The 56,919-nt window shown below is 59.6% G+C and carries 55 protein-coding genes and 1 pseudogene (2 of these 56 only partly in view); 50 read left to right on the forward strand and 6 right to left on the reverse strand.

Going from position 1 to position 56,919, the window contains the following annotated elements; genetic code table 11:
* Positions 1-410 (reverse strand): annotated as a pseudogene (sstT, locus tag Q8K09_RS07405) (serine/threonine transporter SstT); it reaches 815 nt to the left of the window's first position.
* 312 nt (positions 411-722) lie between these two features.
* Between sstT and Q8K09_RS07410 the strand changes: the two are divergent.
* Positions 723-1,370, forward strand: a complete 648-nt coding sequence (locus tag Q8K09_RS07410; protein WP_305254323.1) for a YceH family protein — start codon at positions 723-725, stop codon at positions 1,368-1,370.
* Positions 1,371-1,443: 73 nt separating this feature from the next.
* On the opposite strand, the gene Q8K09_RS07415 is transcribed toward Q8K09_RS07410, so the two are convergent.
* Positions 1,444-1,797 carry a phage infection protein gene (locus Q8K09_RS07415; RefSeq protein ID WP_305254324.1) on the reverse strand — a complete coding sequence of 118 codons (354 nt, stop codon included), beginning with the start codon at positions 1,795-1,797 and terminating at the stop codon, positions 1,444-1,446.
* A 440-nt stretch (positions 1,798-2,237) separates the two neighbouring features.
* On the opposite strand from Q8K09_RS07415, the gene Q8K09_RS07420 reads away from it, so the two are divergent.
* The 4 genes from Q8K09_RS07420 (at position 2,238) to Q8K09_RS07435 (ending at position 6,294) form a co-directional block, all read left to right on the forward strand.
* Positions 2,238-3,479: a glutamine synthetase family protein gene (locus Q8K09_RS07420; RefSeq protein WP_305254402.1), complete on the forward strand. Its 1,242-nt coding sequence runs from the start codon at positions 2,238-2,240 to the stop codon at positions 3,477-3,479.
* Positions 3,480-3,659: 180 nt separating this feature from the next.
* A complete protein-coding gene (locus Q8K09_RS07425; RefSeq protein WP_305254325.1) occupies positions 3,660-4,991 on the forward strand; it encodes an MFS transporter in 1,332 nt (443 codons plus the stop codon).
* Positions 4,988-5,680: a TIGR04283 family arsenosugar biosynthesis glycosyltransferase gene (locus tag Q8K09_RS07430; protein WP_305254326.1), complete on the forward strand. Its 693-nt coding sequence runs from the start codon at positions 4,988-4,990 to the stop codon at positions 5,678-5,680. Before Q8K09_RS07425 ends, Q8K09_RS07430 begins: the two co-directional genes overlap by 4 nt.
* A complete protein-coding gene (locus tag Q8K09_RS07435; RefSeq protein WP_305254327.1) occupies positions 5,677-6,294 on the forward strand; it encodes a TIGR04282 family arsenosugar biosynthesis glycosyltransferase in 618 nt (205 codons plus the stop codon). Before Q8K09_RS07430 ends, Q8K09_RS07435 begins: the two co-directional genes overlap by 4 nt.
* A 224-nt stretch (positions 6,295-6,518) precedes the next feature.
* Here Q8K09_RS07435 and Q8K09_RS07440 read toward each other — a convergent pair whose 3' ends face one another.
* The 4 genes from Q8K09_RS07440 to flgA all read right to left on the reverse strand — a co-directional run bounded on the left by Q8K09_RS07440 (position 6,519) and on the right by flgA (position 9,372).
* Positions 6,519-7,268, reverse strand: a complete 750-nt coding sequence (locus tag Q8K09_RS07440) for a flagellar brake protein (protein ID WP_305254328.1) — start codon at positions 7,266-7,268, stop codon at positions 6,519-6,521.
* 82 nt (positions 7,269-7,350) lie between these two features.
* A complete protein-coding gene (locus tag Q8K09_RS07445; RefSeq protein ID WP_305254329.1) occupies positions 7,351-7,824 on the reverse strand; it encodes a flagella synthesis protein FlgN in 474 nt (157 codons plus the stop codon).
* Between the two features lie 237 nt (positions 7,825-8,061).
* Positions 8,062-8,394, reverse strand: a complete 333-nt coding sequence (gene flgM, locus Q8K09_RS07450; RefSeq protein WP_305254330.1) for a flagellar biosynthesis anti-sigma factor FlgM — start codon at positions 8,392-8,394, stop codon at positions 8,062-8,064.
* Positions 8,395-8,589: 195 nt separating this feature from the next.
* Positions 8,590-9,372 carry a flagellar basal body P-ring formation chaperone FlgA gene (gene flgA / locus Q8K09_RS07455; RefSeq protein WP_305254331.1) on the reverse strand — a complete coding sequence of 261 codons (783 nt, stop codon included), beginning with the start codon at positions 9,370-9,372 and terminating at the stop codon, positions 8,590-8,592.
* Positions 9,373-9,449: 77 nt separating this feature from the next.
* Between flgA and Q8K09_RS07460 the strand changes: the two genes are divergently transcribed.
* From Q8K09_RS07460 to Q8K09_RS07680, 45 genes are all read left to right on the forward strand, one after another.
* On the forward strand, positions 9,450-10,385 hold the full coding sequence (locus Q8K09_RS07460; protein WP_305254332.1) for a chemotaxis protein CheV: 936 nt from the start codon (positions 9,450-9,452) through the stop codon (positions 10,383-10,385).
* A gap of 201 nt (positions 10,386-10,586) precedes the next feature.
* Positions 10,587-11,414: a protein-glutamate O-methyltransferase CheR gene (gene cheR, locus Q8K09_RS07465; RefSeq protein WP_305254333.1), complete on the forward strand. Its 828-nt coding sequence runs from the start codon at positions 10,587-10,589 to the stop codon at positions 11,412-11,414.
* A gap of 447 nt (positions 11,415-11,861) precedes the next feature.
* Positions 11,862-12,269 carry a flagellar basal body rod protein FlgB gene (flgB, locus tag Q8K09_RS07470; protein WP_305254334.1) on the forward strand — a complete coding sequence of 136 codons (408 nt, stop codon included), beginning with the start codon at positions 11,862-11,864 and terminating at the stop codon, positions 12,267-12,269.
* Between the two features lie 12 nt (positions 12,270-12,281).
* Positions 12,282-12,725, forward strand: a complete 444-nt coding sequence (gene flgC / locus Q8K09_RS07475; RefSeq protein ID WP_305254335.1) for a flagellar basal body rod protein FlgC — start codon at positions 12,282-12,284, stop codon at positions 12,723-12,725.
* Positions 12,726-12,746: 21 nt separating this feature from the next.
* Positions 12,747-13,412 carry a flagellar hook assembly protein FlgD gene (gene flgD / locus Q8K09_RS07480; RefSeq protein ID WP_305254336.1) on the forward strand — a complete coding sequence of 222 codons (666 nt, stop codon included), beginning with the start codon at positions 12,747-12,749 and terminating at the stop codon, positions 13,410-13,412.
* Between the two features lie 44 nt (positions 13,413-13,456).
* A complete protein-coding gene (flgE, locus tag Q8K09_RS07485) occupies positions 13,457-14,767 on the forward strand; it encodes a flagellar hook protein FlgE (RefSeq protein ID WP_305254337.1) in 1,311 nt (436 codons plus the stop codon).
* A gap of 681 nt (positions 14,768-15,448) precedes the next feature.
* On the forward strand, positions 15,449-16,189 hold the full coding sequence (locus Q8K09_RS07490) for a flagellar basal body rod protein FlgF (protein WP_305254338.1): 741 nt from the start codon (positions 15,449-15,451) through the stop codon (positions 16,187-16,189).
* 46 nt (positions 16,190-16,235) lie between these two features.
* Entirely contained in the window at positions 16,236-17,021 is a 786-nt protein-coding gene (gene flgG, locus Q8K09_RS07495; protein WP_305254339.1) for a flagellar basal-body rod protein FlgG, read from the forward strand.
* A gap of 61 nt (positions 17,022-17,082) precedes the next feature.
* Entirely contained in the window at positions 17,083-17,781 is a 699-nt protein-coding gene (gene flgH, locus Q8K09_RS07500; RefSeq protein WP_305254340.1) for a flagellar basal body L-ring protein FlgH, read from the forward strand.
* Between the two features lie 77 nt (positions 17,782-17,858).
* Complete coding sequence (locus Q8K09_RS07505) at positions 17,859-18,956, forward strand: flagellar basal body P-ring protein FlgI (RefSeq protein WP_305254403.1); 1,098 nt, start codon at positions 17,859-17,861, stop codon at positions 18,954-18,956.
* Between the two features lie 11 nt (positions 18,957-18,967).
* Positions 18,968-20,143, forward strand: a complete 1,176-nt coding sequence (gene flgJ, locus Q8K09_RS07510; RefSeq protein WP_305254341.1) for a flagellar assembly peptidoglycan hydrolase FlgJ — start codon at positions 18,968-18,970, stop codon at positions 20,141-20,143.
* An 8-nt stretch (positions 20,144-20,151) separates the two neighbouring features.
* Positions 20,152-22,176: a flagellar hook-associated protein FlgK gene (gene flgK / locus Q8K09_RS07515; protein WP_305254342.1), complete on the forward strand. Its 2,025-nt coding sequence runs from the start codon at positions 20,152-20,154 to the stop codon at positions 22,174-22,176.
* Between the two features lie 113 nt (positions 22,177-22,289).
* Entirely contained in the window at positions 22,290-23,558 is a 1,269-nt protein-coding gene (gene flgL, locus Q8K09_RS07520) for a flagellar hook-associated protein FlgL (protein WP_305254343.1), read from the forward strand.
* Between the two features lie 812 nt (positions 23,559-24,370).
* Positions 24,371-25,903, forward strand: a complete 1,533-nt coding sequence (locus Q8K09_RS07525; protein WP_305254344.1) for a flagellin — start codon at positions 24,371-24,373, stop codon at positions 25,901-25,903.
* Positions 25,904-25,983: 80 nt separating this feature from the next.
* Positions 25,984-26,349, forward strand: a complete 366-nt coding sequence (locus tag Q8K09_RS07530) for a flagellar protein FlaG (protein ID WP_305254345.1) — start codon at positions 25,984-25,986, stop codon at positions 26,347-26,349.
* 68 nt (positions 26,350-26,417) lie between these two features.
* Positions 26,418-27,824, forward strand: a complete 1,407-nt coding sequence (fliD, locus tag Q8K09_RS07535; protein WP_305254346.1) for a flagellar filament capping protein FliD — start codon at positions 26,418-26,420, stop codon at positions 27,822-27,824.
* A 3-nt stretch (positions 27,825-27,827) separates the two neighbouring features.
* Positions 27,828-28,211, forward strand: a complete 384-nt coding sequence (gene fliS / locus Q8K09_RS07540) for a flagellar export chaperone FliS (RefSeq protein ID WP_305254347.1) — start codon at positions 27,828-27,830, stop codon at positions 28,209-28,211.
* Between the two features lie 159 nt (positions 28,212-28,370).
* Positions 28,371-28,751 carry a flagellar export chaperone FliS gene (gene fliS / locus Q8K09_RS07545; RefSeq protein WP_305254348.1) on the forward strand — a complete coding sequence of 127 codons (381 nt, stop codon included), beginning with the start codon at positions 28,371-28,373 and terminating at the stop codon, positions 28,749-28,751.
* 29 nt (positions 28,752-28,780) lie between these two features.
* Positions 28,781-29,077 carry a flagellar protein FliT gene (locus Q8K09_RS07550; RefSeq protein ID WP_305254349.1) on the forward strand — a complete coding sequence of 99 codons (297 nt, stop codon included), beginning with the start codon at positions 28,781-28,783 and terminating at the stop codon, positions 29,075-29,077.
* A gap of 465 nt (positions 29,078-29,542) precedes the next feature.
* Positions 29,543-31,015 carry a sigma-54 dependent transcriptional regulator gene (locus Q8K09_RS07555; RefSeq protein WP_305254350.1) on the forward strand — a complete coding sequence of 491 codons (1,473 nt, stop codon included), beginning with the start codon at positions 29,543-29,545 and terminating at the stop codon, positions 31,013-31,015.
* Between the two features lie 981 nt (positions 31,016-31,996).
* Positions 31,997-33,211, forward strand: a complete 1,215-nt coding sequence (locus tag Q8K09_RS07560; protein WP_305254404.1) for a PAS domain-containing sensor histidine kinase — start codon at positions 31,997-31,999, stop codon at positions 33,209-33,211.
* A gap of 4 nt (positions 33,212-33,215) precedes the next feature.
* On the forward strand, positions 33,216-34,619 hold the full coding sequence (locus tag Q8K09_RS07565) for a sigma-54 dependent transcriptional regulator (RefSeq protein WP_305254351.1): 1,404 nt from the start codon (positions 33,216-33,218) through the stop codon (positions 34,617-34,619).
* A gap of 398 nt (positions 34,620-35,017) precedes the next feature.
* Positions 35,018-35,347: a flagellar hook-basal body complex protein FliE gene (fliE, locus tag Q8K09_RS07570; protein WP_305254352.1), complete on the forward strand. Its 330-nt coding sequence runs from the start codon at positions 35,018-35,020 to the stop codon at positions 35,345-35,347.
* A 16-nt stretch (positions 35,348-35,363) separates the two neighbouring features.
* The gene (gene fliF / locus Q8K09_RS07575) at positions 35,364-37,157 is read left to right on the forward strand and encodes a flagellar basal-body MS-ring/collar protein FliF (RefSeq protein ID WP_305254353.1); all 1,794 of its coding nucleotides are present in this window, start codon (positions 35,364-35,366) and stop codon (positions 37,155-37,157) included.
* Positions 37,150-38,166, forward strand: coding sequence for a flagellar motor switch protein FliG (gene fliG, locus Q8K09_RS07580; protein ID WP_305254354.1), 1,017 nt, complete (start codon positions 37,150-37,152; stop codon positions 38,164-38,166). The genes fliF and fliG overlap by 8 nt, the downstream gene beginning before the upstream one ends.
* Positions 38,167-38,181: 15 nt before the next feature.
* Positions 38,182-38,988, forward strand: a complete 807-nt coding sequence (gene fliH / locus Q8K09_RS07585; RefSeq protein ID WP_305254355.1) for a flagellar assembly protein FliH — start codon at positions 38,182-38,184, stop codon at positions 38,986-38,988.
* Positions 38,978-40,342, forward strand: a complete 1,365-nt coding sequence (gene fliI, locus Q8K09_RS07590; protein WP_305254357.1) for a flagellar protein export ATPase FliI — start codon at positions 38,978-38,980, stop codon at positions 40,340-40,342. The genes fliH and fliI overlap by 11 nt, the downstream gene beginning before the upstream one ends.
* The gene (fliJ, locus tag Q8K09_RS07595) at positions 40,343-40,792 is read left to right on the forward strand and encodes a flagellar export protein FliJ (RefSeq protein WP_305254358.1); all 450 of its coding nucleotides are present in this window, start codon (positions 40,343-40,345) and stop codon (positions 40,790-40,792) included.
* Between the two features lie 140 nt (positions 40,793-40,932).
* Complete coding sequence (locus Q8K09_RS07600) at positions 40,933-41,238, forward strand: STAS domain-containing protein (protein WP_305254359.1); 306 nt, start codon at positions 40,933-40,935, stop codon at positions 41,236-41,238.
* A 16-nt stretch (positions 41,239-41,254) separates the two neighbouring features.
* The gene (locus Q8K09_RS07605) at positions 41,255-42,955 is read left to right on the forward strand and encodes a fused response regulator/phosphatase (protein ID WP_305254360.1); all 1,701 of its coding nucleotides are present in this window, start codon (positions 41,255-41,257) and stop codon (positions 42,953-42,955) included.
* A gap of 30 nt (positions 42,956-42,985) precedes the next feature.
* On the forward strand, positions 42,986-43,339 hold the full coding sequence (locus Q8K09_RS07610) for an Hpt domain-containing protein (RefSeq protein WP_305254361.1): 354 nt from the start codon (positions 42,986-42,988) through the stop codon (positions 43,337-43,339).
* A 108-nt stretch (positions 43,340-43,447) separates the two neighbouring features.
* Positions 43,448-44,725, forward strand: coding sequence for a flagellar hook-length control protein FliK (locus Q8K09_RS07615; protein ID WP_305254362.1), 1,278 nt, complete (start codon positions 43,448-43,450; stop codon positions 44,723-44,725).
* Between the two features lie 551 nt (positions 44,726-45,276).
* The gene (fliL, locus tag Q8K09_RS07620; protein WP_305254363.1) at positions 45,277-45,798 is read left to right on the forward strand and encodes a flagellar basal body-associated protein FliL; all 522 of its coding nucleotides are present in this window, start codon (positions 45,277-45,279) and stop codon (positions 45,796-45,798) included.
* Positions 45,799-45,856: 58 nt separating this feature from the next.
* Entirely contained in the window at positions 45,857-46,828 is a 972-nt protein-coding gene (fliM, locus tag Q8K09_RS07625; protein WP_305254364.1) for a flagellar motor switch protein FliM, read from the forward strand.
* 56 nt (positions 46,829-46,884) lie between these two features.
* Complete coding sequence (fliN, locus tag Q8K09_RS07630) at positions 46,885-47,361, forward strand: flagellar motor switch protein FliN (protein ID WP_305254365.1); 477 nt, start codon at positions 46,885-46,887, stop codon at positions 47,359-47,361.
* Positions 47,362-47,436: 75 nt separating this feature from the next.
* The gene (fliO, locus tag Q8K09_RS07635; protein WP_305254366.1) at positions 47,437-47,874 is read left to right on the forward strand and encodes a flagellar biosynthetic protein FliO; all 438 of its coding nucleotides are present in this window, start codon (positions 47,437-47,439) and stop codon (positions 47,872-47,874) included.
* A gap of 50 nt (positions 47,875-47,924) precedes the next feature.
* Positions 47,925-48,644: a flagellar type III secretion system pore protein FliP gene (fliP, locus tag Q8K09_RS07640; protein ID WP_305254405.1), complete on the forward strand. Its 720-nt coding sequence runs from the start codon at positions 47,925-47,927 to the stop codon at positions 48,642-48,644.
* Positions 48,645-48,646: 2 nt separating this feature from the next.
* Complete coding sequence (gene fliQ, locus Q8K09_RS07645) at positions 48,647-48,916, forward strand: flagellar biosynthesis protein FliQ (protein ID WP_305254367.1); 270 nt, start codon at positions 48,647-48,649, stop codon at positions 48,914-48,916.
* A gap of 56 nt (positions 48,917-48,972) precedes the next feature.
* On the forward strand, positions 48,973-49,749 hold the full coding sequence (gene fliR, locus Q8K09_RS07650) for a flagellar biosynthetic protein FliR (RefSeq protein WP_305254368.1): 777 nt from the start codon (positions 48,973-48,975) through the stop codon (positions 49,747-49,749).
* Between the two features lie 3 nt (positions 49,750-49,752).
* Positions 49,753-50,889, forward strand: a complete 1,137-nt coding sequence (gene flhB, locus Q8K09_RS07655; RefSeq protein ID WP_305254369.1) for a flagellar biosynthesis protein FlhB — start codon at positions 49,753-49,755, stop codon at positions 50,887-50,889.
* A 461-nt stretch (positions 50,890-51,350) separates the two neighbouring features.
* On the forward strand, positions 51,351-53,459 hold the full coding sequence (flhA, locus tag Q8K09_RS07660) for a flagellar biosynthesis protein FlhA (RefSeq protein WP_305254406.1): 2,109 nt from the start codon (positions 51,351-51,353) through the stop codon (positions 53,457-53,459).
* A gap of 15 nt (positions 53,460-53,474) precedes the next feature.
* Positions 53,475-54,776, forward strand: a complete 1,302-nt coding sequence (gene flhF, locus Q8K09_RS07665; protein WP_305254370.1) for a flagellar biosynthesis protein FlhF — start codon at positions 53,475-53,477, stop codon at positions 54,774-54,776.
* 108 nt (positions 54,777-54,884) lie between these two features.
* Complete coding sequence (fleN, locus tag Q8K09_RS07670) at positions 54,885-55,724, forward strand: flagellar synthesis regulator FleN (protein ID WP_305254407.1); 840 nt, start codon at positions 54,885-54,887, stop codon at positions 55,722-55,724.
* Positions 55,721-56,467 carry an RNA polymerase sigma factor FliA gene (fliA, locus tag Q8K09_RS07675; protein WP_305254371.1) on the forward strand — a complete coding sequence of 249 codons (747 nt, stop codon included), beginning with the start codon at positions 55,721-55,723 and terminating at the stop codon, positions 56,465-56,467. The genes fleN and fliA overlap by 4 nt, the downstream gene beginning before the upstream one ends.
* 143 nt (positions 56,468-56,610) lie before the next feature.
* On the forward strand, positions 56,611-56,919 hold the 5' portion of the coding sequence (locus tag Q8K09_RS07680) for a chemotaxis response regulator CheY (RefSeq protein ID WP_170862135.1). Its footprint extends 66 nt past the window's final position; only the first 309 of its 375 coding nucleotides appear in the window; it begins with the start codon at positions 56,611-56,613; the stop codon falls past the right edge of the window.

Below are 56,919 nucleotides of genomic sequence, written 5' to 3' on the forward strand. Positions count from 1 at the left end.
CGACCACATTGAGCAGCAGGGTCTGCAGCACTTCGCTGATGCCGCCGGGGGGGCGTCAGGTCGGCACTGTTGCTGACCAGGGTCAGGCTCGAGGGGAATACGAAACTGGCGGTGACGGCAATCAGTGCTGCGCTGAAGGTGCCGAACAGGTAGAGCAGCAGAATCGGCCGGATGTGGGTTTGTTGATCGCGTTGGTGGTTGGCAATCGAGGCGGTGACCAGAATAAACACCAGTACCGGCGCCACGGCTTTCAGGGCCGAAACGAACACCGTGCCGAGGAAGCTGACGCTGCTGGCCGCTTCGGGCAAGAAGACGGCCAGAGCGATGCCGGCGAGCAGACCGATAAAGATCTGTAGCACCAGGCTGGTGCGGTTGAATATCTGCAGTAGCGGGCGTTTGGCAGCAGTCATGACATGCATCTCAATAGAGCCAGCAATCTCTTGTGTGGCGTAGCGGGTACGCCTGGATGCGTTGGCTGCGTGGCTGTGGGTCAGGCATTTGCCGGGGCGAGGGCGCCTTGGCAAAAAATAGCGCGCGACTTTAGCACAGAGCCCTGCTTGCAGGTGTTGGGCGGCCAGCCCGACTGCTAGGCTAGTGTCACGACAGTGCTATCTGACCGTTCGCATGCTGGTGCCGCCAACCTGCGCGGCCCCACGTGCTGTGATCCGACATATCATGAGTGACACGGCATCAGTGCCATGCCCGAGCCTTAGAGAATTACCATGACCAGCGAAACCCCAACCCCGTCGATCGATGTGCCGCTGACGACCACAGAAGCTCGAGTTCTGGGCTGCCTGATCGAAAAGCAGGCGACCACTCCAGAGGTTTACCCGCTGACCCTCAATGCCCTGGTACTGGCCTGCAACCAGAAAACCAGCCGCGAACCCTTGATGAACCTCAATGCCGGACAGGTCGGCCAGGGTTTGCGCAGCCTTGAGGGCCGAGGGCTGACGCGCCTGGTGATGGGCAGTCGAGCGGATCGCTGGGAACACCGTACTGACAAAGCGCTGGAATTGGTGGCAGCGCAAGTCGTCTTGGTAGGCTTGTTGCTGTTACGCGGGCCGCAAACGGTCAACGAATTGCTTACGCGCAGTAGTCGCATGTACACGTTCGAAGATGCGGCGCAGGTGCAGCACAACCTGGAGCGGCTGATCAGTCGCGGCCTGATCTGCCTGTTACCGCGCCAAGCGGGGCAGCGCGAAGAGCGCTATATGCACGTGCTGGGCGATCCGGCAGATATGCAGGCAGCCATGGAGGCGCGGGCCAGTGAGCCGGAACGGGCGACCACCAATGCCCAGCATGAAACTCGCCTGGATGTATTGGAGGCCCGGATTGCGGCCCTGGAAGAGCGGCTGGCGCAATTGGAGTAAAACGCTCAGGCGTGTAAAAGGTGCCCATTCGGGCACCTTTTTCGGGGCGGCTCATGTCTCATCGCTCGGGGCGTTAGCCAATGCGCTGGCCTGGGGTACGTTCAGCGCCACCTTCGGCGAGACGATTGGGGCCTACCCGATCGGCGCCATCCTCGGCGACACGCAGGCGCTGTTGCAGGCGTTCAGCGCCACCTTCGGCGAGACGATTGGGGCCTACCCGATCGGCGCCATCTTCGGCGACACGTAGGCGCTGTTGCAGGCGTTCGGCGCCACCTTCGGCCAGCGGAGTGTTACCAAAACCAATAACTGATTTGACGCTGCTGTCTTGGGCTTCGCCAAGCAGGGGTTGAGGGCTGCCTTGCGGCAAGGCGAATGCGCTAGCGGTCAGGCTGGTCAGGAACAGTGCGGTGATCATTTGCTTTTTCATGTTCAGGCTCCTCGTGAGGGCGGTAAGTGACTACGAGGGCCATACTACCGATGAAAAACTGATGAAGAAGTTGCGTCTGGGCATGGTAATAATCGATGCGCTTGATAGTAAGGTTTAGCCGCTCTATAACGGCCGTTACAAGTGCTTTAAAAGGACCTTTTGGGGACTGGCAATGACGCAGTTGGCTTGGTCTTTACTATCTATTTATTAGATGTGTTTACCCGGGGCGTGGTACAGCGCCTGATCGCAATAGTAGCTTTGCTTGAAATACTGAACGGGCGCTGCGTATTTTGTACGCATAGCCGTCCGTCTCCGGCCACATTCAAGGACCACAGCCAATGAACGCCCTCAGCCGCACTGCCATGGCCGAGCTACTGCGCGGTATCGATGAAGTCGAATGCGTGACCCCGGATCTGAACGGTGTACCGCGTGGCAAGGTGATGACCACCGAAGGTTTTCTTGAAGGCCGGCGTTTGCAGCTGGCCCGCGGTGTGCTGCTGCAGTGCATCATGGGCGGTTACCCGCCACCGCGTTTCTATGGCGGCGACGACGGCGACCTGGCGCTGAATGCCGAGCCGACCCAGGTCCACCGCCTGCCCTGGAGCGATCCGCCGCGTGCGCTGGCGATCTGCGATGCCGATGAGCTTGATGGTCGCAGCTCCGGCTTGTCGACCCGAGGCCTGCTCAAGCAGGTGGTGGCGAACTATGCGGCTCATGGTTGGCAGCCCGTGGTGGCAACCGAGTTGGAATTTTTCGTGTTTGCGCCTAACCCTGATCCGCAGCAGGCGTTTCAGCCGCCCGTAGGCCTGGATGGTCGGCGCGAGGACGGCGGCAGTGCCTTCAGCATCAGCTCGAATAACGGTCTGCGGCCGTTCTTCAGTGAGGTCTATCGGTGTATGGCTGCGCTGGAATTACCGCGCGATACCTTTATGCACGAGATGGGCGTCAGTCAGTTCGAGATCAATCTGCTACATGGTGACCCCGTGCAGTTGGCCGATCAGACCTTCCTGTTCAAACACCTGCTCAAGGAGGTCGCCCTCAAGCATGGGCTGACAGTGGTGTGCATGGCCAAGCCGCTGGCCCATACCGCGGGTAGCTCCATGCACATTCACCAGAGTGTGGTTGAGCGGGACAGTGGCAGTAATATCTTCAGTGCTGCGGACGGCCAGGCGACGCCAGCTTTCTATCACTTCATCGCCGGCCAGCAAGCGGCGCTGGCGGACTTCACCCTGCTGTTCGCGCCGCATGTGAACTCCTATCAGCGGCTTTGCCATCCTTTTGCGTCGCCGAATAATGCCTGTTGGTCGGAAGATAACCGCGCTGCAGGTTTGCGGATTCCAGCCAGTGCGCCGGTGGCGCGACGGGTAGAGAACCGCCTGCCAGGTGCCGATGCCAACCCCTATCTGGCATTGGCCGCTAGCTTGGCTGCCGGTCTCCATGGCCTTGAGCAGCAGTTGCAGCCAAGTGCGCCGATCCAGGGAGAGTTCGAGGTGCCAGATAAATTGACGCTACCCTGTACCATGCATGCCGCTATCGAGCGTCTGAGAAATAGTCGATTAGCCGTAGAACTGTTTGGTGAGGAATTCATCGAAGGCTACATCGCCAGCAAGACCCTGGAATTAAGCAGTTACTTTGACGAGATCACGCCTTGGGAGCGGCGCATTCTCGCCGCCCAGGCCTAATTCAATAACCTGAGTAATCCGCATTGCAGTCAAGTGCCATGAGCAGGCACGAGGGGCAATGCATTCGGGCTTTGCGTCCTGCGCTGTATGTTCCATACATGTATTAATTTGTGCGGTTATCGCCGCCGCGCCGTTCGTATTGAGCGGTTCCGTTGTCCATCAGGAGTTATTCGCAGAGTCATGCGCCTTATCTGGAAGTCTTTTCGTTCGTTGTATTTTGCCACCCTGTTGATGCTGCTGGGCTCGGGTCTATTGAGTACCTACCTGGCGTTGCGCTTGTCTGAAACGGTGGACGGTCTATGGGTGGGTGCCTTGATGGCAGCCAACTATATCGGCCTGGTACTAGGCGGCAAGCTGGGACACCGGCTGATCGGTCGGGTCGGGCATATTCGCGCTTATGTGGCCTGTGCCGGGGTTGTTACGGCTGCCGTGCTGGGTCATGGCCTGACTGACTGGTTGCCTGCCTGGCTGCTGCTGCGCATGCTGGTGGGTCTGGCCATGATGTGCCAGTACATGGTGATCGAGAGCTGGCTCAATGAGCAGGCGGAAACCAGCCAGCGCGGTCAGGTCTTTTCCGGCTATATGGCTGCTTCCTACCTGGGATTGATTCTCGGGCAGTTGGTATTGGTAGTCCATCCGACCCTTGGCCTCGAACTGCTGATGCTGGTGGCGCTGTGTTTTGCCCTGTGCCTGGTGCCCGTGGCATTGACCCGCAGGTTACACCCGGCGCCCATGCGTCCAGCTTCACTGGAGTTGCGCTTTTTTATCAAACGGGTGCCTTTGTCGCTGACCACCATTGGCGTTGCCGGCTTGATGATTGGCTCGTTCTATGGTTTGGCGCCGCTCTATGCGACTCGCATGGGCTTATCCACTGAGCAGGTCGGTCTGTTCATGGGTAGCTGCATTTTTGCCGGTTTGGTGGTGCAGTGGCCGCTCGGCTGGCTGTCGGATCGCTATGATCGGGCTGGCCTGATCCGTGGCTGTGCGGTGCTATTGGCTCTGGCGGCACTGCCTCTGGCCTTGATGCCCGCAGCGGACTTATGGGTATTGCTCGGTGTCGGTTTCGTCATCGGGTTGTTGAAGTTCAGCCTCTACCCTCTGGCCGTGGCTTTTGCCAACGACCATGTCGAGGGCGAGCTGCGCGTCTCGCTGACTGCCATGCTGCTGGTTACCTTCGGTATCGGCGCCAGTATTGGCCCATTGTTGGCTGGCGTATTGATGCGCTTTTTTGGCGCCAACATGCTGTATGCCTTCATCTGTTGCTCGGCCCTGATTCTGATCTGGCGAGTGCGCCCGGATAAAGTCAGTCACCTGCACCAGGTCGACGATGCGCCACTGCATCACATTGCGATGCCGGACAACATGACCAGCTCACCCCTGGTTGCTGCCCTTGATCCACGGGTCGACGAGCAGGTCGTGCAGGATCAGATGCTCGACGGCAATGCCGCCGAGATGCCCGCCGCTGGAGCGGTTGATGGTGTCGATCCGGATGAGCAGGCACCACGGCCGTGACGCCGTTACTCAGCGTGATTATCCCGGTGCGCAATGAGGCGGCGGCGCTGCCTTTGTTGCTGGCTGATCTGGCGCCGTTGCGTGCGGCGGGTGCTCAGCTGATTGTGGTGGATGGTGGCAGCAGCGACGCAACTTGCGCGTTGGCGGCTATGCAGGCTGACCAGGTGCTCGAGGCGAGCGCGGGGCGCGCCCGGCAAATGAACGCCGGCGCCGCAAACGCGGTATCTGAGTATCTGTGGTTCGTGCATGCCGACACCCGGGTCAGCGCTGAGTCAATTCAGCGCTTGTTGGCGGCATTGGCTGAGCGACCGATCTGGGGGCGTTTCGATGTGCGTTTGTCGGGTAGTGGCCTGGCTTTGCGCGTGATCGGTACGATGATCAATCTGCGCTCGCGGTTGACGGGTGTGGCATCGGGCGATCAGGCGATCTTTGTCGCCCGCGAGTCGTTTGCAGCACTGGGTGGTTATGCGGATATCCCCTTGATGGAAGACATCGAGCTCAGCAGGCGCCTGAAGCAACGAGTGCGTCCATGTTGCTTGCGCCCTGCGCTGTCAACATCAAGCAGGCGCTGGGAGCAAAACGGCATTTGGCGTACCGTGTTGTTGATGTGGCGTCTGCGGCTGGCCTACTACTGTGGCGCCAGCCCTGACCAGTTGGCGCAGCAGTATCATCGAGGGCCACCGCAATGAATCTGTCTATTTCGTTACACATGCTGGCACGTGCGCCTGTACCCGGTCGGGTCAAAACCCGGCTGATTCCTGTGCTGGGCGACGAGGGCGCATGCGATCTGCAACGACTGTTGCTTGAGCGCGCACTGCAGCTTCCCCCGGAGGGGTTCAGTCAGCGGTTTTTGTGGCTGGATGATATCCCTGATGTCGAGCTGCAGGCGCTTGCCGCCCGGTTGAACTGGACGCTGGTTGAGCAGCCCGCTGGCGACCTGGGTGAGCGCATGCGCCTTATCGCGACCTTGGGTCTGGTGGAAAGCGATGCCGTGGTGCTGATCGGCAACGACTGCCCGGCACTGGATGGCGACTACCTCAGCGCTGCTTGCGCAGCCTTGCACGGGCAGCCGGTAGTCGTGGGGCCAGCCGAGGATGGTGGTTATGTGCTGCTCGGCTTGCGCTGCGTCGATCACGTGCTGTTCCACGCCATACCCTGGGGAACCGACCAGGTGTTGAGCATGACCTGCGAGCGACTGCAGCAGCTGGACTGGGGGCATCAGCTATTGCCGGCCTTATGGGATGTTGATCGCCCTGAAGACCTGCCGCGCCTGGCGACACTGGGTATTCGGGTCGAGGTCTGAGCGATCGTTCGCGGCCAGTTGGTCGTCCTTCTTCCCTCTGGTGGGGCCGCACGCCTAGACAAACACAGTGATCTCCTGTTTGTTGTGGTCGCTGCGTCATTCGCGGCCAAGCCCCTCCCACAAGAGCGCTACCGCACCGTAGGAGGGGCCTTGGCCGCGAGCCGTAGAATTACCCGGTTAGCTCGCGTGGTGATTTAGGCGGTGCGCCACGATAACGGTGGCTGCTAGAACAAACCGTCGCTATCGAAGCGGCGGGCATCACGCTGCAGTTGGTAGACGAAGCGCTCAACCTGACGTTGCACCAGGCCGCTCATGCGATGGAAGCGAACGCCAGCAAAGGTCGTGTCGAGACTCTCTGCATACTCCACGTGGCGCAGCTCTACGGCAGTCATCATCGCGCCGAAGGGCAGGTTGGCGGTAAAGCGCTCATACACCTGACCTGAATGCAGGCTGCCCGCGACATTGCCTGGCAAGCGCAACTTGCAGCCTGTGGCGGAAATATCCAGCAGTTGCCCTGTGATGGGGCTGCGCAACTTGGCGCCGGCCAGTTCGATCTTGACCAGTTCGGATTGCTTGATTGGTGCCCTGTAGGCATTGCGACGCTGGTAGTAATGCACTTCTTCGGGTATCGGGCTGTAGTAGCAGCGCGCGCCCTGATGTTCTTCTATCTTTACCGGCTGCAGGCATTGCCAGGCCACCCGCACGCCTTCATGGAACGCCTCGATGTTAAAGGGTTCGCCATTTTGCAGAAAGCGCTCAGCATTGTTCGGGATCATTTCGTCAAGAATCAGACGGTTCTTGTCGCGATCAATTTCGATCAGGTAGCTCTGGAAACGTTGGCTGCGCTCGTGGAAGGTGATGACCAGCGGGTCGTGGTGCTGTTGCAGCTGACGCAGATTGGCGACGATTTCCACGGGGGCTTTGAGAACCTTCGGTGGTTGCGGGCCATCATCCTCGGAAAAGGGGTTGGACACGGTCCAGAAATCTCCAGGCAAGTACGATGACGCTAGGATGCCGGCCTTGTGGCAGCATTTCCCTGTGCCTTGTTATAAGTGTTCAGGCCTGACTAAGCGGGCGCTGCTGGGCGATTCTAGCGGTACTGCCGCGGCTGTCATAGAGGCTGGGGGTTTCGCCGCCACGAAGAATGCCGAGCATGGTGCGGGCTGAGGTCTGGTTGGAACGAATCAGGCGGCCATTACGCAAGTTGCCCGCTTGGCAGCGTTCTAGCAGCGCCTGCAACTGGTCGCCGCGCTCAAGCAGTTCGGCGCCTTGGCTGGAGCTGGAGCGTTCGGCAAGGGCTTGCAGGCCGGCGCGATCCGCGCTCAGTTGCAGACTGATCAACAGTTGACTGCGCGTCCGTCCGTGTTGGTCGAGTTTTATCAGTAGCGGTTGTTTGTTTTCCAGAATGCTTTGCAGGCGAACCAGATCGCGCTCGCCGAGGGCCTGGAATTCGTCATCGAGCAGTTCGAGCAATTGCTCGGCGCTGCCGATATCGTCGTTGAAAAGCTCAAGCAAGGTGGTGTCGTGCATAGCAGGCTCTCAGATGTTAGCGGGCCGTAGCAGCGCTACTGTCCCGTAAGGCTAACACCCCGGCGCTGCCTTGAGCAGGCTGTTGAAGAACTAGCTGCGTGGGCGCTACGGCGTTAAAAATGTCCTAGAGTGCGAGCCCCGTCAAAATGCTCTTTTACAGCAGTAAACTCGCGTGCGGATCAAATCCGCCTTTTCGGCTATTTTTGCCTCGCCTACGCTTTTCAACTGTCTACCAGACTAGCGCTGGGATTCGAAGTCGAGCAGCTTGCTGGCAACGCGCTGGCTGTCGACCTGGTAACTGCCGTCAAGTATCGCCTGCTTGAGTTGCGCAACACGCTCTTTGTCGACGGTTGGCTGGTCAGCGAGTTTTTCACTGATTTTTTGCAATTGCTGCGCTTCGCGACTGAACTGCACGGACTCACCGCTCTTGCTGGCGTCTGCCTGCTGGGGTGACGGGCTAGTCGGCTTTTCGCTGATGGCTTCATTTCGGCCACCAGACTGAGCGCCGCCCACACGCCCTGAATTGACAGGGGTAGTGGCGTTGTTTAGCCGGTTGAAGTCGATGACCATGATGCAAAACCTCGAACAGTGTTTGGACGCTTGCCAGGTTCTCGGCGGTGTCTGCAGAAACTTTAGAGAAAAAACCTGTTTTTCGACAATCCGTTTTTCAATTAACAGTTTAGCCGCTGTGTGAAAGAGCGCCAGAAAGCCGACTCAGGCGCAATATGCCAGAAACCATAGCGATAATCGTGCCGTGTATCACGGCTACATGGCGACTTCGACTTGGCCCGGGCCTATTACCCGTGCCTTGACTACCCGTTTTGAACGTTGGTTGCGCACACTGATCTGTTTGCCGATGGCTCCGTCCGACAAGGCTTCGCCGGGCATGCGCACGCTCATGTTACCGCTGCGCGCGCTGATCACCACCTGATCGCCTTTGCGGATCACCTCGGCCTGTTCGACGTTTGCTGGCGCCAATACCTGGTCCGGCTGCAGTGGGCGCGTCAGTTTTTTGCCGAGCGCCTGCTTGAGGCCTGTCAGATAGCCTTGATTAAGCAGGCCCACGTCACGCTCTACCAGGCTCACGTCCATCTCTGACAGTACAGCCTCACGCTTTAGCGGACGGATGGCGATGACCACTTCGCGGAACAGTCTCACCTGTCCTGGCACGAAAACCGTCCAGGGCGAGCTGCCGTCACAGCGTACCCGCATGGTGACACGGCCAATCGGTTGGGCAGGGCTTTCCAGGGTGGTAGTCAATTCCTTGTCGCACAGTGGCAGGCGTAAACGAGGGTCAATACGGTTGATTTGAACCTCATGCCGGCCTTGAATTTCGCTGCGCTGCAGGTAATCAACCACCGCCTGTTCAAGAAAACTCTGGGTGGTGCCGATAAGCTGTTCAGGCGTGGTTGCCGCCGCAGGTGCTACGGGGCTGTAGCCGAGCGCGAGCAAAGCAGGTAAAACTGCTAGCCAATAACGGCCTCTTGTCGGTAGGTGTTGATGCCTATGCCGATGAAGGTGTCTGAAAATTGTCGTTTCTGCGTTCATGACGAATGAGTAGCAAGGCGCGTGCCGCCTGCTACGCTTTGTATAACGTGCGAGACTCAAAACAGAGAGGTTTGGGCATGGCCGGTGTAATGGATTCGGTTAACCAACGCACGCAGTTGGTTGGGCAGAACCGTTTGGAGTTGCTGTTGTTCCGCCTTGATGGCGGACAGCTTTATGGCATTAACGTGTTCAAGGTGAAGGAGGTGTTGCAATGCCCCAAGCTCACCATCATGCCCAAGTCCAGCCCGGTCGTACGAGGGGTTGCGAGTATTCGAGGGGGCACCATCCCTATTCTTGACCTGTCCATGGCGACAGGGCGGCCGCTGCTGCAAGATTTGAAGAACAGCTTCGTCATCATCACCGAATACAACACCAAGATTCAGGGTTTCCTGGTTCATTCAGTTGAGCGCATCGTCAACATGAACTGGGAGGAGATCCATCCACCACCCAAGGGTGCGGGGCGTGATCACTACCTCACGGCAGTGACTCGTCTGGACAATGAGCTGGTAGAAATCCTCGATGTGGAGAAAATTCTCGCCGAGGTAGCGCCGACTTCTGAGGTGATTTCTGCCGGGGTCGTCGATGCACAGACCCAGAGCAAGGCGCTTACCAAGCACGTATTGATAGTCGATGACTCATCCGTTGCGCGTAAGCAGGTGATTCGCTGCCTGCAAACCGTAGGTGTTGAGGTCACGGCGCTGAACGATGGGCGGCAGGCCCTGGATTACCTGCGCAGCATGGCAGACGAGGGCAGGCACCCCGACCAGGAACTGTTGATGCTGATTTCCGACATTGAAATGCCGGAAATGGATGGCTATACCCTGACTGCAGAGATCCGCAGCGATGCGCGGATGCAGAAGTTGCACATCCTCCTGCATACTTCGCTTTCCGGGGTATTCAATCAGGCCATGGTAAAGAAGGTCGGCGCCAATGATTTCCTTGCCAAATTTCGTCCTGATGACCTGGCGTCGCGGGTGGTTGCACGCATCAACGAGGTCGATCAGGGGCTTTGAAAGCAGGTCGCTCCTGCGCAGGCCAAGAAAAACAGAAGATCGGGCCGCCGACCGTGCGGTGGCCTTTTTTAGCAACCGAGCATGAGGTGTTAAACCCGTTTTTAATGCTCTACCTGTGAATCAAGCCGCTTTTATACGGCTCGACAATAGGGCGAAGGGTGCATCTTTCACTGCAACACTTTGATTGGCGAGGCCTGGCTAGTGTCTTCAGGTAATTTGGATTTTGAGCAGTTCCGGACCTTCCTGGAAAAAGCCTGTGGCATTTTGCTGGGCAGCAATAAGCAGTACCTGGTGTCGAGCAGGCTGAACAAGCTGCAGGAGCAACACGGGATCAAAACCCTGGGTGAATTGGTACAGCGCATGCAAAGCCAGCCGCGCAGCGGTTTGCGCGAGCTGGTGGTGGATGCCATGACCACCAACGAAACGCTGTGGTTCCGTGATACATACCCTTTTGAAGTGCTAAAAAAACGGGTGTTGCCCGAGTTGATCAAGGCCAATCCGAGCCAGCGTCTGCGCATCTGGTCGGCCGCCTGTTCCTCGGGGCAGGAGCCGTATTCCCTGTCGATGAGCATTGATGAGTTCGAAAAAACCAATATCGGTCAGCTTAAGGCAGGTGTGCAAATTGTGGCCACCGACCTGTCGCCGTCGATGCTGGCCAATTGCAAGTCTGGTGAGTACGACAGCCTGGCGATGGGCCGGGGGCTGTCACAAGAACGCTTGCAGCGATACTTCGATCCCCAGGGTCCGGGGCGCTGGATTGTCAAACCTGCGATCAAGAGCCGTGTTGAGTTTCGTCCGCTGAACCTGATGGACAGTTACGCCAGCCTGGGTAAGTTCGATATTGTGTTTTGCCGTAACGTGTTGATCTATTTTTCTGCCGACATGAAGAAAGACATTCTCACGCGCATTCATGCCATGTTGAAGCCAGGTGGTTACTTGTTCCTTGGTGCGTCCGAGGCGCTCAATGGCCTGCCCGAAAAGTACCAGATGGTGCAGTGCAGCCCAGGGATTATCTACCAGGCGAAGTGAGTCCGGGTTCGAATATTAAACGGGAGGCCAGTGGCCTCCCGTTTTTGTTGGTGGCAATACTGAGCAGCCTTTTGTAGGAGCGGGGCGCGCCCAGGGCCATGCCCGCGAAACGCATCGCGGGCATGGCCCGCTCCTACAGATTCCCACAAGCCGGCAGACGCAATTGCCCCCCAGCTTGCTGCGCGGCAGCGCGGCGTCTGGACGGCGGGCGACCTCCTACAGGCGCACGGCCAAATCTTCCGCCACGTTGAGACTTGGGGGCGGCAAGGCGTTGGGTCGATTGCCGCTTTGTTTGCCAAAGGGCGGAAAAGCCTTGCCGCTTGGCTGCGCTTGTAGGCTTTAAAATTATATAAGCTATTGAAATATAACAAATAATTTAAATGGCACGACCTTTGCTAAATGTCTTGTACGCAAACCAGACAAGCCCAATGGCAAAGGTTTCTGACCATGAGCATCAGCTTCGATAGCGCACTCGGCATTCATGAAAAGGCACTTGGCTTTCGCGCCCAGCGTGCCGAGGTCTTGGCCAACAACATCGCCAACGCCGATACGCCTCACTACAAGGCGCGTGATCTCGATTTCGCCTCGGTGCTGGCTGAGCAGAGTGCCAATACCCAGCGTGGTTCGGCAGGCCTGGCGCGCACCAACAACCGGCACATCGCCGCAGAGGGTATGGCCATGGGCAGCGCCAGCCTGGCCTACCGCATTCCCTCGCACCCCTCGATCGATCAAAACACCGTTGACGTGCAGGTCGAGCAGTCTTCCTACGCGGAAAACGCGGTGAATTTCCAGGCCAGCTTTACCTTTCTCAACAGCAAATTCAAAGGGCTGGTCAGCGCCCTGCGCGGCGACTAAAGGAGCCATGCCATGTCACTAGCCAGTGTTTTCAATATCGCCGGAACCGGCATGAGTGCCCAGAGCACTCGCCTGAATACCATCTCCAGCAACATCGCCAACGCCAACACGGTGTCGTCGAGCGTCGACCAGACCTACCGCGCTCGCCACCCGGTATTCGCCACCATGTTCCAGCAGTCCATGGGCGATGGCAGCGGTTCGTTGTTCGCCGAACAGGACCAGGCGGGCAGCGGCGTACAGGTACTGGGTATCGTCGAGGATCAGAGCGATCTGGTGCCGCGCTACGAGCCCAACCATCCGGCGGCTGATGAGGGCGGATATGTGTATTACCCCAACGTCAATGTGGTCGAAGAGATGGCCGATATGATCTCCGCCAGTCGGGCATTCCAGACCAACGTCGAGATGATGAACACGGCCAAACAAATGTTGCAGCGCGTACTGACCCTGGGTCAGTAAATCGCACGAAGGGGATACGGCATGAGTACGGTAAACGGCGTCAGTTCAGCGCTTGATCAATATCAAATCAAGAGCGACACCACGGCCAATAAAGAATTGGGCAAGAACGAGTTTCTCAACTTGCTGGTGGCGCAACTGAATAATCAGAACCCACTGGAGCCGCAGAGCAATGGCGAGTTCATCGCCCAGTTGGCGCAATTCAGCCAGGTTGAAGGCATCGAGAAGCTCAACTCCAGTATGGGTTCGCTGCTCTCCGGTTATCAGTCTTCCCAGGCGCTGCAGGCCTCGTCCCTGGTTGGGCGCAAGGTGATCATTCCGACCGACAAGGCCGTGGTCGATACCAGCGAGAGTTTCAAGGCCAGCATGGTATTGCCGACCAGCAGCAGCAACGTCTACGTCAATGTCTACGACAACGCCGGGTCGGTGGTGAACCGGATCAATATGGGCGAGCAGGCCGCCGGCAATGTCAGCTTTATCTGGGACGGCAAAAACGCCAGCGGCAATCAGTTGCCGCCCGGCACCTACAAGTTCGAGGCGCAGGCCACTTACGAAGGCGAGACCAAGGCGCTTTACACCATGCTCCCGGCCAACGTCGACAGCGTGGTATTGGGCGGCAGCGAGTTGATGCTCAACCTTGCAGGGCTTGGCAGTGTGCCGCTCTCCCAGGTGCAGGTCATCGGTCAGTAATTTCAAGGTTTTAATCGCCGGCCATCCCGGCAAAGGAGCATTCCATGGCGTTCAATATCGGTCTTAGCGGCCTGCGCGCGGCTACCAGCGACCTCAACGTGACCGGCAACAACATCGCCAACGCCGGTACTGCAGGCTTCAAGCAGTCGCGTGCGGAGTTTTCCGATGTGTATGCGGCCTCGGTGAATGGCTCCGGCAAGAATGCGCAGGGGAGCGGCGTGCTCCTGAGTAACGTCTCGCAGCTGTTCAATCAGGGCAATATCAACTACACGCAAAACTCCCTGGACCTGGCGATCAACGGCAACGGCTTCTTTCAGACCAGCAACAATGGCGAGGTCAGCTACACCCGTGCCGGCTATTTCGGTACTGACCGTGAAGGCTTCATGGTCAACAACTTCGGCTACAAGCTGCAAGGCTATGCGGTCGATGGTAGCGGCAACCTGCAGAATGGCGTGATCAGCGATCTGCGCATCGAAACCGCAAGTCAGGCGCCGAAGGCGACCTCGACGTTGAATCAGACGTTTAACCTGAATTCGACCAATACGGTGCCTGCGAATGCCATTTTCGATCCCACAGATCCGACCACTTACAATTCGTCCACCTCGACCAACGTCTACGACTCCCAGGGTAATGCCCATGTACTGACCCAGTATTTCGTCAAGACTGGCGCCAACCAGTGGCAGATGAATGTGCTGATCGATGGGCGTAATCCGGCGGATCCGACATCCACTGCGCCGTACTCGATGGCTGCCAGCTTTACTCCCAGTGGACAGCTAGATACCAGCAGCCTGACGTCCAGCCCCGCTTTCACCGTCGACGCTATTGGGCGCTTCTCTTTGAATGATTGGGTGCCCGCTGCCTCAGATGGTGGCCAGCCTCCGGTATGGTCGGGCAATGGCGCGAATGCCAACGCTGACGGCATCCTGGTCGATATGCGCAACTCTACTCAGTTCTCCAGCTCTTTCGCGGTCAACGCCGTCAGTCAGGACGGCTACACAACCGGCCAGCTGGCGGGTCTGGAGATTGATGACACCGGGGTGATTTTCGCCCGTTACACCAACGGCCAATCCAATGTGCAGGGGCAGGTGATTCTGGCCAGCTTCGCCAACGTGCAGGGCCTGACGCCGGTGGGTAAAACTGCCTGGGTGCAATCCTTCCAGTCTGGCGAACCGGTGGTTGGCACGCCGCGCAGCGGCACCCTCGGCGCCTTGCAGTCCGGCGCCCTTGAAGACTCCAACGTCGAACTGTCTGACCAGTTGGTCAACCTGATCGTCGCTCAGCGCAACTACCAGGCCAACGCCAAGACCATCGAGACTGAAAGCTCGATTACCCAGACCATCATCAACCTGCGCTGATAAGGTGCGGCGGTAGTTGTTTGGAATGGCGATGGCAGGAGTATTGAGCTGGCTGCCACCTTGCCTGCAGTGCGCTGTTGCGCTTGTGGGAGGGGCCTTGGCCGCGAACAATGTCTGGAGCAATCTCCAGTCGCGGACAAGTCCCCTCCCACAAAAACGCCTCAGAGCCCCGGGCATTGAAGGTCTGCGGCATCGTAGGGTGGATGGCGCTCTACCCATCCACCAATAGCGAAGGTGGATGAAAAAGGCGTCAGCTACGCGCCCCGATCCACCCTATAGCGCTCTCGTAGATCCTGGATGAGCTCCAGTGTGATCCGGGGAGTGTATTCCCGGATTGCGCCAAGGCTTATCCAGGCTACGAAACTGCGCTGGCTGTTGCAGAAAGTTCTGGTGAATGTCCGCGACCTGTAGGAGCCAGCTTGCTGGCGATCAGTGCCAGATTGCAAGATCGCCAGCAAGGACTAGGCGTCCCCGGCGCCTACAGCGGTGGCAGGCAATGGCTTTGCCGTCGGCGGCAATATCTCGCCGACCTCATCTTTAAAGGCTCCTCGTGGGGCCTTTTCTTCATTCTAAAATCTAATATTTTTCAATGTCTTATGGTTATTAATCGAGACTGGCACGCCGCTTGCTTTGTTACTTTGCATAGAGCAGCGGGCATTACGCCCACCTCGGAGGATAACCATGGACAAGATGCTGTACGTCTCCATGACTGGAGCTCACAACAACAGCCTGGCCCAGAGTGCCCACGCCAATAACCTGGCGAACATCTCGACCAGCGGTTTTCGTCGCGATTTTGCACAGGCGCGTTCGATGCAGGTTTTCGGCGACACGCTGCCGGCGCGGGTCTATGCATTGACCGAGCGACCCGGTACTGACTTCACGCCTGGCACCCTGCAGGAAACCGGCCGCGATCTGGATGTAGCGATTGGCGGGCGCGGTTGGCTGGCCGTGCAGGCAGCCGACGGCAGCGAAGCGTATGTGCGTACCGCTAGCCTGAATATTGACGCCTTGGGCGTGCTGCGCACCGGCAACGGCTTGCCGGTGATGGGCAACGGCGGACCGATTGCCGTACCGCCAGAGCAGAAGATCGAAATCGGCTCGGACGGCACCATCAGTATTCGCGCCCTCGGCGAAGGCCCTAGCGTGCTGGCCGAAGTCGACAGGTTGAAGCTGGTCAACCCTGACCTGAAACAGATGGAGAAGGGCACCGACGGCCTGATCCGCTTCAAGGGTGTGGGGCCGGTGCAGGCAGACGCCACCGTGCAGGTGACCTCCGGTTTTCTCGAGTCGAGCAACGTCAATGCGGTGGAGGAGATGACCTCCATCCTCGCCTTGTCCCGCCAGTTCGAGCTGCAAGTGAAGATGATGCGCACCGCCGAAGACAATGCGGCCGCTGTGGCGCGGGTTTTGCAAATTAGCTAATTACCAGCACGCAGCGCCTTGAAAATGGCGCTCGAGGAGAATCTCTATGCTTCCGGCACTGTGGGTCAGCAAGACCGGTCTGTCCGCTCAGGACATGAACCTGACCACCATTTCCAACAACCTGGCCAACGTCTCGACCACCGGCTTCAAGCGCGACCGTGCCGAGTTCGAGGACCTGTTGTATCAGATCCGTCGCCAGCCCGGCGGCCAGTCCAGTCAGGACAGCCAGCTGCCGTCCGGTTTGCAGTTGGGTACGGGTGTGCGCGTTGTCGGCACGCAGAAGATCTTCACCGCAGGCAGCCTGCAAACCACCGAGCAACCGCTGGACATGGCGGTCAATGGCCGCGGTTTTTTCCAGGTGCTGATGCCCGATGGTACGGTGTCCTATACCCGTGATGGCAGCTTTCACTTGAACTCGGACGGTCAGGTCGTCACCTCCAATGGCTATGCTTTGGAGCCGGCGATCGTCCTGCCTAACGAAGTACGTACCTTCACTGTTGGTGAGGACGGCACGGTGTCGGTGACCACTTCCGGCAATCCGCAGCCGCAGGTCGTGGGTAACCTGCAGACTGCCGACTTCATCAACCCGGCGGGCCTGGAAGCAATCGGCAACAACCTGTTCCTGGAAACAGCCGCCAGCGGTGCCCCTCAAGTCGGCACGCCAGGCCTCAACGGCTTGGGCACCACCCTGCAGAACACCCTGGAAAACTCCAACGTCAGCGTGGTCGAAGAGTTGGTGAACATGATCACCACCCAGCGTGCTTACGAGATGAACTCGAAAGTCATCTCCACCGCCGACCAGATGTTGGCCTTCGTCTCGCAGAATCTCTAATCCCGGCGCCGGGGCGTTACTCCGGCTCTGGCTTGATATAAAACGCCGTGAGGTAGTGGTTATGAACCGGCTGGTAATAATGTTCTCGATGCTGGGTCTGGTTGTCCTGAGTGGCTGCGTCGCGCCGCAGGCCAAACCCAATGACCCGTATTACGCACCGGTACTGCCGCGCACACCGTTGCCGGCGGAGCAGAACAACGGCTCGATTTATCAGGCCGGCTTCGAGAACAACCTGTTCGGCGACCGCAAGGCCTACCGCGTTGGCGACATCATCACCATCACCCTTAACGAGCGGACCCAGGCCAGCAAGAATGCCGGCTCGCAGATCCAGAAAGACAGCAGCGCCGATATCGGCCTGACCTCGCTGTTTGGTGGCGCGGTATCGGCGGCCAACCCGTTTACCAACAATCAGCCGCTGTCGCTGGGTGCCGAGTACAGCTCCAGCCGTGACACCAAGGGCGACAGCAAGGCGGCCCAAGGCAACAGCCTGAGCGGCTCGATCACCGTGACCGTAGCCGAAGTGCTGCCCAACGGCATTCTGGCGGTCCGCGGTGAGAAGTGGATGACCCTTAATACGGGCGATGAGTTGGTGCGGATCGCCGGGCTGGTGCGCGCCGATGACATCGCCACCGACAACACCGTGGCCTCGACGCGTATCGCCGACGCGCGCATCACCTACTCGGGCACCGGCGCCTTCGCCGACGCCAGTCAGCCGGGTTGGCTCGATCGTTTCTTCATCAGCCCGCTGTGGCCGTTCTAAGGATGACGCAGATGATGATCGTAGGAGTGGGCCATGCCCGCGAAAGCATTCACAGGGTCGGTAGCAGAATCGCGGGCATGGCCCGCTCCTACCTCTTATTGCTGTGCGTCCTGCTGAGCCTGCCGGCGCAAGCCGAACGGCTCAAGGATCTGGCCAGCATCCAGGGCGTGCGCAGCAACCAGTTGATTGGCTACGGCCTGGTCGTGGGCCTCAATGGCAGCGGCGACCAGACCACCCAGACCCCGTTCACCGTGCAGACCTTCAATAACATGATGGCGCAATTCGGTATCAAGGTGCCGCAAGGCGGCAACGTGCAGCTGAAGAACGTCGCGGCGGTGTCGATCCATGCCGACCTGCCAGCGTTCGCCCGGCCGGGGCAGACCATCGACATCACCATCTCCTCCATCGGTAACGCCAAAAGCCTGCGCGGCGGTAGCTTGCTGATGGCGCCGATGAAAGGTATCGACGGTAATGTCTACGCCATCGCCCAAGGCAACCTGGTGGTTGGTGGGTTCGATGCCGAAGGCGGCGACGGTTCGCGGATTACCGTCAACGTGCCCTCGGCGGGACGCATTCCCGGCGGTGCCACGGTTGAGCGCTCGGTGCCAAGCGGTTTCAATCAGGGCAATACCCTGACCCTCAATCTCAACCGTCCGGATTTCACCACGGCGAAGAACATCGTCGATCAGATCAATGACCTGCTTGGCCCTGGCGTCGCCCAGGCGCTCGACGGCGGCTCGATCCGCGTCAGTGCGCCGCTCGACCCGAATCAGCGGGTGGATTACCTGTCGATTCTGGAAAACCTCGAAGTCGAAGTCGGCCAGGCGGTGGCCAAGATCATCATCAATTCACGCACCGGCACCATCGTCATCGGCCAGAACGTGCGGGTGCAGCCAGCGGCCGTGACCCATGGCAGCCTCACGGTCACCATCACCGAAGACCCTATCGTCAGCCAGCCGGAAGCACTATCGGGCGGCCAGACTGCGGTGGTGCCGCGCTCGCGGGTGAACGCCGACCAGGAGGCCAAGCCGATGTTCAAATTCGGCCCCGGTACCACCCTGGATGAAATTGTCCGGGCGGTTAACCAAGTGGGCGCATCGCCCTCCGACCTGATGGCTATCCTGGAGGCGCTCAAGCAAGCCGGCGCCCTGCAGGCCGACCTGATCGTGATTTGAGGTAATAGGTTATGGACTCTCGACTCTCGGCCGGTTTGCTCGGCAGCGTCAACACCAACAGCCCGCTGGACAGCGGCGCCTTCACCGACCTGAACCGGCTCAACCAGCTCAAGGTGGGTGGCGACAGCGAAAAGAACATTCGCAAGGTGGCGCAAGAGTTCGAGTCGCTGTTTCTCAATGAAATGCTCAAGGCCATGCGTTCGGCCAACGAAGTGTTCGCTGAAGGCAACTTCATGAACAGCAACGAGAGCAAGACCTACCAAGACATGCACGACCAGCAATTGTCGGTGACCCTGTCGAACAACCAGAACGGTATCGGCCTGGCCGACGTGCTGGTGCGGCAGATGTCGCAAATCAAGGACGCCGGCAGCCGGCCTAATCCCTTCGCCCAGGTCGATCAGCCGGTGCCGAGTGCGCCAAGCCAACCCTTGGCCAAGGTTGACGGCGGTCGTGACGATTCATCCCTGCTCAACCAGCGTCGCCTGTCGTTGCCGAGCAAGCTCGGCGATCGGATGATGGCGGGCATTGTGCCTACAGCCGGCGCGCCGGCTGATAGCCAGCCACTGGCGCAGAACGACTGGATCCCGGCCAAGGCGTTTGCCGCGCCTGCCGACAAGGCCCTGAGTCTGAATGGTACGGACGCCATCAGCGGTCGCCGCTTGGCCGAGGCTCTGGGCAAGACGGCCTTCACCTCGAAAGACGAATTTATCGCCGCCATGCTGCCTATGGCCGAACAGGCCGCCGAGAAAATCGGTGTCGATGCGCGCTACCTGGTAGCCCAGGCTGCGCTGGAAACCGGCTGGGGCAAGTCGATCATCCGCCAGCAAGACGGTACCAGCAGCCACAACCTGTTTGGCATCAAGAGCCACAACAGCTGGGATGGCGAGTCGGCGCGGGTAATGACCACCGAATACAAAGGCGGCCAGGCAGTCAAGGAGGCGGCATCCTTCCGCGCCTACGACTCCTACGCCCACAGCTTCGAAGACTACGTGAGCTTTTTGCAGAGCAACGGCCGCTACCAGAACGCACTAAGTTCCACCGCAAACCCCGAGCAGTTTGCCCGCGAGTTGCAGAAGGCCGGTTACGCCACCGACCCGCAGTACGCACGCAAGGTGGCGCAGATCGCCCGGCAGATGTCGACCTACCAAACCATCGCGTCCAGCGACAACGCGCTGATCCGGGGATGAACTGAGCCATGGCTGACCTACTGAGTATTGGCCTGTCCGGGTTGGCGGCGAACAAGACGTCGCTGGCAGTCACCGGGCATAACATTACCAACGTGAACACCCCGGGTTTCTCGCGCCAGGACACGGTGCAGGCCACGCGCAACCCTCAGTTCAGCGGTGCCGGCTATATCGGCTCGGGCACCACGTTGGTGGATGTTCGGCGCACGTATAGCGAGTTCCTCGGCACCCAGGTGCGTAGCAGCACCGCGCTGAGCTCCGACGTCGAGGCTTACAGAAGTCAGATCGAGCAGCTCGACTCGCTACTGGCCGGCACCACCACCGGCATTACGCCTTCGCTGCAGAAGTTCTTCTCGTCCCTGCAAACGGCCGCCGAAGACCCCGCCAACATCCCGGCGCGGCAATTGGTGCTGTCCGAGGCAGAAGGCCTGGCCCGGCGCTTCAATACCGTGTCCGACCGGATCAACGAGCAGAACGAGTTCATCAACAAGCAGATGGTCGCTGTCGGTGACCAGGTCAATCGCCTGGCCACCTCAATTGCCAGTTACAACGATGCAATCGCCAACGCCTCGGCCAACGGCCAGCAACCTAACGACCTGCTCGATGCGCGTGAAGAGGCCGTCCGCCAGCTGTCCACCTTTATTGGCGTGACCGTGGTGGCGCAGGATAACAACGCGCTCAACCTGTTCGTTGGCTCCGGCCAGCCGCTGGTGGTGGGCAGCACCACCAGCCGCCTGGAAATCGGGCCAGGGCAGGCCGACCCGACCCGTTTCGAGGTCAGCTTTGTCAGTGGCGGCTCGCGGCAGGGCATTACCTCCCTGATCACCGGTGGCGAAATGGGCGGACTGATTCGCTATCGCAGCGAGACCCTGGACCCAACCCTCAATTCACTGGGGCGACTGGCCCTGGCGGTCAGCGATCAAGTCAACACCCAGCTCGGTCAAGGCCTGGACCTGAAAGGCCAGGTGGGCACGGCGCTGTTCGGTGACTACAACGACACCGCGTTGGCCCAGCTGCGAGTACGGGCGTTCTCGACCAACACCAGCAACGTCCAGCCGGCGCTGAATATCACCGACACCAGCGTGCTCACCACCAGCGACTACCGCCTGGAATACGATGGCAACAATTACACCGCGCGGCGCTTGAGCGACGGTGAGGCGATGACCGTTAGCAATGCGGCCGGCGTGCTCAGTTTTGCCGATAGCAATGGGCGCGACCAAGGCTTTACCGTAACTCCAGGCGGCACGCCGGATACCGGGGATCGCTTCTTGTTACAGCCGACCCGGCGGGGCGCCACGACCATCAGTGCCCAGTTGGATCAGCCCGATCAGTTGGCGTTTGCTGCCCCAGTGCGCTCAGAGGCGAATTTACAGAACCGCGGTAATGCGGTGATCGGTCAGCCCTCCATCGATAACGTCCAGGATCCGCTGGTTCCGGCGGATCTGCAGGCGCTATCACCGCTGACTATGACCTATGCCGCGCCTGTCGCGCCTGCCACGGCTGGGACGCTGACCCTGAGTGCGCCGGGTGGCGTCACCTTTTCGCCGGCTATCTTGAGCATCACTCCGGGGCAGAGCAACACGCTGAGCTATACGGTCACATCTGGTGGCAGTACGATGGAAGTCTCGCAGGCCTTCAGCGGCCGCCCAGAAGCTGGCGACACTTTCACCCTGGGCTTCAACCAAAACGGCGTATCGGACAACCGCAACGCCTTGAAGATGGTCGATTTGCAGACCAAACAGACTGTAGGCGTGGACCCGACAGTGACGGGCATCAGCACCGGCGTCAGCTTTACCGACGGCTATGGCGACCTGGTCGAGCGGGTTGGTACCCTGACGGCGCAAGCCCGGCAGGACAGTGCCGCCACCGGTGCCATCCTCAAACAGGCGACCGACAACCGCGACTCGCTGTCCGCAGTCAACCTCGACGAAGAAGCCGCCAACCTGATCAAATTCGAGCAGTACTACAACGCTTCGGCACAGGTCATTCAAGTTGCACGCTCTTTGTTCGATACCCTGCTAAATACATTCAGATAACAGCGCGCCGCTAGCGGGCGCGCGCAGAACAATCCCCTCTCCCTCCGGGAGAGGGCTAGGGTGAGGGGCTGCTCGCGGCGGCCCGACTCCGGATTGCAACAAGAGGCTCAAGCATGCGCATCTCCACCATCCAGGCATTCAACAACGGAGTCGCCGGCATCCAGCGTAACTACGCCAATGCCACTCGTACCCAGGAGCAGATCAGTACCGGCAACCGCATCCTAACTCCGGCGGACGATCCGGTCGCCTCGGTGCGCCTGTTGCAGCTGGAGCAACAGCAAAACGTACTGACCCAGTACAAAGACAACCTAACTGCCGCGAACAACAGCCTGACCCAGGAAGAGGTCACCCTCAATTCGGTAAATACCGTGCTTCAGCGGGTACGCGAGTTGGCGGTGCAGGCGGGCAATGGCGCGCTCAGTACCGCCGATCTCCAGTCCATAGGTGCTGAGTTGGGCGAGCGTGAAAACGAACTGTTCGGTCTGATGAATACCCGCAATGCCCGCGGCGAATACCTGTTCGCCGGCTTTCAGGGCAAGACCCAACCCTTTGTCCGTGAGGGCGACGGCAGTTACAGCTACAAGGGTGATGAGGGGCAGCGCAAGTTGCAGGTGGCAAGTTCGCTGGAAGTGCCGATCAGTGACAACGGCAAGAAAATCTTCCAGAACGTCACCAATGCCGGGCGCCTGGAGGCTAATCCCCCGGCTCCTCCTTACACAGCCCCGGTCGGCTCCACCCTCAGCGTGTCCGCTCCATTGGTGCAGGACGAAGTGGCCTTCTCCGGGGCTCCACCGTTCCCGCCGGCCGGCATTGGCATCCGGTTTATTTCCGATAGCGATTATGTGGTCTATGACCAGGCCAGCCCGCCGACTTTCCCGGTGACCTTACCGGATGCCTTGGTGCTGCAGAGCGGCAGCGTCGACGATCAGTCCGATACCAGCGGCCAGTTGGTTTTTCGCGGGGTGAGCGTACAGTTCGACGGTTTGCCCGTGGGCGGCGAAAGCATCCTTATCACCGCCGACCCCACTCGGCAGAAGCAGGGCATCCTCGACACCATCGCCAATCTACGCACTAGCCTGGAAAACCCGGCAACCGGCTCGCAGGTAAACGATGCAGTGGCGGTGGCCCTGACCAACCTCGATCATGGCATGACCACGGTCGACAGCGTGCGCGGTGAAATCGGCGCGCGCCTGAATATCATCGAGTCCAGCCAGACCGATAACGAAGACGTCGCCCTGGTCAACAAGTCCGTGCAGGCCGAACTGCGTGAGCTGGACTACGCCGAGGCGCTGTCGCGGTTGTCCTTCCAGACCATCGTGCTGGAGGCATCGCAGCAGAGCTACGTAAAGATTGCCGGACTCAGCCTGTTCAACAAAATATAAAAGCCAACAAAACCCTTCGCCTTGGGCGGTATCGACACGTTTTTCGTTGTATGTGGCGGGCCCCGCAGGTGGGGCTGCGTAGGCTCGAACGAAGCGATAGCCTACGAAAGCGCTGCGATCCCGTAGGATGGGTTAGCCGCCACAGCGCTTCGATCAAGGCAGCGTTGTGCGTGCGGCGTAACCCATCACCTGCAGCGTGCCGGCTGAGGCCATGTTGGGTTACGCGGCGGTTGAAGGCCGGGCTTGATTCAGGATAAACGCTCGCCGGTAACCCAACCTACGGGCTGCGGATTTGCGTCCGAATTAGATCCGTAGACGGTTTGCGGGTTTGCGACCGAAGCCGACCCATAGGATGGGTTAGCCGCCACAGCGCTTCGATCAAGGCAGCGTTGCGCGTGCGGCGTAACCCATCACCTGCCGCGTACCGGCTGACGCTATGTTGGGTTACACGGCGGTTGAAGGCTGGGGTTGATTCAAGAGAAGCGTCCGCCGCTAACCCAACCTACGGGCTGCGGGCTTGCGACCGAAGCAGACCCGTAGGATGGGTTAGCCGCCCCAGTGCTTCGATCAAAGCAGCGTTGTGCGTGCGGCGTAACCCATCACCTGCGACAGGTGACACTCCCGCTTGGGTCGATCGATTGTTGCCTCTCACGGAAAATTTTTCGCTGAATAAGACAAAAACTCCTAAAGCATCCCGGCTTGGCGCCGATAAAGATTAGGAATGCGAAGTAACTGGGGTGCCTGAGCAAGGCCACCAACCAAGCTCGCACTACCCGGATACCTTTAGTACCAGCCCATTGGAGGCAAACACCATGGCCCTTACCGTCAATACCAACATTGCGTCGCTCAACACCCAGCGCAACCTGAATGGTTCTTCCAATGCGCTGGCGACCACCATGCAGCGTTTGTCCACTGGTTCGCGTATCAACAGCGCCAAGGACGATGCCGCCGGCCTGCAGATTTCCAACCGCATGACCAGCCAGATCAACGGCCTCGGCGTAGCGGTGCGCAACGCCAACGACGGCATCTCCCTGGCGCAAACCGCGGAAGGTGCTCTGCAGCAGTCGACCAACATCCTGCAGCGCATGCGTGACCTGTCCCTGCAATCGGCCAACGGCACCAACGATGCTACCGACCGCAAGGCGCTGCAAAAAGAAGTAAGCACCCTGCAGTCCGAACTCAACCGTATCGCCGATACCACCACCTTCGGCGGCCGTAAGGTACTGGACGGCTCCATGGCCAACGTGGACTTCCAGGTGGGCGCCAATGCGCGTGAAACCATCGGTGTGTCGATCAAGGCTTCGAGCGCCAAGGATATCGGCTCCTTTACCATCAAGTCGTCCGGTTCCCAGACAGGTAAAGCTGTGATCGGCACTGCTCTGGGTACTGCTCCTGTCAGCGGGTTGCCAGCTATTACCGCAGGCGCTTTGGTGATCACCGGTCCAGAAGGGCAAAAAGGCACCGCCGCAACCGTTGCTATCAACGGTTCTGCCCGCGATATTGCAGCCGCCATCAATGGAGTCACTACGGACACCGGGGTGAGTGCCACTGCTTCCACCAAGGCTCAGTTGAGTGATCTGGGGGAGAACGGCATTGTCAAATTCAACCTTAAAGGTTCGGGCAGCGAAGTTGCTATTGAGGCAACGATTGGTGATAAAACGGACTTGACGTCTTTGGCAAACGTTATCAATGCGCAGTCTGCTTCGACCGGTATTACGGCTGATGCGACCAAGGGTGATGGCAAACTGACCCTGACCAGCAAGGATGGCTACAATATTGAAATCAGTGATTTCAATATTAACGAGGGTGGTGGCACACCATTAACGAATGCGACTGTCGCAAAAGTGACGTCTTTTGACGAGAAGGGTGTGGCTGATACTGCAAATGCGATCACTTTGAGTGAGGTTGCTGCGTCTAACATAGACTCCGCGACGGTGGTGGGCAACTTCAGCATGTCGGCCCTCGGCGGTTTCAGTGTAACGGGTTCGGCGACTACTTATATTGCCACTGGCGATGTCAACTCCAAGCAGTCGGCTGTAAGCGCCATCAACATTGCCACTGTCGACGGTGCCCAGGATGCAATCGCTGTAATCGACGGCGCCCTGGCGCAGATCGACGAGGTACGCTCCGGTCTGGGTGCTGCGCAAAACCGTTTCGATAACACCATCAGCAACTTGCAGAGCGTTCAGGAAAACGTCTCCGCAGCCCGTGGTCGTATCCAGGACACCGACTATGCCGCCGAAACCGCGAATCTGAGCAAGAACCAGATTCTGCAGCAGGCCGGCACCGCGATCCTGGCCCAGGCCAATCAGTTGCCGCAGGCGGTTCTCAGCCTCCTCGGTTAAACTGACCAGCAAGGTCTGCAATAGACGGCGGGGGAAAGTGCTTGGCACTTTTCCCCGTTTTGCCATTGAGAGGTGATGAGATGGATATTGCACTTGGTAGTGCATTGCCGGTTGCCGCGGCTAAGGGGCGTACGGAACCTTTGGTGACAGTGGCGGAGACGCCCACGGTTGGGCAGGCTCGGGCACCAGTGTTGGCCTCCGTTGACGCCGAGGGCCAGGCGGGTCGTGAATCCCTGGAGCAGGCGGTGTCGAGCATCAAAGATTTTGTGCAGGCCATTCGCCGTGATCTGAATTTCAGCCTGGATGATTCCAGTGGCCGGGTAGTGATCAAAGTGACGGATAGCGTCTCCGGCGATGTGATTCGGCAGATGCCCTCTGAAGAGGCACTGCGCCTGGCCGAAAGTCTGGATGAGGTACGCAGCTTGTTGTTCAAGGCCGAGGCATAAGCGGCATGTTTCTTGATTGAGTTAGGGTCTTTCGTTGCAAGCGTCAACTCCATGACGAGGTGGTTAGCATGGCAGGTATAACGGGTATTGGTTCTGGCTTGGATATCGACAGCATCGTCGGTGCCATGGTCGGTGCGGAAAAGGCCCCGAAAGAGGCGCAACTGGCGCGTCTGGAAAAGGTCTCAACGACCAAATTTTCCGCCTTGGGGCAGCTCAAGGGTGCCTTGAGCGAATTCCAAACCGCCATGAAAGACCTTAATAATCTGGCACTGTTCGAGAAACGTACAGCTACGTCATCCAATACCAGCGTGCTCAGCGCATCCGCCGAAAAAACGGCACTGGCCGGCACTTACCAACTTGCTGTGCAAGCGTTGGCGACCAGCAGTCGGGTTGCGACCTCTGCCGTTCCCTCTGCCTACGTGGCTGCGGAAGATGGCGTGTTAACGGTCAAGCTGGGTGCCGCTGACACCGCTGGTGTTGATGTGGACATCGCTGCCGGCGACACCCTAGAGCAGATACGCGACAAGCTCAATGCAGCCCTCAAAGACAAAGGCATTAGTGCCAATATCGTTAATAACCCAGCTGATGGGGGCACTTCACGTTTAGTGTTGAGCGCCAAGGAAACGGGTGCTGACAAAGACATAATGATCAGTAGTGCCGCGTTCGCGGAGTTGGCCGTCGATGGCAGCGTTGCCGCGACCACTCTTGGTGGAGCTGGCTATCTGGGTTCCCCGGCTCAGGATGCAGTGTTCACCATCGATGGTTTGTCGCAAGCCAGTGCCAGCAACAGTGTTGCGGGTGTCATTCCGGGCGTAACGTTCAGCTTGTTGAGTGAGAGCGAGCCGGGCAAGTCGCTAACATTGTCTGTTGGGCAGGACGCCAGTGGCGTGACTGCCAATATCAAAAAATTTGTCAGTGCTTACAACAAACTGATCGCCACCACCAATGAGCTGACTAAGGTTACTTCGGTTGGTGACGGTAATGCTCCAGTTACTGGGGGGTTGGTGGGTGATGCCACCGTGCGAGCGTTGCTTGCCGGCGTGCGCAACGAGCTGGTAAACCCCTCGGGCCAGGATGGTGTTCGTGCATTGACTGATTTGGGTATAACAACCCAAAAAGACGGTACCCTGAAAGTAGACGATAGCAAGCTCAGCAAGGCGCTAGAGGAGAATTTTGACGCTGTAGGTGCTTTTTTCACTGGCGATAATGGCTTGATGAGTCGAGTTGATAAGCGTGTTGATGGTTATATTCAAACCGGCGGCGTGCTTGAATCGCGCATGGCAGGTCTGCAGTCAACAATTACGGATATTGATAAGCAGAGGGTAAACCTTGCTCGTCGCGTTGAGCAGATGCAGTCCCGCTTATATTCTCAGTTCAATGCAATGGACTCCTTGGTGGCTCAACTGTCAAACACCAGTAGTTGGTTAACAAGTGCCCTTGAAAATCTACCCGGCGTCGTGAGAAAGGACAGATAAATTTTGAGCAAGCCAATAGACACTTATAAAGCCGTTAAAGTCAGCCAGGAAGTCAGCCCTTACCATGCCGTGCAATTGTTGCTCGATGGCGCGCTGGAGCGTATTGCCCAGGCATTGCTGGCGCAAGCACAAGGTAACCCAGGTGTACGTGGCGAGGCCGTAGGCACCACGCTGTCGATCATCGGCATTCTGCAGGGCAGCCTGGACAAACAGCTCGGCGGCGAACTGGCAGAAAACCTCGATTCGTTGTACGACTACATGACCCGGCGCCTGGCCGGCGTAGCGTTGGACAAGACTGCGCAGAGCCTGGAAGAAGTGCAGGGCTTGCTGGTGCAGATACGTGATGCCTGGAGCGCGATCGGGCCTGAGGTCGAGCCCGCACTGTAGGATGCGCCGTGCCAGGCCTGCAATCGGTATGCGTGGTCGATCTGCGCGCTGTTTAACGATTTAAATCAATTGATTACGTTATTTCCACATAGCCCTAAAGCTGCTGCCGGAACTGCCGATACATGAAGTATTCCCGCATTAAACCGGAGTACATTCAGCATGAACGCGATGTCGGCCATGAAGCAGTATCAAAGCGTCAACACCCAGGCCCAGGCCGTAGACGCCAGCCCCCATCGGTTGATCCAGATGTTGATGGAAGGCGGTCTTACCCGTATCGCTCAGGCGCGTGGTGCCATGGAGCGCCAGCAGACGGCGATGAAGGGCGAGCTGATCGGCAAGGCTATCGGGATTGTCGGTGGCCTGCGTGCAGGCTTGGATTTGCAACAGGGTGGCGAGTTGGCAGCCAACCTCGATAGGTTGTATGAATACATGGTCTCCCGCCTGCTCGAGGCCAACGTAAAGAATGACGCCGCGCCGCTCGATGAAGTGGCAGGGCTGTTGCGTAATGTGAAGTCCGGCTGGGACGCGATCGGCCAGTGATAGCGGCCGGCGCTTTAAGGAGTACGTTAATGAGTTCATCTGTCCAGCGCTTGGAAAAGACGGGGAGCGCCTTGCGCGATGCCCTGGCTGCCCAGGATTGGGCGGCCATCGGCGAACTGGATTTACAGTGCCGCCAAGCCGTTGACGAAGCCATGGTTGAGACTGTGCAGGACGAAGATGTGCTGCGCGCGCGCATGCAGGAATTGCTGGATCTGTACCGCGAGCTGGTTGATGTCTGCCAGTCGGAGCAGTGGCGCCTAGCCGGCGAGCTCAAGCAACTTAACCAGGCCCAGCAAGGGGCCAAGGTTTACCAGCTGTTCGGTTGATGGGTTCGCGGGGCTGCTAGATTTCGTAGTGTTGTTACAGTTCGTAGGATGGCGCGGGCCGCGTAGGATTGAGCGCAGCGATATCCATCGAGCGATTTATGTCCACGGCTAACCCTTGGCAAAGGCGCTAGCCAGTAATCGGCACTTGATGGGTTACGCCGCACGCAAAACACGGTCTTGATCAGAGTTATCTGGCGGCTAACCCATCCTACGGGACTGGTGCGATATGTAGGATGTGCGGGCCGCGTAGGATGAGCGCAGCGATACCCATCGAGCGATTTATGCAAAGCGGATGTCCCCCTTCCTGCAAACCATCGCACAGTCAATTGGTCAGGCAAATCAAAAAAAGCACGCCATAAAATTGACTATTCGCGCGGAATTGACTTTACTAGCGGCCAATTGCCAGCGTAATTGTCATATTCGACAAAGTACGCTTCTGTTCGCCCCCAGGATCAAATCAAAATTATGTGGCGTGAAACGAAAATTCTGCTGATTGATGATGACAGCGAGCGTCGTCGTGATTTGACGGTGATCCTGAATTTCCTGGGTGAAGACCATCTCGCGTGTGGTAGCCACGACTGGAAGGATGCGGTCGCTGAGCTGGCCTCCAGCCGAGAGGTGCTCAGCCTGGTGCTTGGTGACGTACAGGCCAAGGGCGGTGTCCTTGAAATGCTCAAGCAAACGGGTGGCTGGGACGAGTTTTTGCCGACCCTGCTGATTAACGAGCATGCGCCTGCCGAGTGGCCAGAAGAGTCACGCCGCCGCGTGCTTGCGACTCTGGAGATGCCGCTTAGCTACAACAAATTGCTGGATTCCCTGCACCGTGCGCAGGTCTATCGCGAGATGTACGACCAGGCGCGCGAGCGCGGTCGGCAGCGTGAGCCGAACCTGTTCCGCAGCCTGGTAGGCACCAGTCGTGCGATTCAGCAGGTGCGGCAAATGATGCAGCAGGTAGCCGATACCGAGGCCAGCGTGCTGATCCTTGGCGAGTCGGGCACCGGTAAAGAGGTGGTCGCGCGCAACCTGCACTATCACTCCAAGCGTCGCGATGGACCGTTCGTGCCGATCAACTGTGGCGCGATCCCCGCGGAGTTGCTGGAAAGCGAACTGTTTGGCCATGAGAAGGGCGCCTTTACCGGGGCGATCACCAGCCGCGCCGGGCGTTTCGAGTTGGCCAATGGCGGCACTCTGTTTCTCGATGAAATTGGCGACATGCCCCTGTCGATGCAGGTCAAGCTGCTGCGTGTGCTGCAAGAGCGTACGTATGAGCGGGTCGGCGGCAACAAGACGCAAAATGCAGACGTGCGCATCATCGCGGCGACGCACAAGAACCTGGAAGAGATGATTGAGGCGGGCAGTTTTCGTGAGGATCTCTACTACCGCTTGAATGTATTCCCCATCGAGATGGCGCCGCTGCGCGAGCGTATCGAAGATATCCCTCTGTTGATGAACGAGCTGATCTCGCGCATGGAGCACGAGAAGCGCGGCTCGATTCGCTTCAACTCCGCGGCGATCATGTCGCTGTGTCGCCACGACTGGGCGGGTAACGTGCGCGAGCTGGCCAACCTGGTCGAGCGCATGGCGATCATGCATCCCTATGGGGTGATCGGCGTGGGTGAGCTGCCGAAGAAATTCCGCCATGTCGACGACGAAGACGAGGCGTTGACCACCAGCCTGCGTGAAGACCTGGAAGAGCGTGCGGCCATCATCGCCGGGCTGCCGGGGGTTAATACGCCGGCCATGCTGCCAGCCGAAGGCCTCGACCTGAAAGATTATCTGGGCAATCTCGAGCAAGGCTTGATCCAGCAGGCGCTCGATGACGCCGGCGGTGTGGTTGCCCGAGCCGCAGAGCGCTTGCGCATTCGCCGCACCACCCTGGTCGAGAAAATGCGCAAGTACGGCATGAGCCGCCGCGAGGACGAGCTGCTGGAAGACTGATGCCGTAGGGCCGGCCACAGTCCGTTGGGTTAGCGGCGACGCATTATCGTGCGTATCGCCGCAGTCTTGTCGCGGCGTAACCCGACAAGGGTCTTGAGCGTGCTGCCGCTGTGTTGGGTTTCGTGGCGCTCTGCCAGCAGGTACAGGCAGAGATCGCTCGATGGGTATCGCTTCGCTCAACACATCCTACGAACTTCGACCTGCGCAGCCCGGCCATCCAGCAAAACCTCGGAACGCCGCCCGACCCCTCCCACAAGATCCGAGAGTGCGCAGTCCGTAGGTTGGGTTAGCGGCGTGCACCTTTCCTGAATCAAACTCAGCCTTGAACCGCCGCGTAACCCAACATGGCGTCAGCCGGCACGCCGCAGCTGATGGGTTACGCCGCACGCAAAACGCGGCCTTGATCAAAGCTCTGTGGCGGCTAACCCATCCTACGGGTCTGCTCAGCCGGGATGCTTGCAGTGCCTGTAAGGCCGATCGCGGCTAAAACGGAACGCTGCCCGACCCCTTCCGCAACAGCTGAGAGTGCGCAGTCCGTAGGTTGGGTTAGCGGCGGGCGCCTATCCTGAATCAAACTCTGCCTTGAATCGCCGCGTAATCCAACATGGCGTCAGCCGATACGCCGCAGCTGATGGGTTACGCCGCACGCAAAACGCGGCCTTGATCAAAGCTCTGTTGCGGCTAACCCATCCTACGGGTCTGGATGTTGCCCTCGCCACGGTTTGCGGCCAAGGCCCCTCCTACGGCGCTGCTCTTGTGGGAGGGGACTTGTCCGCGACTGGATATTCCAGGCTGGCGTCAGCCAGCGCTCAGCGAGTCAGGGTCTTGGCGCTGCTGGGTTCAATACAGCCGGGGCTTTGACGTTTTTTGCTGGCTTGTTTTTCAAGTCATTGAAAGTAAAAGAATTATTTTTAGGCACGGGTATTGCTAACTCTCTGCTAACTGACTGTCTTATGACGGCTCGCCAGGCGAGAGAAAATGATGAAGCCCAACGCTCAACCCACCCCACATGCTGAACTCGAGCCTGCCGCCCCGCAGGAGCTGACCAATCGCGCGAGCCTGGAGCAGGCTTTTGCGCGGTTCAACCAGATGTCGACTCAGTTCAGCGAGTCTTACAGCATGCTGGAGGATCGGGTTGCCGAGTTGAAGGGGCAGTTGGCCCTGGTCAGCGCCCAGCGCATGCAGGAGCTGGCCGAGAAGGAACGCCTGGCCTACCGCCTGCAAAGCCTGCTGGATCTGCTGCCGGGTGGGGTGATCGTGATTGACGGGCAGGGCGTGGTGCGTGAAGCCAATCCGGTGGCGCGCAGTCTGCTCGGTTTGCCGCTGCTCGGCATGCTCTGGCGGCAGATCATTGCGCGCAACTTCGCCCCGCGTGAGGACGATGGCCACGAGATTTCCCTGAAAGACGGTCGGCGCCTGTCGATTGCCACTCGTTCGTTGCAAGGCGAGCCGGGTCAGTTGGTGCTGCTCACCGACCTGACAGAAACCCGGCGCCTGCAGGATCAACTGGCGCGGCACGAGCGTTTGTCCGCGCTGGGGCGCATGGTCGCCTCCCTGGCGCATCAGATTCGTACGCCGTTGTCGGCGGCATTGCTGTATGCCAGCCATTTGACCGAGCAGGTGTTGCCGGTCGAGCAGCAGCAGCGCTTTGCCGGGCGTTTGAAAGAGCGGCTGCATGAGCTGGAGCATCAGGTCCGCGACATGCTGATCTTCGCCCGTGGCGATCTGCCGCTGCCGGATCGCCTGACGCCCAAGGCATTGTTCGAGGCGCTGCAGGCGGCAGCTGAGCCCCATGTGCGCGGCATGAACGTGCGCTGGCAATGCGACAGCCGTGACGGCGAGTTGCTGTGCAACCGCGACACCCTGGTCGGCACCGTGCTGAATCTGATCGAAAATTCGATTCAGGCTGCCGGCCGCGAGGTGCGCTTGAAGATTCACCTGTACCAGCGCGGCAACAGCCTGCGCCTGTCTGTCAGCGACAGCGGTCCGGGCATTGATCGCGTCACCCTGGCGCGCCTGGGCGAACCTTTCTTTACCACCAAGACCACCGGTACCGGCCTCGGCCTGGCCGTGGTCAAGGCAGTGGCGCGCGCCCACCAGGGCGAACTGCAGATGCGCTCGCGGATTGCGCGCGGTACCTGTGCCTTATTGATTTTGCCGTTGATTCCCGCGGCACAACCCTTGATTCAGGAGTAGCACCATGGCTGCCAAAGTTCTGCTGGTCGAAGACGACCGCTCCCTGCGCGAAGCCCTGGCCGATACCCTGGCGCTGGGTGGTCACGATTACCGTGCGGTGGATTGTGCCGAGGCGGCGCTGGTGGCCTTGACCCAGGAGCCCTTTGGCCTGGTGATCAGTGACGTAAATATGCCGGGCATGGACGGTCACCAGCTGTTGGCTCTGATTCGTCAGCGCCAGCCGCAACTGCCGGTGCTGCTGATGACTGCTTTCGCGGCGGTCGAGCGTGCGGTGGATGCGATACGCCAGGGTGCGGCAGATTATCTGGTCAAGCCGTTCGAACCGAAAACCCTGCTGGCGCTGGTTGATCGCCACGCCCTGGGGCGCGTGCTGGCGACTGAGCACGACGGTCCGGTGGCGCTGGAGCCGGCCAGCGTGCAATTGCTTGAGCTGGCGACGCGGGTTGCGCAGAGCGATTCGACGGTGTTGATCACCGGCGAGTCGGGCACCGGCAAGGAGGTGTTGGCGCGGTTCATTCACCAGCAGTCGCCACGGGCAGCAAAACCGTTCATTGCGATCAACTGTGCGGCGATCCCCGACAACATGCTCGAAGCCACCCTGTTCGGTCATGAAAAGGGTTCCTTCACGGGCGCCATTGCCAGCGCGCCGGGCAAGTTCGAGCTGGCCGAGGGCGGCACTATTCTGCTCGATGAGATTTCTGAAATGCCGCAAGGCTTGCAGGCCAAGTTGTTGCGCGTGCTGCAGGAGCGTGAAGTGGAACGGGTCGGTGGGCGCAAGCCGATCAGCCTGGACATTCGCGTGCTGGCCACCAGTAACCGCGACCTGGCTGGCGAGGTGGCGGCGGGGCGCTTCCGGGAAGATCTTTACTATCGCCTGTCGGTGTTCCCGCTGGCCTGGCAGCCGTTGCGCGAGCGGCCGGCTGATATTTTGCCGCTGGCGGAGCGGCTGCTGGCCAAGCACGTCAAAAAAATGAAGCACACGCCTATTCGTCTGTCGCCGCAGGCGCAGGCGAGTCTGGTGGGCCATGCCTGGCCGGGCAATGTGCGTGAGCTGGATAACGCCATTCAGCGCGCGCTGATCTTGCAGCAGGGCGGTTTGATCCAGCCGCAGGATCTGTGCCTGACGGCGACGGTTGGCAGTCTTGCGCCTGCGCCTAGGCCGTTGCTGGCGGTGGTGCCGGCGAGCATGCCGGTGGCGCCGGAAGTTGTTGCGGCCGAGGCGGGCGCCCTGGGTGAAGACCTGCGCCGGCATGAGTTCCAGATGATCATCGATATCCTGCGTGCCGAGCGTGGGCGGCGCAAAGAAGCCGCCGAGCGCCTGGGCATCAGCCCGCGCACCCTGCGTTACAAGCTGGCGCAGATGCGCGATGCCGGTATGGATGTGGAGGCGTATTTGTTTGCCAGTTAGCGCTGGCAGCCACAAGCGGCCAGTAAGAGTCGAAACCAGGCCGTGACAGCGTTATGCCGTATCCGCCGGTGTGGGCCGTTCGTAGCCGGATAAGCGCCAGCGTAATTCGGGAATGCGCCGTGCCTGCTGGCGCGGTGTTGGGTTACGCGGCGGGCTGGCTTTGAGGTGTGCTTGAGATCGGCGTACGCCGCTAACCCAACCTACGGATTTGGCCGGAATCCGGGAATGCGCCGTGCCTGCTGGCGTGGTGTTGGGTTACGCGGCGGGCTGTGCTCAACACCAACCTACAGACGTATACGGCTTAAAGCGTGTAGCTGCAGCTATCTGGCATCTTTGTTGCAAACTCCCTTGGCAAGAGCCGCGTAGTGTCAAAAAACCGCGGCCAGCGGAGGTAGGTCATGAGCCAGGGTATTGAATTCAATCGCTTGATGCTGGAAATGCGTTCCATGCAGACCGAGGCGATGGCGCGGCAGAAGCCGATCGCCAGTGCTCCAGAAGTCGGTGCGCCGAGTTTCTCGGACATGCTTGGCCAGGCGGTGAACAAGGTCAGCGAAACCCAGAAGGCCTCCAATCAGCTGGCTACGGCTTTTGAAATGGGCAAGAGTGGCGTGGACTTGAGCGATGTAATGATCGCCTCACAGAAAGCCAGTGTGTCTTTCCAGGCCATGACCCAGGTTCGCAACAAGCTGGTTCAGGCGTATCAAGACATCATGCAGATGCCGGTTTAAGGGTAGGTTCTAAATCATGGCCGACGCACTCGCCACAAACGTTCCTGCCACCACTGCTGGCAATGATTCGGGCAAGCCGCTATTCGGCTTGGCGTTTCTGGAAAATCTCTCGGATATGTCGATGCTGCGCCAGCTGGGCCTGCTGGTCGGGCTAGCTGCCAGCGTGGCGATTGGTTTTGCCGTGGTGCTCTGGTCGCAGCAGCCGGATTATCGTCCGTTGTATGGCAGCCTGGAGGGGATGGATGCATCCCAGGTCATGCAGACCCTTAGCGCCGCTGACATCAGCTATACCGTCGAACCCAATTCAGGCGCCTTGCTGGTCAAGGCCAGCGACCTGGCGCGGGCGCGCATGCGCCTGGCTGCTGCCGGTGTGGCGCCGAGCGACAACACCATAGGTTTCGAAATTCTCGACAAAGAGCAGGGCCTCGGCACCAGCCAATTCATGGAGGCCACCCGCTATCGCCGTGGTCTGGAAGGCGAATTGGCGCGCACCGTGTCCAGCCTCAACAACGTCAAGGCCGCGCGGGTACACCTGGCCATTCCGAAGAGTTCGGTGTTCGTGCGTGACGAGCGCAAGCCCAGTGCCTCGGTGCTGGTCGAGTTGTATTCCGGTCGCGGCCTGGACCCGAGCCAGGTGATGGCGATTATCAATCTGGTGGCCACCAGCGTGCCCGAGCTGGACAAGTCACAGGTCACGGTGGTCGACCAGAAAGGCAACCTGCTGTCCGATCAACAGGAGATGTCCGCGCTGAGCATGGCCGGTAAGCAGTTCGACTACAGCCGGCGGATGGAGGGCATGCTCACTCAGCGTGTGCACAATATTCTGCAACCGGTGCTCGGTGCCGGGCGCTATAAGGCCGAAGTGTCGGCCGATGTCGACTTCAGCGCGGTCGAGTCGACCTCGGAAATGTTCAACCCCGATCAGCCTGCGCTGCGCAGCGAGCAGCAAGTCAACGAACAGCGCACCAGCGGCATGTCGCCACAGGGTGTGCCCGGTGCGCTGGCCAATCAGCCGCCAGGCGCGGCGGCAGCGCCTGAACAAGCGGGTGGTGCTGGCGCAGCAGGCGGAGCGATTGCCGCGGGCCAACCGCTGGTGGATATCAATGGTCAGCAGGTTATGGACCCCGTGACCGGTCAGCCGATGCTGGCACCTTTCCCGGCAGACAAGCGCGAGCAGTCGACGCGCAACTTCGAGCTGGATCGTTCGATCAGCTACACCAAGCAGCAGCAGGGCCGTCTGCGCCGTTTGTCAGTGGCGGTGGTGGTCGACGATCAGTTCAAGGTGGATGCGGCAACTGGCGAAACCAGCCGTGCACCCTGGACTGTCGACGAACTGGCGCGCTTCACTCGCCTGGTGCAGGATTCGGTCGGCTTCGACGCCAGCCGCGGCGATAGCGTGAGCGTGATCAATACCCCGTTCACTGCGGTTCTGGGCGAAGAAATCATCGAGATTCCGTTCTATACCCAGCCCTGGTTCTGGGACGTGGTCAAGCAAGTGCTCGGCGTGCTGTTCATCTTGGTGCTGGTCTTCGGCGTGTTGCGCCCGGTGTTGAACAACATCACCAACGGTGGTAAAGGGCGGGAGCTTTCGGCTGGCGGTCGCAATGGCGATGTCGATCTGGGTGAAATGGGTGGCCTGGACGGCGAGCTGGCGGCCGACCGGGTCAGCCTCGGTGGCTCGCAAAGCATCCTCCTGCCCAGCCCGAGCGAAGGGTATGATGCACAGCTGAATGCAATCAAGAGCCTGGTCGCGGAAGACCCGGGTCGGGTCGCCCAGGTGGTCAAAGAGTGGATCAATGCCGATGAGTGAAAACCGAACAGCTGCCAAGTTGAGTAAGGTCGAGAAGGCCGCGATTCTCTTGCTTTCACTCGGCGAAACCGATGCCGCGCAGGTGCTGCGCCATCTCGGGCCGAAGGAAGTGCAGCGGGTCGGCGTAGCCATGGCCGGCATGCGCAACGTGCACCGCGAGCAGGTCGAGCATGTGATGGGCGAGTTCGTCGAGATCGTCGGCGACCAGACCAGTCTGGGTGTGGGCGCCGACGGTTATATCCGCAAGATGCTGACTCAGGCGTTGGGCGAAGACAAAGCCGGCAACCTGATCGACCGTATTCTGCTCGGCGGCAGCACCAGCGGCCTGGACAGCCTGAAGTGGATGGAGCCGCGCGCGGTGGCCGACGTGATTCGCTACGAGCACCCGCAAATTCAGGCCATCGTGGTCGCCTACCTCGATCCCGATCAGGCCGGTGAGGTGCTTGGTCACTTCGATCACAAGGTGCGGCTGGATATCGTTTTGCGTGTGTCCTCGTTGAATACCGTGCAGCCAGCGGCACTCAAGGAGCTCAACCTGATTCTCGAGAAGCAATTCTCCGGCAGCTCCAGCAGCACTCGCGCCACCATGGGCGGTGTCAAGCGCGCCGCCGACATCATGAACTACCTCGACAGCTCGGTCGAAGGCCAGCTTATGGACTCGATCCGCGAGGTCGACGAAGACCTGTCGTCGCAGATCGAAGACCTGATGTTTGTCTTCGACAACCTCGCTGAGGTCGACGACCGCGGTATCCAGGCGTTGATGCGCGAGATTTCTTCCGATGTGCTGGTGCTGGCCCTTAAGGGGGCGGACGAGGCGATCAAGGAAAAGGTCTTCAAGAACATGTCCAAGCGTGCCGCCGAGTTGCTGCGCGACGATCTGGAAGCCAAGGGCCCGGTGCGGGTCAGCGACGTGGAAACGGCGCAGAAGGAAATTCTCACCATTGCCCGGCGTATGGCCGAAGCTGGGGAAATTGTCCTCGGTGGCAAGGGTGGCGAAGAAATGGTTTAACCGGAGAAGATCGGCATGACCTCCAAGGAAGCACCCAGCGAGTTGATTCGCGCCCAGGACATCAGCGTTATCGACCGCTGGGCATTGCCCAGTTTCGACCCCTATGTCGAGGATGCTGCAACTGATCCAACGAACGCGGCCGGTGCAGCCGAGGACGCCTCTGGCCAGGGGCTATCGGGCGAATCCGAAGACGTGGCCCTGGAAGATGTCAAGCCGTTGACGCTGGATGAGCTGGAGGCGATTCGCCAGGATGCTTACAACGAAGGCTTCGCTGCGGGTGAGAAGGACGGTTATCACGGCGGTCAGCTGAAAGCCAAGCAGGAAGCCGATACTGCGCTGGCCAGCAAAATGCTTGCCGTCGAGAAGTTGATGCAGCAGTTGTTCGAGCCGATTGCCGAGCAGGATCAACAGCTTGAGGTGGCGCTGGTCAATCTGGTCAGCCACATGGCCCGCGAGGTGATCCAGCGCGAACTGAGCATCGATTCCAGCCAGATCCGTCACGTTCTGCGCGAGGCCCTCAAGTTGTTGCCGATGGGCGCCAGCAATGTACGTATCCATCTCAACCCGCAGGACTTCGAGATGGTCAAAGCCCTGCGTGAGCGGCACGAGGAAACCTGGCGGATTGTCGAAGACGAAGCTCTGCTGCCCGGCGGTTGCCGGGTCGAGACCGAGCACAGTCGCATTGATGCGAGCATCGAAACCCGCCTCAGTCAGGCGCTGCAGCAATTGTTCGAGCAGCAGCGCGAGCAGGCCACAAGCCCCATTTCTGCGGACATTCAGCTCGATCTTGATGCCGTCGAGGACTCCGTGCATGCGTCTTGAACGCACCAGTTTCGCCAAGCGGCTGGCCGGCTACAGCGATGTGGTGCAGCTGCCTAGCCAGCCTGTGGTCGAGGGGCGTTTGCAGCGTATGGTCGGCCTGACCATGGAAGCCGAAGGCCTGCGCGCCGCTCTTGGCAGCCGCTGCCTGGTGATCAACGATGACAGTTACCACCCGGTGCAGGTCGAGGCCGAGGTGATGGGTTTCTCCAACGGCAAGAGCTACCTGATGCCGGTCGGCAGTCTGGCCGGTATCGCACCAGGGGCACGGGTGGTGCCGCTCCCCGACAGCGGGCGCCTGCCGATGGGCAAGTCAATGCTGGGCCGGGTGCTCGACGGCACCGGTCGTGCGTTGGACGGCAAGGGCGGGATGAAGGCCGAAGATTGGGTGCCCATGGATGGGCCGACGATCAACCCGCTGAAGCGCCACCCCATCAGCCAGCCACTGGATGTCGGCATCCGCAGTATCAATGGGTTGCTCACGGTCGGGCGCGGCCAGCGCATAGGCTTGTTCGCCGGCACCGGCGTGGGCAAGAGCGTGCTGTTGGGCATGATGACGCGTTTTACCGAGGCCGACATCATCGTGGTCGGTTTGATCGGCGAGCGTGGCCGCGAGGTCAAGGAGTTCATCGACGAAATTCTCGGTACTGAGGGTATCAAGCGTTCTGTGGTGGTCGCCTCGCCTGCAGACGATGCACCATTGATGCGTTTGCGCGCGGCGATGTATTGCACGCGTATCGCCGAATACTTTCGCGACAAGGGCAAGAATGTCTTGTTGTTGATGGACTCGCTGACGCGCTTCGCTCAGGCCCAGCGCGAGATTGCCCTGGCCATTGGCGAGCCGCCGGCGACCAAGGGCTATCCGCCATCAGTGTTTGCCAAGTTGCCGAGGCTGGTCGAGCGCGCTGGTAATGCCGAAGAGGGCGGCGGTTCGATCACGGCGTTCTACACGGTCTTGAGTGAAGGTGACGATCAGCAGGACCCGATTGCCGATGCTGCGCGCGGCGTGCTCGATGGCCACATCGTGCTGTCGCGGCGGCTGGCGGAAGAGGGGCATTACCCGGCTATCGACATCGAAGCCTCGATCAGTCGGGTCATGCCGCAAGTGGTGACCAGCGAGCATCAGCGCAGCGCGCAGCGCTTCAAGCAGTTGTGGGCGCGCTATCAGCAGAGCCGTGACCTGATCAGCGTTGGCGCCTATGTACCCGGTGGCGATGCCGATACCGACCTAGCTATTGCCCGGCAGCCGGCGATGGTCAGCTATCTGCGTCAGGGCTTGGGTGAAAGCGAGAGCCTGGAACGCAGCAGTGCGCTGCTGGCGGCGTCCTTCAATCCCAATATTGCGCTGGGACGCTAAGTGTCGAGCAGCCGCGCGGCGCGCCTGGCGCCGGTTATCGTTATGGCCGAGCGTGCCGAGCGCGAAGCTGTCATGCAACTCGGGCACTGTCAGGGGTTACTGAATCAGGCCCAGGTCAAGCTGGGCGAGTTGGAGCAATACCGCGGCGATTATCAGCAGCAGTGGATTACTGAGGGCGAGCGCGGGGTATCCGGGCAATGGCTGATGAACTACCAGCGATTTCTTTCCCAGTTGGAAACCGCCATCGGCCAGCAGCGCCAGACGGTGGCCTGGCACGGCAATAATCTGGATAAGGTGCGCGAGGTCTGGCAGCAGCGCTACGCTCGCCTGGAAGGCCTGCGCAAGCTGGTCAAGCGTTATCAGGAAGAAGCACGCTTGAGTGCGGATAAACGTGAGCAAAAACTCCTCGATGAACTGTCGCAACGCATACGCCGAGATGATTCGGCCTGATTGCTTGTTGCCGCAGGCGCTGGCGAGTGCTACATCTTGAATATAAGGATCGTGCGCTCAGGCGCGATCAGCCGGGATAAGAACCGTGCTGCGGCGCCTGGGGCGTGATCGACTGTTCTACTGGATTTAAGGAGTTATGCATGGCCATTACCTCGCTGCCCTCGCCTGATGGGCAAGAGTTGACCATTGTGATTCAGGGACGTTTCGATTTCGGCGCGCACCAGGAATTTCGTGATGCTTACGAACGTGTCGATTTCAGTCCCAAGCGCTATGTGGTGGATCTCAAAGGCACGACCTATCTGGACAGCTCCGCGCTGGGTATGTTGCTGTTATTGCGTGATCATGCAGGCAGTGATCGCGCGCAAATTAGTTTGCTCAACTGCAATACTGACGTTCGCAAAATCCTCTCCATCTCCAACTTCGAACAGCTGTTCCAGATCTCCTAGTCAGAGTCATTGAACTATGCCCCCGCGTCTTTCAATTCTGATTGCCGAGGACAATGCTGCTGACCGCATGCTGTTGTCGACCATCGTCAGTCGTCAGGGTCATCGCAGCCTGACGGCGAGCAACGGGTTGGAGGCGGTTGCCTTGTTCGAGCAGGAGCGCCCGCAGTTGGTGTTGATGGATGCGCTGATGCCGGTTATGGACGGTTTCGAGGCGGCGCGACGGATCAAGCAGATAGCGGGCGAGGAGCTGGTGCCAATCATCTTCCTGACCTCGCTGACCGAGGGTGAAGCGCTGGTGCGTTGCCTGGAGGCGGGCGGTGACGACTTCCTCCCGAAACCCTACAACCGGGTGATCCTGGAAGCAAAAATCAATGCCATGGATCGTTTGCGACGTCTTCAGGACACTGTGCGGCAGCAGCGCGACCTGATTGCCCAGCACAACGACTATCTGCTCAACGAGCAGCGCGTGGCCAAGGCGGTGTTCGACAAAGTGGCGCATTCCGGCTGCCTTGCTGCCCCGAATATTCGCTACCTGCAATCGCCCTATGCTTTGTTCAACGGCGATCTACTGCTGGCAGCATTCAAGCCGTCCGGTGGCATGCATGTGCTGCTCGGCGACTTTACCGGCCATGGCCTGCCGGCGGCGATTGGCGCCATGCCGTTGGCCGAGGTCTTCTATGGCATGACCGCCAAGGGTTATTCGCTGCCGGAGATCGTGCGCGAGATCAACGCCAAGCTCAAACGCATCCTGCCGCTGGGTGTTTTCTGTTGTGCCACCTTGCTAAATATCAGCTTCCAGCGCCGGGTTGTCGAGGTGTGGAACGGCGGTTTGCCAGATGGTTATCTGCTGCGCGCCAATGGCGGCGAGCGGGTGCGCCTGGTGTCGCGCCATCTGCCGCTGGGGATCTTGGAGCCCGAGGCGTTCAATGACCGCTACGAGGTTTTCCCGCTGGAGGTGGGTGACCGGGTTTTCCTGCTGTCCGATGGCGTGCTGGAGACGTCGAATCAGCAGGGCGAGTTGTTCGGTGAGATGCGTCTGCTGCGGGTGTTTGCTGCCAATCGGCAGCCGGCGCTGCTGTTTGCGCAAGTTCAGCAGGCGTTGCTGAGTTTTCGTGGCGAACAGCAGCAGGACGACGTCAGTCTGGTTGAAGTCAGCATGGTCGAAGAGGGGAGTCTGAGTCCTGGGCCACTGATCTTCACCGGCAGTGGTCAGAACAGCCCGCTGGACTGGTCAGCGACCTTCGAGTTTCGTGGCGAAACCCTGCGCCGCTTCAATCCGCTGCCATTTCTGTTGCAATTGCTGCTCGAGGTCGAGGGCTTGCGTCCCCGGGGTGGCGCGCTTTACAGCGTGCTTGCCGAGCTTTACTCGAATGCCCTTGAACACGGAGTGCTGGGCCTGGATTCGAGCTTGAAGTGCGATGCCGAAGGCTTTGCCGAGTATTACCGGCAGCGCAGCGCAAAACTGGCCGAGTTACGCGAGGGTTATGTGCGTTTCCATCTGCAGTTGGTTCCCGAACCTGGCGGTGGGCGTCTGACTGTGCGGGTCGAAGACAGTGGTGCGGGTTTCGATGGACTGGCGGTCCTGGAGGAAAAAATGCGCCACGACCGTCTGTCTGGTCGTGGCCTGACGCTGGTTCGTCAGTTGAGTGAGCGCTGTACCTGGGCAGACGATGGCCGGGAGGTCAGCGTGGAGTTTTCCTGGTTGGCTGGGGCATAATCGCTCAGCTGATGATCAGGGAGCGAGCCTATGTCAGAGATTCATCTCGATAGTGCGGTACTGACCGCGCTGCAGGATGTCATGGAAGATGAGTATCCGGTGTTGCTGGATACTTACCTGACGGATTCCGAAGAGCGTGTGCGCTTGTTGCGCGAGGCCATGCGCGAAGCTGATGCGCTCAACTTGCGGCTAGCCGCGCACTGCTTCAAAGGCAGCTGCAGCAACATGGGTGCGCCCCTACTTGCCGGCTTGTGCAAGCAACTCGAAGAGGTTGGCCGGCGCGAGCTGTTGGCCGAGGCCCCCGAGCTAATCGAGCAGATTGAGCGTGAATTTGCCATCGTGCGCATTTTGTTCAAGTCCGAACGCCAACGTTATCCAGCCTGAAAACGGCCCGTGAAGGGCAGTTCGCACATTGCTCATTGCCTGCTGTCAGCAACTTGGCCCGGCCTTTGCTAAAGCCATGGTACGCCCCCATTTGAATGGAGAATGCCCATGGCCGTCGCTTCCGATCCGCTCCTCCGGTCGACACCGCAAATAAAGCCGAAGACGTCTGCGGGTAAAGCCCCGGAAAAACCGGCCGAGCCCCGTAAGAACGAGGCTTCCAGTTTTGCTCAGGTGTATGCCAAGGAGCGTCAGGCGAAAGCTGCAGAGCGCAGTGATGCGTCTGCCAAGCACAATCAAGACGCTAAACCAGCATCGCCGGAAGTACAGAATTCGCAAACAGCCGAGGCGGCTACCGCCAGTCCTCAGTCGGAGTTTGCCGATAGCGGCAAGCTTTTGCCGAGTGAGACTGGCGTGGATGATCCTGCCCTCGATCCGTTGCTGGCATTGGGTATGCTCGGCCAGCCGTTGCTCGACGCTGAGACTGCAGACTTGGGTCTCGCTGGCGAACCGCAGCCACTGATGACAGCGGCACTGCCGGGCGCCTGGTCGCCACTGACCCAGTTGCCGGCGGCCGACGCCGATCCCGAACTGGATGGTCTGGACCAGCTGCCTGCCGTGCGCATGGCCCTGGAATTGGGCGCCAAAGCCAAGGCCGCAGCGGCCGAGCAGGGCAGCCCAACCGGCGTTGCGACGCAAGCGGCGCAGGGCGCCGGGCAAAGCTTTGCCAGCGCCATCGCGGCGATGGGTGCTCAACAAGCAGAGCCTGAAGCTGAGCTGCCGGTTCTTGAACTGAGCGCGCAGGGGCTGGAGGCACTCAAGGAAAGCGCCGCCGATACCCGTCCGGAGAATTTCGTCGCCAAGCTCAGCGCGTTGAGTCAGGCAGTTGCTCAGCAGACCGCGCAAGCACCCCGCGCCGGCTTGATGGCTGGCCAGCCGGTGCCCATGCAGCAGGCCGGTTGGAGTGAGGCGGTAGTGGATCGGGTAATGTTGCTCTCCAGTCAGAATCTCAAGTCTGCCGAGATCCAGCTTGATCCGGCCGAACTGGGGCGCCTGGAAGTGCGCATCAGCGTCAACCAGGAGCAAACCCAGGTGACCTTCGCCAGCGCCAATGCCGGGGTCCGTGAAGCCCTGGAAGGGCAGATGCACCGGCTGCGCGAGATGTTCGCCCAGCAAGGCATGAACCTGCTCGATGTGAACGTTTCTGATCAGTCGCTTAATCGCGGCTGGCAGGGGCAGGGGCAGGAGCAGGGCGGCGACGGCCGGGGGCGTGGCGAGACTGAAAATGACCTGTTGGGTGGGGTTGATGAGGCGCTTGCGCCCCTCGGTGTAGAGCTTAATGGCAGCCTGTCCGGCAGTGGGCGCGGCATGGTCGACTATTACGCCTGATGGGCCGAGTAGTCTCGCGTCTCGCTTGAGCAACCGGTCGATGGGTATCGCTATGCTCAAGCCTACGCGCCCCGCCGCTTCCTGCAAAAACGCTGCGGCCATCCATCCGTAGGATGGTGTTGAGCGCAGCGATACCCATGCTGTGGTGTTGAACGAAGCGATACCCATGCTGTGGTATTGAGCGCAGCGATACCCGCCACGACGATCTGCGGCCAATCAATAAAACCCGGCGGCGCAACCGGTCGATGGGCATCGCTGTGCTCAAGTCCCGCGGCCCGCCTCCTGTAAAAGCCTCGCCCTGAGCACCGAACCGATAGCCGCCTGGCCTCGCAATCGGTCCGGCGTGGCGTTTTCGGGTGACAGCAACTGGCCAGACTGGTATACCCGCTGGCCATTGTTGAGATGAAGCGCTATTTCTCATGCGCGCGCGATTGTCCGGCTGTATCGCCTGCCCGGTGCCCGGTCAACTGCGGGCAGTTGCAATCTGGCATAACACTTGCTCTCAACCCTTTGAACACGGATTGAACTCCGATTAGTGACGGATAATTGGCATGGCTAAGAAAGAAGCGGCTCAAGACGGGGCCACCGCAGAGGCCAAACCTGGCGGCAAGTTGAAGCTGATCATCGTGATTGTCGTGGTCGTGCTCCTTGCGGTGGGCGTCTCGGTGGGTGGCACCTTGTACTTCCTTAACAAAGACGCGCCCAAGAGTGGCGCCGAGACCGCGTCTGCAGAGCCCGCAGTGCCCGTTAAGCTACCCGCGATATATGAAGAGCTGGCGCCGGCGTTCGTGGTCAACTTCACCCACAACGGGCGAGCGCGCTACATGCAGGTCAGCGTTGCCTTGCTGGTCCGCGATCAGGCGGCGCTCGATGCACTCAAGGTGCATATGCCGGTGTTGCGCAACCGTCTGGTGATGCTGTTCTCAGGCCAGGATTTCGAGACATTGATCACCCCGGTGGGCAAGGAAATGTTGCGTCAGCAGGCTACGGCCAGCGTGCAGGAATTGGCGCAGCAGGAGACGGGAAAGTTGACCGTCGAGCAAGTGCTGTTCACCAACCTGGTTTTGCAATAAAGGCATGTTCGCCGCGCCAGCGTGAACTGTCGTTCAAGACCCTACAGGGGAGCTCCACATGGCTGTGCAAGACCTGCTTTCCCAGGATGAAATCGATGCGCTGCTGCATGGTGTCGATGACGGGCTGGTCGATGCCGAGGACGATGTCGAACCTGGGACCGTCAAGCAATATGACCTGACCAGCCAGGATCGCATCGTTCGTGGGCGCATGCCGACCCTGGAAATGATCAACGAGCGTTTTGCCCGCTACACCCGCGTCAGTATGTTCAATCTGCTGCGTCGTTCGGCGGACGTGGCGGTGGGCGGCGTGCAGGTGATGAAGTTCGGCGAGTACGTGCATTCGCTGTATGTGCCAACCAGTCTCAATCTGGTGAAGATGAAGCCGCTGCGTGGCACCGGTCTGTTTATTCTGGACGCCAAGCTGGTGTTCAAGCTGGTTGACAATTTTTTCGGTGGTGATGGTCGTCACGCGAAAATCGAGGGGCGTGAATTCACTCCGACCGAACTGCGCGTGGTGCGCATGGTGCTCGATCAGGCCTTTATCGATCTGCGCGAGGCCTGGCATGCGGTGCTGGATATCAACTTCGAGTACGTCAACTCGGAAGTCAATCCGGCCCTTGCCAACATCGTCAGCCCCAGTGAAGTCATTGTGGTGTCGACCTTCCATATTGAACTGGACGGCGGTGGCGGCGACCTGCACATCACCATGCCCTATTCGATGATCGAGCCGATTCGCGAGATGCTCGATGCCGGTTTCCAGTCTGATGTTGATGATCAGGACGAGCGCTGGGTCAAGTCACTGCGCGAAGACATTATGGATGTCAGTGTGCCGCTCAGCGCTACCGTGGCCAAGCGTCAGTTAAAGCTGCGCGATATCCTCCATATGCAGCCGGGTGATGTGATTCCGGTGGATATTCCTGAGAACGTAATCCTGTGTGCCAGCGGTGTACCGGCCTTCAAGGTCAAGCTTGGCGCGCACAAAGGTAATCTGGCGTTGCAAGTGCTAGAACCCATCGACCGCCAGCGCTGACAGACTGAGCAGCGCAGTGCTCGCCCAACCCGCTACAAGCCCGCCGAGGACAGATAATGGCAGACGATAACGAACAGACCTCCCCCGAGGAGCAGGCGCTGGCCGATGAGTGGGCCGCCGCTCTTTCCGAGTCCGGCGACGACGCCAATCAGGATGATATCGATGCCATGCTCGCCGGCGCCGGCGCTGGCACGGCTGCGCCAAGTGCGCCGCGCGCCCCCATGGAAGAGTTCGGTAGCGTGCCCAGGGGCAATCTGCCAGTCAATCTGGAAGGGCCGAACCTCGATGTGATCCTCGATATTCCGGTATCGATCTCCATGGAAGTCGGCAACACCGATATCACCATCCGTAACCTGCTGCAGCTCAACCAGGGCTCGGTGATCGAACTCGACCGTCTGGCCGGCGAGCCGCTGGATGTATTGGTCAACGGTACCCTGATTGCCCACGGCGAAGTGGTGGTGGTCAACGAGAAGTTCGGCATCCGCCTGACCGACGTAATCAGCCCCAGCGAGCGGATCAAGAAACTGCGTTAACCGGCTATTTTTAACGCGCTTTTGGCCATGTAGTAGTTTTTCAACGGCCTGTTTACGTGCCGATAGAGTCCGACCATGCACAGATTGTTCGGCGTCACCTTGCTCCTGCCGCTCACTGCTTTGGCCGCTGAACCGGCTGCGCAAGCGGTCGCGCCTATTGCCAGCAGCGGCATCGCCGGGCAACTGGTGCAGTTGCTGCTTGGCTTGTTATTGGTTATTGGCCTGATTTTCGTGCTTGCCTGGCTGATGCGTCGCGTGCAGCAGTTTGGTCCGCGGGGCGGCCAACAGGTGATCAAGATAGTCGCCAGCCAGGCGCTCAGTCCGCGTGATCGCCTGGTGCTGGTTGAAGTGGGTGGCGAGCAGATTCTCCTGGGGCTGACGCCGGGACGCATCGCACCCCTGCATGTGCTGAAGGAGGCGGTGCATTTGCCTGATGGTGAACCTGCCTCTAGCGAGTTCGCCCAGCGCCTGATGGGGTTACTGGCCAAGGACTCGCAGAGGGACAAGTCTTGATGAATCCATTGCGTCTGGCGCTGGTTGTACTGGTCACCCTGCTCGGGCCCATGGTCTTCGCTGGGCAGGTGTTTGCTGCCGACAGCCCGTTGTCGATCCCGGCGATCACCCTGAGTACGGACACCGAAGGCCAGCAGGAGTACTCGGTTAGCCTGCAGATCCTGTTGATCATGACGGCGATGAGCTTCATTCCAGCCTTCGTTATGTTGATGACCAGCTTCACCCGCATCATCATCGTGTTCTCCATCCTGCGTCAGGCGCTGGGCTTGCAACAGACGCCGTCCAACCAGATTCTGGTCGGTCTGGCGCTGTTTCTTACCCTGTTCATCATGGCACCAGTGTTCGAGAAAATTAATGTGGATGCCTTGCAGCCGTATCTCAATGAGCAATTGTCTGCCCAGGAGGCGATTGCGAAGGCCGAGGTGCCGCTGAAGAACTTTATGCTGGCGCAGACCCGCGAGAGTGATCTTGAGTTGTTCGTGCGCTTGTCCAAGCGTACCGACATCGCCAGCCCGGAAGACGCACCGCTGGTTATCCTGGTGCCGGCGTTCGTCACCTCCGAGCTGAAAACCGCGTTCCAGATCGGTTTCATGATCTTCATCCCGTTCCTGGTGATCGATCTGGTGGTGGCCAGTATTCTCATGGCCATGGGCATGATGATGCTCTCGCCGCTGATCATTTCTCTGCCGTTCAAGATCATGCTGTTCGTCCTGATCGATGGTTGGGCGCTGATCATGGGCACCCTTGCCGCCAGCTTCGGAGGAACCTGAGCATGACGCCCGAGGTAGCCGTCGACCTGTTTCGCGAGGCGTTGTGGCTGACTGCAGTCATAGTTGCGGTCACGGTCGTGCCCAGCCTGCTGGTCGGCTTGATGGTCGCCATGTTCCAGGCTGCCACCCAGATCAACGAGCAGACCCTGAGCTTTCTGCCGCGCTTGCTGGTGATTCTGGTCACCCTGATCGTTCTCGGGCCCTGGTTGGCTCAGCAGATGATGGAGTACACGCAGAATTTGATCATGAACATTCCCATGTTGATTGGCTGAACGGCCATGCATAAATCGACTGTGCGCTCTTCTTGGTCGCGGTACTGGGCTTTGCCATGCTGGAGTTGACTGAGGCGCAGATCGGTGGCTGGGTGGGTTCTTTCCTGCTGCCGCTGTTTCGTATCGCGGCGCTGTTGATGGTGATGCCGATCATTGGCACGCAGTTGGTGCCGATGCGGGTGCGTTTGTACTTGTCACTGGCGATTTGTGTGGTGCTGATGCCCAACCTGCCGCCGATGCCGCAGGTCGATGCGCTGAGCCTGTCGACGTTTATTCTGATCGCCCAAGAGGTGCTGATCGGGGTGATGCTGGGGTTTACCCTGCAGCTGTTCTTCCATGCGTTCGTTATCGCCGGGCAGATCGTGGCGACGCAGATGGGCCTGGGTTTTGCCTCCATGGTCGACCCGGCCAACGGTATCTCGGTGGCGGTGATCGGGCAGTTTCTGCTGATGCTGGTGACCTTGCTGTTTCTCGCCATGAACGGCCATCTGGTGGTCTTCGAGGTGCTGGCCGAGAGCTTCGTGACCCTGCCGGTCGGCGGTGGTTTTCTGGTCGAGCACTATTGGCACCTGGCCAATAAGCTGGGCTGGGTGATAGGCGCGGCGCTGATTCTGGTGCTGCCGGCGATCACCGCGTTGCTGGTGGTCAACCTGGCCTTCGGGGTGATGACTCGTGCTGCGCCGCAGCTGAATATTTTCTCCATCGGTTTTCCGCTTACGCTGGTTATAGGCTTGGTGATTCTCTGGATTGGCATGGCCGATATCCTCGCGCAGTACCAGGACTTGGCCAGTGAAGCCCTGCAACTGTTGCGTGAAATGGCGCGGGCGAGCTAAGCCATGGCCGAATCGGAAAGTGGTGCCGATAAAAGCGAGGAACCCACGGAGAAACGCATTCGCGAGTCCCGTGAGAAAGGTCAGATTGCCCGCTCTCGTGAGCTTAATACCCTGGCGATCATGCTGGCCGGCGCGGGTGGCCTGCTGGCCATTGGCGGCAGCTTGGGCAGCGACTTGATGTCGATCATGAGCGGCAATTTCTCCCTGTCGCGCGAGGTGATCATGGATGAGCGCTCCATGATGATCTGGCTGCTGGCCTCCGGAAAAGTCGCGGTGGATGCCGTGGCGCCACTATTTCTGGCATTGCTGATAGCTTCGATTGTCGGCCCGATTTCATTGGGTGGCTGGCTGTTCTCGGCCAAGGCGATGGCGCCCAAAATGAGCCGGATGGATCCGCTTGCAGGCCTCAAACGGATGTTTTCGGCCAAGGCGCTGGTCGAGCTATTCAAGGCGCTGGCCAAATTCACCCTGATACTTGCCGTGGCGCTGGCCGTGCTGTCGGCCAATGTCGACGATTTGCTGGCGATGGCCCATGAGCCGCTGGAGATGGCCATCCTGCATGCCGCCCAGGTGGTTGGCTGGAGCGCCCTGTGGATGGCTTGCGGGCTGGTGCTGATTGCGGCGGTGGATGTGCCGTTCCAGCTCTGGGACAACAAGCAAAAGATGATGATGACCAAGCAAGAGGTGCGCGACGAGTACAAGGACAGCGAGGGCAAACCCGAGGTCAAGCAGCGCATCCGTCAGTTGCAGCGCGAGATGGCTGAGCGCCGGATGATGCAGGCCGTGCCGCAGGCGGATGTGGTGATCACCAACCCGACCCATTTCGCGGTCGCCTTGAAATACGACCCGGCCAAAGGCAATGCGCCGGTGTTGCTGGCTAAGGGCAGCGATTTTACTGCGTTAAAGATTCGCGAGATCGCCCAGGAGCACAACGTCATGCTGCTGGAGTCGCCGGCGCTGGCGCGAGCAGTGTTCTATTCCACCGAGCTGGATCAGGAGATTCCCGCTGGCCTGTATTTGGCGGTCGCCCAGGTGCTGGCCTACGTCTACCAGATTCGCCAGTACCAGGCCGGCAAGGGCAAGCGCCCGGTGCCGCTGCCAGACCTGCCGATCCCGCCGGATTTGCGTCGCGACGACTAGGGTGGCGTCAGCAGGCCCGACGCCGCGATGGGTTACGCCGCGCCCAAACAGCGGTATTGGCTGAAATCGGCTCAGCGGCTAACCCATCCTACGGGGGCCGGAACAGTTCGTAGGATGGTGTTGAGCGTAGCGATACCCATCGAGCGATTGATGTCTGCCGACTACTCTCCCGCCTAGCGAGTAGGTCGGGTTAGCGGCGCTGGCCGCCGGATTACTGGTAGCCACGCCCTTCGAGCGCCGCGTAACCTGACATGGCGTCAGCAGGCCCGACGACGCGATGGGTACGCCGCGCCCAAACGGCGGCCTTGAGCGAATATCGGCTCGGCGGCTAATCCACTCTTCACCCTTCACCCCTCGCAGGCAAAGTTGGACAGCTTCTTGCAAACCCCTTGGCAAAGGCGCGGTTAGCGTCAAAAGATTGAATCAGCTGGGGTAGGGATGTGGCAGTAGATCGCTCACAAATGGTCGGTAACGTGCGCAGCAACCTGTCCGGGTTGCGCGAGGGCAATCTGGGCATTCCGTTGATGCTCCTGGTCATGCTCGGCATGGTCATGCTGCCGATTCCGCCGTTCCTGCTCGACGTGCTGTTCACCTTCAGTATCGCCCTGTCGATCGTGGTGCTGCTGGTTGGCATCTACGCCTTGCGTCCGCTGGATTTCGCGGTATTCCCGACCATCCTGCTGGCGGCGACCTTGCTCCGCCTGGCGCTGAACGTCGCCTCCACTCGCGTGGTGTTGCTCAACGGCCATGAAGGCGATGGCGCGGCGGGGCAGGTGATCCAGGCCTTCGGGGAGGTGGTGATCGGCGGCAACTATGTGGTTGGTATCGTGGTGTTCGCCATCCTCATGATCATCAACTTCGTGGTGGTAACCAAAGGTGCCGGGCGGATTTCCGAGGTCAGCGCGCGCTTCACTTTGGATGCCATGCCCGGCAAGCAAATGGCGATCGACGCGGACCTGAATGCCGGCTTGATCGAGCAATCGGAAGCCAAGACACGTCGCGCAGAGGTCTCCCAGGAGGCCGACTTCTACGGTTCGATGGACGGTGCCAGCAAGTTCGTCCGCGGCGACGCCATCGCTGGTCTGCTGATTCTGTTCATCAACCTGATTGGCGGCATCGCCATCGGCATCTTCCAGCACGACCTGGGCTTCGCCGACGCCGGCAAGGTCTACACCTTGCTGACCATCGGTGACGGCCTGGTTGCCCAGATCCCCTCGCTGCTGCTGTCGACCGCGGCGGCGATCATGGTCACCCGTGTCTCCAGTTCGGAGGACATGGGTGCCCAGGTCAACCGGCAGATGTTCGCCTCGCCGCGCGCTCTGGCCGTGGCGGCGGCGATCATGATTGCCATGGGCCTGGTACCCGGCATGCCACACTTTTCCTTTATCAGCCTCGGCCTGGTCGCTGCCGGCGGCGCCTACTGGATTGCCAACAAGCAGCGCAAGGTCAAGGAAGAGGAGGTGCATGAGGTCAAGCGGCAGCAGGAGCTGTTGCCGGCCCAGCGTGCCCAGGAGGTCAAGGAGCTTGGTTGGGACGACGTGATGCCGGTGGACATGGTCGGCCTGGAAGTCGGCTACCGGCTGATTCCGCTGGTGGATCGTAACCAGGGCGGGCAACTGCTCGCGCGGATCAAGGGCGTGCGCAAGAAGCTCTCGCAAGAGATGGGGTTTCTCATGCCTTCCGTGCACATCCGCGACAACCTCGATCTGCAGCCCAGCGCCTACCGTCTGACCCTGATGGGTGTCAGCGTGGCGGAAGCCGAGGTCTACCCGGATCGTGAGTTGGCGATCAATCCGGGCCAGGTATTCGGCACCCTAAACGGGATTGCCGCCAAAGATCCGGCGTTCGGTCTGGAGGCAGTCTGGATCGACCCCAGTCAGCGTGATCAGGCGCAATCGCTTGGCTATACCGTGGTCGATGCCAGCACCGTGGTCGCCACTCACCTCAACCAGGTCTTGCACAAGCACGCCCACGAGCTGCTTGGCCATGAAGAAGTGCAGCAACTGATGCAGCAACTGGCGAAAAGCTCGCCCAAGTTGGCCGAGGAACTGGTGCCGGGTCTGGTGTCGTTGTCGACCCTGCTCAAGGTGCTGCAGGCGCTGCTGCAGGAACAGGTACCGGTGCGCGACATTCGCACCATTGCCGAAGCCATCGCCAATGTGGCGCCGAAGAGTCAAGATCCCGCCGCGATGGTCGCGGTAGTGCGGGTCGCCTTGGCTCGGGCAATCGTGCAAAGCATCGTGGGACTAGAGCTGGAGCTGCCTGTGATCACCCTTGAGCCAAGGTTGGAACAGATATTGCTAAACAGTCTACAGAAGGCCGGTCAAGGCTCCGAGGAGGGCATCCTCCTGGAGCCTGGCATGGCCGAGAAGTTGCAGCGTTCCCTGGTGGAAGCAGCGCAGCGCCAGGAAATGCTCGGCAAGCCAGTGATCCTGCTGGTAGCCGGACCGGTTCGAGCGATGCTCTCGCGGTTCGCACGGTTGGCAGTGCCGAGTGTGCATGTGCTGGCTTACCAGGAAATCCCGGACAATAAGCAGGTCACCATCGTCGCTACGGTGGGGCAGAATTAACCGAGGTAACAGGCCATGCAGGTCAAACGCTTTTTCGCTGCCGATATGCGCCAAGCCATGAAGCTGGTTCGCGATGAGCTGGGCGCGGACGCCTCGATTATCGGTAACCGCCGGGTTGCCGGTGGTGTCGAACTGACTGCCGCACTGGACTACCAGATTCCCGCCGCACCTGCCCGGCAACCCAATCCGGCGCTGGAAGCCGAGTTGCGCCAGACCCAGGCGCGTATCGCCTCGGCTCAGGCCGAACTGGTTACGCGCACTCAGGCCGATGCCAGCAAGGATCGCCAACTGTTCGCTGAAGAGCCGGTAGCACCGCTTGATACCCTGGACACCGCGCTGCGCATGGCAGCGCCAGCGCCCATGACGGCCAGCGACCAGGGCGCAATCGAGGCCATGCGCTCGGAGCTGCATGGCTTGCGTGAGTTGCTTGAAGGGCAGCTTGGTTCCATGGCCTGGGGGCAGATGCAGACGCGTCGTCCGCAGCAGGCCAACCTCTGGCGGCGCCTGCAGCGCATGGGCCTGCCTGCTGAGCTGTCGCGGGTATTGCTTGAGCGTGTAGCGAATGTGGCCGAGCCGCGCCAGGCCTGGGGCATGTTGCTCGCTCACCTGGCTCATGCGATCCAGGTGCCTAAGCAGGAGCCGCTGGAAGATGGCGGTGTGATTGCCTTGGTCGGCCCTGCCGGCATGGGTAAAACCACGACCCTGGCCAAGCTGGCCGCGCGTTATGTACTCAAGTACGGCGCCCAGCATGTCGCCCTGGTCAGCCTCGACAGCTACCGGATTGGTGCCCAGGAACAATTGAAGACCCTGGGGCGTATTCTCAATGTGCCAGTGACCCTGGTCGATCCGGGTCAATCATTGACCCAGGCCCTGGCGCCATTGGCGCGCAAACGTGTGGTGTTGATCGACAGTGCCGGCCTGCCGGCAAGTGATCCCGCCCTGCGCATGCAGCTCGAGACCCTGGCCAGTCGCGGTGTAAAGGCCAAGAATTATCTGGTACTGGCCGCAACCAGCCAGAGCCAGGTGCTCAAAGCGGCCTACCATAGCTATAAGCGCTGCGGCCTTTCCGGCTGCATCCTGACCAAACTGGACGAAGCTACCAGCCTGGGTGAAGTTTTAGGTCTGGCTATTGGCCAGCGTCTACCGGTAGCCTATCTAACTGATGGGCCACGGATTCCGGATGATTTGCAGGTGCCGCGCAGCCATCAATTGGTGAGCCGTGCGGTGGGACTGCAAAGCGCGGAGGAACCGAGTGAAGATACAATGGCCGAGATGTTTGCCGGGCTTTATCAGCACCCGGCACGGCGCGCCGGCTAATGGCCACAGCAGTAATGATTCAGCGATATGCGGCAATGCGTGGCGCCCGGCAGTGGTTTGGCGGATTTCCAGCAGCCACAGCCTCTCAGTCGAAGTCAGACAAGGTGTATAGATAACATGGGTATGCATCCCGTACAGGTGATTGCGGTGACCGGCGGCAAAGGTGGCGTCGGCAAGACCAATGTGTCGGTGAATCTGGCGCTGGCGCTGGCTGACCTTGGTCGGCGGGTGATGGTGATGGATGCCGACTTGGGTCTGGCCAACATCGACGTGTTGCTGGGCCTTACGGCCAAGCGCACATTGGCCGATGTGATCAGTGGCGAGTGCGAGTTGCGCGATGTGGTGCTGCAAGGCCCCGGCGGCATTCGTGTGGTGCCTGCTGCTTCTGGCACGCAAAGCATGGTACAGCTCTCGCCGATGCAGCATGCCGGCCTGATTCAGGCCTTCAGCGACATCAGCGACAACCTTGATGTATTGATCGTCGATACCGCTGCCGGTATTGGTGATTCGGTGGTTAGCTTCGTGCGCGCAGCCCAGGAAGTGCTGGTAGTGGTGTGTGACGAGCCGACTTCGATCACAGACGCCTATGCACTGATAAAGCTGCTCAATCGCGACCATGGCATGAGCCGTTTCCGCGTGCTGGCGAATATGGCGCATAGCCCGCAGGAAGGTCGCAACCTGTTTGCTAAGCTGACCAAGGTTACCGACCGCTTCCTCGACGTCGCGCTGCAATATGTCGGTGCGGTGCCTTACGATGAATCGGTACGCAAGGCCGTGCAGAAACAGCGTGCGGTCTACGAAGCTTTCCCGCGGTCGAAGTGTTCCCTGGCGTTTAAAGCGATAGCTCAACGAGTCGATGCGTGGCCATTACCGGCCAACCCGCGCGGCCATCTGGAGTTTTTCGTCGAGCGCCTGGTGCAGCAACCGACTGCGGATACGGCCATATGACAGCAGCTTCTGGACTCCGTATGTACAGCAAAGCTCAGACGCAGGACGCCCAGCACCAGTTGATCGAGCGCTATGCGCCCTTGGTCAAGCGGATCGCCTATCACATGCTGGCGCGCTTGCCCGCCAATGTGCAGGTAGACGATTTGATCCAGGCCGGGATGATTGGCCTGCTCGAAGCCTCGAAAAAATACGACTCCAGTAAAGGTGCAAGTTTCGAAACATTCGCCGGCATTCGCATTCGCGGTTCGATGCTTGACGAGGTGCGAAAAGGTGATTGGGCGCCACGTTCGGTGCATCGCAACAGCCGAATGGTCAGTGACGCAATTCGAGTAATTGAGGCCAGAACCGGTCGAGATGCTAAAGATCAAGAGGTTGCGGCCGAACTCCAATTGAGTCTCGATGATTACTACGGCATTCTTGGCGACACTTTGGGCAGCCGGCTGTTCAGTTTCGACGATCTGATGCAGGACGGCGAACATGGCGGGTTGCGCGAAGATGCCAGCTCCAGTCACTCAGAACCCTCGGGAGAGCTGGAAGACGAGCGCTTCCAGGCGGCTTTGGCCGATGCTATCAGCCAGTTACCCGAGCGGGAGCGGTTGGTGTTGGCGTTGTATTACGATGAAGAACTGAACCTCAAGGAAATTGGTGAGGTTCTGGGGGTTAGCGAGTCGCGTGTTAGCCAGTTACATAGCCAGTGTGCCGCACGACTACGGGCACGATTGGTTGAGTGGCGCGCAAGATAAGCAGTTAAATCAGCAGGCCGTTACAAAAAAAGCTGGCGAGTTCAGTGACTTTGTAACGACCTGTCAGGCCGGTTTCACGATTGAAAGCGTGCCCAGGTGCTGGGTTCGTTTGGGACTGTACGGAGGTCGACTTGGACAAAAACATGAAAATCCTCATCGTTGATGATTTTTCAACGATGCGCCGGATCATCAAGAACCTTCTACGCGACTTGGGATTCACCAATACCGCAGAGGCTGACGATGGCACCACTGCATTGCCAATGCTGCACAGCGGCAGCTTTGATTTTCTGGTGACTGACTGGAATATGCCAGGCATGACCGGGATTGACCTGTTGCGTGCGGTGCGCGCAGACGAGCGTCTGAAGCACCTGCCGGTGTTGATGGTGACCGCTGAAGCGAAGCGCGATCAGATCATCGAGGCTGCACAAGCTGGGGTGAATGGCTATGTGGTT

Source organism: Pseudomonas sp. (genome assembly GCF_030683065.1).
GTDB lineage: Bacteria > Pseudomonadota > Gammaproteobacteria > Pseudomonadales > Pseudomonadaceae > Aquipseudomonas.

Coding starts and splice junctions, on each gene's coding strand:
- Q8K09_RS07605 (WP_305254360.1), top strand. CDS start 41,255: ATGCCCCCGCGTCTTTCAATTCTGATTGCCGAGGACAATGCTGCTGAC.
- fliH (WP_305254355.1), top strand. CDS start 38,182: ATGACCTCCAAGGAAGCACCCAGCGAGTTGATTCGCGCCCAGGACATC.
- Q8K09_RS07610 (WP_305254361.1), top strand. CDS start 42,986: ATGTCAGAGATTCATCTCGATAGTGCGGTACTGACCGCGCTGCAGGAT.
- Q8K09_RS07490 (WP_305254338.1), top strand. CDS start 15,449: ATGGACAAGATGCTGTACGTCTCCATGACTGGAGCTCACAACAACAGC.
- fliI (WP_305254357.1), top strand. CDS start 38,978: ATGCGTCTTGAACGCACCAGTTTCGCCAAGCGGCTGGCCGGCTACAGC.
- flgL (WP_305254343.1), top strand. CDS start 22,290: ATGCGCATCTCCACCATCCAGGCATTCAACAACGGAGTCGCCGGCATC.
- fliP (WP_305254405.1), top strand. CDS start 47,925: ATGGTCTTCGCTGGGCAGGTGTTTGCTGCCGACAGCCCGTTGTCGATC.
- Q8K09_RS07525 (WP_305254344.1), top strand. CDS start 24,371: ATGGCCCTTACCGTCAATACCAACATTGCGTCGCTCAACACCCAGCGC.
- fliM (WP_305254364.1), top strand. CDS start 45,857: ATGGCTGTGCAAGACCTGCTTTCCCAGGATGAAATCGATGCGCTGCTG.
- flgC (WP_305254335.1), top strand. CDS start 12,282: ATGTCACTAGCCAGTGTTTTCAATATCGCCGGAACCGGCATGAGTGCC.
- Q8K09_RS07560 (WP_305254404.1), top strand. CDS start 31,997: ATGAAGCCCAACGCTCAACCCACCCCACATGCTGAACTCGAGCCTGCC.
- Q8K09_RS07425 (WP_305254325.1), top strand. CDS start 3,660: ATGCGCCTTATCTGGAAGTCTTTTCGTTCGTTGTATTTTGCCACCCTG.
- Q8K09_RS07600 (WP_305254359.1), top strand. CDS start 40,933: ATGGCCATTACCTCGCTGCCCTCGCCTGATGGGCAAGAGTTGACCATT.
- flgJ (WP_305254341.1), top strand. CDS start 18,968: ATGGACTCTCGACTCTCGGCCGGTTTGCTCGGCAGCGTCAACACCAAC.
- Q8K09_RS07555 (WP_305254350.1), top strand. CDS start 29,543: ATGTGGCGTGAAACGAAAATTCTGCTGATTGATGATGACAGCGAGCGT.
- Q8K09_RS07505 (WP_305254403.1), top strand. CDS start 17,859: ATGGCCCGCTCCTACCTCTTATTGCTGTGCGTCCTGCTGAGCCTGCCG.
- fliS (WP_305254348.1), top strand. CDS start 28,371: ATGAACGCGATGTCGGCCATGAAGCAGTATCAAAGCGTCAACACCCAG.
- fliD (WP_305254346.1), top strand. CDS start 26,418: ATGGCAGGTATAACGGGTATTGGTTCTGGCTTGGATATCGACAGCATC.
- flgB (WP_305254334.1), top strand. CDS start 11,862: ATGAGCATCAGCTTCGATAGCGCACTCGGCATTCATGAAAAGGCACTT.
- Q8K09_RS07410 (WP_305254323.1), top strand. CDS start 723: ATGACCAGCGAAACCCCAACCCCGTCGATCGATGTGCCGCTGACGACC.
- fliO (WP_305254366.1), top strand. CDS start 47,437: ATGCACAGATTGTTCGGCGTCACCTTGCTCCTGCCGCTCACTGCTTTG.
- fliF (WP_305254353.1), top strand. CDS start 35,364: ATGGCCGACGCACTCGCCACAAACGTTCCTGCCACCACTGCTGGCAAT.
- fliQ (WP_305254367.1), top strand. CDS start 48,647: ATGACGCCCGAGGTAGCCGTCGACCTGTTTCGCGAGGCGTTGTGGCTG.
- Q8K09_RS07565 (WP_305254351.1), top strand. CDS start 33,216: ATGGCTGCCAAAGTTCTGCTGGTCGAAGACGACCGCTCCCTGCGCGAA.
- Q8K09_RS07420 (WP_305254402.1), top strand. CDS start 2,238: ATGACCACCGAAGGTTTTCTTGAAGGCCGGCGTTTGCAGCTGGCCCGC.
- flgA (WP_305254331.1), bottom strand. CDS start 9,372: ATGAACGCAGAAACGACAATTTTCAGACACCTTCATCGGCATAGGCAT.
- Q8K09_RS07415 (WP_305254324.1), bottom strand. CDS start 1,797: ATGAAAAAGCAAATGATCACCGCACTGTTCCTGACCAGCCTGACCGCT.
- flgK (WP_305254342.1), top strand. CDS start 20,152: ATGGCTGACCTACTGAGTATTGGCCTGTCCGGGTTGGCGGCGAACAAG.
- Q8K09_RS07435 (WP_305254327.1), top strand. CDS start 5,677: ATGAATCTGTCTATTTCGTTACACATGCTGGCACGTGCGCCTGTACCC.
- fliA (WP_305254371.1), top strand. CDS start 55,721: ATGACAGCAGCTTCTGGACTCCGTATGTACAGCAAAGCTCAGACGCAG.
- fliL (WP_305254363.1), top strand. CDS start 45,277: ATGGCTAAGAAAGAAGCGGCTCAAGACGGGGCCACCGCAGAGGCCAAA.
- fliE (WP_305254352.1), top strand. CDS start 35,018: ATGAGCCAGGGTATTGAATTCAATCGCTTGATGCTGGAAATGCGTTCC.
- flgH (WP_305254340.1), top strand. CDS start 17,083: ATGAACCGGCTGGTAATAATGTTCTCGATGCTGGGTCTGGTTGTCCTG.
- Q8K09_RS07460 (WP_305254332.1), top strand. CDS start 9,450: ATGGCCGGTGTAATGGATTCGGTTAACCAACGCACGCAGTTGGTTGGG.
- Q8K09_RS07530 (WP_305254345.1), top strand. CDS start 25,984: ATGGATATTGCACTTGGTAGTGCATTGCCGGTTGCCGCGGCTAAGGGG.
- flgG (WP_305254339.1), top strand. CDS start 16,236: ATGCTTCCGGCACTGTGGGTCAGCAAGACCGGTCTGTCCGCTCAGGAC.
- flhA (WP_305254406.1), top strand. CDS start 51,351: ATGGTCGGTAACGTGCGCAGCAACCTGTCCGGGTTGCGCGAGGGCAAT.
- flgD (WP_305254336.1), top strand. CDS start 12,747: ATGAGTACGGTAAACGGCGTCAGTTCAGCGCTTGATCAATATCAAATC.
- flhF (WP_305254370.1), top strand. CDS start 53,475: ATGCAGGTCAAACGCTTTTTCGCTGCCGATATGCGCCAAGCCATGAAG.
- fliG (WP_305254354.1), top strand. CDS start 37,150: ATGAGTGAAAACCGAACAGCTGCCAAGTTGAGTAAGGTCGAGAAGGCC.
- flgE (WP_305254337.1), top strand. CDS start 13,457: ATGGCGTTCAATATCGGTCTTAGCGGCCTGCGCGCGGCTACCAGCGAC.
- flhB (WP_305254369.1), top strand. CDS start 49,753: ATGGCCGAATCGGAAAGTGGTGCCGATAAAAGCGAGGAACCCACGGAG.
- fliR (WP_305254368.1), top strand. CDS start 48,973: ATGCTGGAGTTGACTGAGGCGCAGATCGGTGGCTGGGTGGGTTCTTTC.
- Q8K09_RS07550 (WP_305254349.1), top strand. CDS start 28,781: ATGAGTTCATCTGTCCAGCGCTTGGAAAAGACGGGGAGCGCCTTGCGC.
- fliN (WP_305254365.1), top strand. CDS start 46,885: ATGGCAGACGATAACGAACAGACCTCCCCCGAGGAGCAGGCGCTGGCC.
- Q8K09_RS07445 (WP_305254329.1), bottom strand. CDS start 7,824: ATGCACGACACCACCTTGCTTGAGCTTTTCAACGACGATATCGGCAGC.
- flgM (WP_305254330.1), bottom strand. CDS start 8,394: ATGGTCATCGACTTCAACCGGCTAAACAACGCCACTACCCCTGTCAAT.
- Q8K09_RS07615 (WP_305254362.1), top strand. CDS start 43,448: ATGGCCGTCGCTTCCGATCCGCTCCTCCGGTCGACACCGCAAATAAAG.